We start from the raw sequence: 52,058 nt of genomic DNA, 5'->3' as shown, positions 1-52,058 counted from the left end.
GCCCTGGCCAACGCCGGCAGCGGCGCCAGCCTGCAGCACTACAATCCGCTGCCCGATGCCCTGGCCGCCGCCGAATGGAAACTGCCGGAGACCTGGCATCTGCGCGCGCAGATGCCCTTCGGTTCCAACGAAGGCGACTTCCCGGAGAAGGGCTTCATGGACGACGCCGAGCGCTTCCGCGTCTTTGGCTGATGGTCGTCGACTGATACAAGAAAACGCCGGGCTTGCCCGGCGTTTTGCTTAGTAGCGCGACTCGCCATCGAGGCTGGCCAGGATGTGCCGGTAACTGGCCATCCGCTGCGGATGGATGTCACCGCGCTCCAGGGCCGCGAGCAGAGCGCAGCCGGGTTCGCGCTCGTGCTTGCAGTCGCGGAAGCGGCAGTGGCCGAGGTAGTCGCCGAATTCCTTGAAGCCGGCTTCGACGTCGTCACGGCTGACGTGGCTGAGGCCGAATTCGCGGATACCGGGCGAGTCGATCAGATCGCCGCCATCGGGAAAGTGGAAGAGCCGGGCGGTGGTGGTGGTGTGGGTGCCCTTGTTGGTCAGCTCGGACAGCGGTCCGACGCGGGTATCGACGCCCGGCAGCAGGGCGTTCACCAGCGACGACTTGCCCACCCCCGATTGACCGACGAAGACACTGACATGCTCGTCCAGCTCGCTCTTGAGCTGGTCCATGCTCAGGCCGTTGTGGGCCGAGACTTCCAGCAGCGGATAGTCCAGCTCGCGGTAGACGCCCAGCAGTTCGTCCAGCGCCGGGCCGTTGTGCGCGTCGATCAGATCGGCCTTGTTGAGCAGCAGCAGCGGCTGGATGCCGGCATGCTCGGCGGCCACCAGGTAGCGATCGATGAGATTGGCGTGAGGCGTGGGCAGCGGGGCGAAGACGATCACCAGGCGGTCGACGTTGGCCGCCACCGGCTTGAGGAGGCCGCGCATGTCCGGCCGGCAGATCTCCGAACGCCGCGGCAACTGGGCGACGATGACGCCGTTGCCCTGGAGGCTTGGGCGAAACACCACCCGGTCGCCGGTGACCAGGGTCGGCAGGTTGGCGCGCAGGTGACAGCGCTGCAGCTGGCCGTCGTCATCCTCGACCTCCACCTGAACGCCGAAGTGGGCGATCACCAGGCCTTGTTGCTCCGGTCCCAGGTCGCCGCCTTCGAGTTCGTCGATCAGCTTGGATTCGCGCTTTTCCGCGCGGGCGGCGCGTTCGGTCTGGATTTTTTCGATCCGCCAGCTCTGGCGACGGGTCAGGTGGCGTTTGGCCATGGGATATCCGCGGGTTTCAGGACCGCTGAGTCTAGCATTGGCCGCCTCTCGCGGATTACCTAAACTTGGCGTACCTCGTCGCTCCGGAGCCCCCATGCTGGCCCATCTCGCCTCGCGCTATCCGCTGTTGCTGGCCGTGCTGGTGCAACTGGCCGCCCTGGTGGTCGCCGTCGTCGGCATCCGCCTGTGGGCCGGCTTCGCCGGCCAGCGCCCCTCGCTGCTGGCGCTGGTCTGCCTGCAGGCGGTACTGGCGGCTCTGTTGGGCGAGTTGCTGGGACTCGCCCGCTGGTGGGTGTTCATCAATGTGCTGTTCGCCCCGGCGCTCTACCTGGTCAGCGGTCGCGGGCTCTCGGCGGGCATCGCCGCGCTCGGCTTCCTGCTGCTCCTGCTGCTGAACTGGAACAGCCTGCGCGAGCGGGTACCGCTCTATCTCACCGGGCGCCAGACCCGCGAGCGGCTGGCCGAATTGCTCGCCGAGCGCGAGCCGACCTTTCGCTTCGTCGACCTCGGCTGCGGCCTGGGCGATACCCTGGTCGATCTGTCCCGGCGCTTTCCCCAGGCCACCTTCGTCGGGGTGGAGACGGCGCCACTGAGTTTCGCCCTGGCCTGGCTGCGCTGCCTGCCTCGGCGCAATTGCCAGGTGCGCTATCGCGATCTCTGGCGGGTGGAGCTGGGCGAGTTCGACGTCGTCTACTGCTTTCTCTCGCCGGTGCCCATGCCACGCCTGGGCGACAAGGCCCGCACGGAACAGCGGGCCGGCAGCTGGCTGATCAGCAACACCTTCGAGATTCCCGACCAGCCCGCGGATCAGGTGCTGGAGGTAGGCGACCTGCGTGGCAGCCGGCTGCTGCTCTGGCGCCGGTAGGTACGCGGCAGGCGCGCTGCTACACTGGTGCCATCATCAAGGAGTTCACCATGACCGCCCCCAATCCGCAGCACCTGATCTGGATCGACCTGGAAATGACCGGCCTGGATCCGGATCGGGACGTGATCATCGAGATGGCCACCATCGTCACCGACAGCGATCTCAATGTGCTGGCCGAAGGCCCGGTGCTGGCCATCCACCAGTCGGACGAGATCCTGGCCGGCATGGACGAGTGGAACACCCGCCAGCATGGCGGCTCGGGGCTGACTCAGCGGGTGCGCGAGAGCACCGTCGATACCGCCCAGGCCGAGGCCCTGACCCTGGAATTCCTGCAGCAGTGGGTGCCCAAGGGCAAGTCGCCGATCTGCGGCAACAGCATCTGTCAGGATCGCCGCTTCCTCTATCGCCGCATGCCGGAGCTGGAAGCCTACTTCCACTACCGCAACCTGGACGTTTCCACCCTCAAGGAACTGGCCGCGCGCTGGGCGCCCCATGTGCGTGACGGCGTGAAGAAGAGCGGCAGCCACCTGGCGCTGGACGACATCCGCGATTCCATCGCCGAGCTGCGGCACTATCGCGAGCACTTCATCAAGGTCTGACGGCCACCCGTCCGTGTTGCTGTCCATCCTCTATCTGGTCGCGATCACCGCCGAGGCCATGACCGGCGCCCTGTCCGCGGGGCGCCGCGGCATGGACCTGTTCGGCGTGGCGCTGATCGCCAGCGTCACCGCCCTGGGCGGCGGCTCGGTGCGCGACGTCCTGCTGGGGCACTATCCGCTGGGCTGGGTAAAGCACCCGGAGTACCTCGCGCTCACCGTCGGCGCGGGCCTCGCCACCGTGGCCATCGCGCGAGTCATGCGCTATCTGCGCCGGCTGTTCCTGGTGCTCGACGCCCTGGGCCTGGTGGCCTTTACCGTGATCGGCTGCCAGGTGGCCCTGGAGATGGGCCTGAGTCCGGCCATCGTCATCGTCAGCGGCACCCTCACCGGCACCTGCGGCGGCATCCTGCGCGACATCCTCTGCAACGACGTACCCCTGATCCTCAGGCGCGAGCTCTATGCCAGCGTGGCGGTACTCTCCGCCGGCTGCTACCTGCTCTGCCGCCCGTGGCTCGGCGAAGAGCAGGCGCTGCTCATCACCCTGGCCGCGGGGTTGCTGCTGCGCCTGCTGGCGTTGAGATTCAACTGGCAGATGCCGACCTTCACCTATCCGGACGATCCCCACGGTTGAGGCCGTGAGAAATTGCGCGGTATCGCGCTGAAAGGCTTGTCCTAGAGCCTTTTGTGCGGCATTTTTCAGGCCCCAGTTACCGATAGGGAGATCGGTCATGTCTGGAAAGCCTGCTGCTCGCCTGGGCGACGCCGTCGCCTGCCCCAAATGCGGTACCACCGCCCTGGTCCAGGGCTCCACCGATGTCGCTTTCGATGGCCTACCCGCCGCCGCCCTTGGCCATGCCTGCGGCTGTGGCGCCGCCCTGAGCGCCACGGTCATCCCCACCGTCCTGATCAACGGCCGGCCTGCGGCGGTGCTCGGCAGCCTTACCAGCCATGGCGGCGTGGTGATCGGCGGCTCGGGCAGCGTCATCATCGGCCTGGACGCCGGCGGCGCGCCCAAGGGCGCCTGCGCAAGCCGTGCAGGCACTACCGGCCTGGCACCGGGGCAGGGCAAGCCTTCGGCACTGCGCTCCCGGGAGCGACGGGATATCGAGGAGCCTGCCAACCACCCGGAGGGCGCACCTGTTGTCAGGGATGAAGCCGCCGAACAGGCTGAGCGCCCGCTAGAACAGCGCATCACCCTGCGCATCGGCGTCTTCTTCGACGGCACCGGCAACAACCTCTTCAATGCCGCCACCGGTGCGGCTTGTCGGGCGGAAGAGCAGGGCTTTCGTCAGGATCAGGCGCGCAGCATCGCAAGGCATTGCGAGAAGTTCATGCTGAGTGCCGATGGCAGCTATGCGGGGGCGGAGACGAATATTGCGCGGTTGTATCGGCTCTACCGGGACGATACCCAGCGGGCGATTGAGTCGGACGAAAGCTCGGCAGTCATCCCCGTCTATATCGAGGGCATCGGTACGCGGGCCGGTCAGCCGGATAATCTGCTTTCGATGGGGACGGGGCTAGGTAGGAGTGGTGTACTGGCTTGTGTTGAGACATTTCCATCAGCCTTTGCTAAACAGCATGTGTTATTTCAGCGGAGCAACCCTAGCGTCGTTGTCGATACTATTGAATTCGATCTTTTTGGATTCAGCCGTGGTGCGGCAGCGACTCGCCACTTTGCCAACGAAGTGCTTAAGGTTGAAGGGGGTATCGCCGCAGTAGGCCTAGCACCGTGCTTCCTTTGGCAGCGCGCCAAAGTGAAACTCAACTTCATCGGCCTGTTCGATACTGTGGCGGCGATAGCCGATCCCCTGCGGGGCGATTTCAGTCCGGCCAATGCAGTAAATCCTGGACTTAATCTTTATTTACCATCCGGTTGTGCGCTAAAGGTAGTGCAGTTGGCCGCGCAGCATGAGTACCGCCGTAATTTCGCCTTGACCAGCGTGGCACCTGAGCATGAGGAGATATTTCTGCCTGGCGCACATGCCGATGTCGGGGGTGGCTATCCGGATGAGATGCAGGAGCGATTGCTGTTGACCCAGCCGAGAGCTTCCCGTGAGCCCAAGGGCACGGATAGCCACCAGGCCTGGAGCTATCGTCAGGCCGAACTGGAGTTGCGGCGCCTGCAAGGGACGCCTTGGTACGACTCCACCAGCACTCGTCTTGGCATCGATACCTGGCGCCTCGAGTTGCCCCGCGTCCGAGGTGACCTGCCGGAAGTCGAAGTCTTCGCGGCGATACGGTTGGAGCGGCAGGTGCGTGGAGAGCTATCCCTGGTTTATCTGCGGATAATGCACCGTCTGGCCAGCGCCCAGGGTGTGCCCTTCATTGCTCTTGACGAAGAGGATCCGGAGTGGCGCTTGCCTGCCGACCTGGTTCCTATAGCCAGCAAGCTTCAGGCAGGCAGTCCGCATGCGCCTGAGCCACTGAGTCAGGCCGAAAATCGTCTGCTGCTCAGTCGCTATATGCACAGATCGGCTCACTGGAATGCGCGTGTGGGCAGTGGCCTGGGCAATGTGGATGCAATCTTTGTTGATGCACCCACCGCCGATGGTAGGCGCAGCCTCTATCCCAATCGTCCCCAAGCAGGATACCCGCGATGAGGCGCTGGCTGCTGTCTATCGCCCTGTTCATGAGCCTGGCGGGTTGCCAGTCCGGCGCCGCGAACAAGCTGCCCTATGACGCCTGGTACCTGGGCTTTCTGGCGCCCAACTATATGGAAGTCTGGCTGGAGCAAGCCAACATTGGCGACAACAGTGGGCGTATCTTTCCCAATGCCATGGGGGGAGTGGTCGCCATGGGGCAACCGGCTAGCCTATCGGCTACCGCCAAAGGCTGGCCTAGGCGAATCGGCTCAGGCAAAGGTCGTACTCTGACCGGCCTGGATCTGCCCTATGTCGTATCCCTACGCTGGCAATCCATGGTCGAGCCTCAAACCTATCACGCACTGTTTACCATCCCCGATTGGGCCAGGGCAAAGATGGTCGAGCGTATCCCGGACCAGTGTCCGGGCGGCTACCACTTCGACTATCGCGAAGCCCTCACCATCGGCCTGGCCCCCGGCGGGGTGGTCAAGGTCTGGATCATGGGTCCCTGCCTCGATCCCATCGAAGTCATGACCCTCCAGGCCGAAATCGAGCCCAAGGGGCCCTATGGTGGCAAGTCGGGCGGCAAGTACCGGCCGCTGTCGCCGGTGGTCAAGCGCTATGTCGACAAGTACGGCGTGCCCTACGGCAGCTGGTGGGCACCTATCCCCTACACCACGGTAGGGCCCTGAACGTCTTACCTGCCGCTCAGGCCTCGCCGTGCCGCTGCAGCGCCCATTCCACGTGCTCGCGCACCAGGGGCGAAGGATGCTCGCGCTGCAGCTTCAGGGCTTCCACAACCGGGATGCTGGTGGGGGCATTGCCCAGGCCGACGGCCAGATTGCGCAGCCAGCGCTCGTAGCCGGCGCGGCGCAGGGGCGAGCCTTCGGTGCGGCTGAGGAATTCGGCTTCGGTCCAGCGGAACAGTTCGGCCAGGCTGGCGCTGTCCAGGCTGTGACGCGGCTGGAAATCGCCTTCGGCAGTCGGCTTGGCGAAGCGATTCCAGGGGCAGACCAGCTGGCAGTCGTCGCAGCCGAAGACCCGGTTGCCGATTAGTGGCCGCAGCTCCAGCGGGATGGAGCCCTTGAACTCGATGGTCAGATAGGAGATGCAGCGCCGGGCGTCGAGCTGATAGGGGCCGACGAAGGCCTGGGTCGGGCAGATATCCAGGCAGGCGCGGCAGGTGCCGCAGTGATCGCGCGGGGTGGGTTCGTCCACCGGCAGGGGCACATCGACGAAGAGTTCGCCGAGAAAAAACCAGCTGCCGGCCTTGCGATTGAGCACCAGGGTGTTCTTGCCGATCCAGCCCAGGCCGGCCTGTTCGGCGATGGCCTTTTCCAGCACCGGCGCACTGTCGACGAAGGCGCGATAGCCGAAGGGGCCGATCTCGCCCTGGATGCGCTCGGCCAGCTGTTGCAGGCGCTTGCGGATCAGCTTGTGGTAGTCGCGGCCCAGGGCGTAGCGCGAGACGTAGGCGGCCGCACCGTCGGCCAGGCGCTCGCTCATGCGGGTGTCGCCGGGCAGGTAGTCCATGCGCAGGGAAACCACCCTCAACGTCCCCGGGACCAGTTCGGCCGGTCGCGAACGTTTGCTGCCGTGCGCGGCCATATAGTCCATCTCGCCATGGAAACCGGCGGCCAGCCAGCGCTCCAGATGTTCCTCGTGACGTGCCAGATCCAGCCCGGCGATGCCGGTCTGCTGAAAGCCCAATTCCCGACCCCAGGTCTTGATGAGGTCGGCCAGGGCGGCGAGATCGAGAGCGACAGCGGACATCGACGGGAACGCACAGGCAGGAGGGCCGCCTATTTTGCCAGACTCCGGAGGCTTTCCCAGCATGCACGACGAACTGCCGTTCCAGCTCTACAGCGCCCAGCAGGTACGGGATCTCGACGCCCAACTGATCGCCGGCGGTCTGCCCGGTCTCGAGTTGATGAGGCGCGCGGCGGCCGCGGCCTGGCGCTCGTTGCGCCACGGCTGGCCCCATGCCGGCGCCCTCTGCGTGCTGGCCGGCGGTGGCAACAATGCTGGCGACGGCTATCTGGTCGCTGCGCTGGCGCGCAAGGCCGGCTGGCAGGCCCGGGTCTGGTACCTGGCCGATCCCGCCGGACTCCAGGGCGACGCCGCCCTGGCCCAGGCCGAGGCCCTGGCCGCCGGCGTGGACATCCAGCCCTGGCGCGCGGACGCCCCGCTCGAAGGCGTGGTGGTCGACGCCCTGCTGGGCACCGGGCTCAAGGGCCCAGCGCGGGCGCCCTATGCGGCGGCCATCGAGCGGATCAACGCCAGCGAACTGCCGGTGGTGGCCATCGACCTGCCGTCCGGACTGGACGCCGATACCGGCGCCGCTGCAGGTCCGCTGGTACGCGCCGACCTGACCATCTCCTTCATCGGTCTCAAGCTGGGGCTGTTCACCGGCAAGGGGCCGGATCACGTCGGCAGTCTGGTATTCGAGCCGCTGATGGAGGAGCCGCAGAATCCTGCTCATGCCACCGCCCAGCGCCTGGCACCCGGCAACCTGCCACGCCTGGCGGCGCGCCCGCTCAATGCGCACAAGGGGCAGTACGGTCATCTGCTGGTGATCGGCGGCGACGAAGGCACCGGTGGCGCGGCCATCATGACCAGCGAGGCGGCGCTGCGCTGTGGCGTGGGCATGCTCAGCCTGGCGACCCGGCCGGCCAATGTGACCGCGGTGCTGGCGCGGCGGCCGGAGGTCATGGTCGCCGGGGTGCACTCCAGTTTCGCCGTGCTGGAGCTGGCCAAGAAGGCCGATGTGCTCGCGGTCGGACCGGGCCTGGGGCAGGGCGCCTGGGGCAAGGCCCTGGCCAGTGCCGCCGCGACGCTGGACGTCGTCCAGGTCTGGGACGCCGATGCCCTCAATCTGCTGGCCGCCGGGGTGGTCGAGGCGCCACGCGGGCCCTGGGTGATGACGCCCCATCCGGGCGAAGCGGCGCGGCTGCTGGAGGTCTCGATCAAGGACATCGAGGCCGATCGTCCCGGCAGCGCCCGCGAACTGGCGCGGCGCTACGGCGGCGTGGCGCTGCTCAAGGGCTTCGGCACCCTGATCGCCCACCCGGACGGGCGCATGGCGCTGTGCGGAGAGGGGCACCCGGCAATGGCCACGGGTGGCCTGGGAGACATTCTCACCGGTATCATCGCCGCCCTGCTGGGGCAGGGGCTGGCGCCCTTCGAGGCCGCCTGTCTGGGCGCCTGGCTGCATGGCCGTGCCGGTGCCGAGTTGGGTCGCCAGGGCCGCGGTCTCGCCGCCAGCGATCTGCCCCCGGTCGCCCGCCAGTTGCTCGAGGAACTCCAGCCATGCCTGAACTGACCCTGCACGCCGCCGATGAAGACGCCATGTATGCCCTGGGTGCCCGCCTGGCCCAGGCCAGCGGCGGTCGCGGCGTGCTCTATCTGCACGGCGATCTGGGTGCCGGCAAGACCACTCTGTCGCGGGGCATCCTGCGCGGTCTCGGCCATGGCGGGGCGGTGAAGAGTCCGACCTTCACCCTGGTCGAACCCTACGAACTGGCCAGCGGTGCGGTCTATCACTTCGACCTCTACCGCCTGGCCGATCCGGAAGAACTGGAATTCATGGGGATTCGCGACTACTTCACACCCGAGGCCTTGTGCCTGGTGGAATGGCCCGAGCGCGGTCAGGGCTTTTTGCCAAAGCCGGACCTGGACATTACCATTACGCCACGCGCCGACGGCCGTGATCTACGCCTGGTCAGCCAGGGCGCTCACGGCGAGGCCTGGTGCGCCGCCCTCGCGCCCTAGGCGCCGATCCCTCGTTCTCCAGCTATACGGTCGCAGGCATGCGCAAGCGTTTTTTCAGGTCGGGACTCGGCCTGTTGTTGTTGATTCTCAGCAGTCAGTTGCTGGCCGCCACCCAGATCAAGGGTATGCGCGTCTGGCGCGCGCCCGACAATACCCGTCTGGTGTTCGATCTGACCGGCCCGGTCAAGGCCAGCATCTTCACCCTCAGTGCCCCGGATCGCATCGTCATCGACCTGTCCGGCGCGCATCTCGACGGTGGGCTGAACGAAAAGCCGCTGCGCAACACCCCCATCACCGGCCTGCGGGCGGCCCAGCGTTCGCCGGGCGAGGTGCGCCTGGTGCTGGACACCAAGGGTGCCCTGACGCCCAAGAGTTTCACCCTGGCGCCCAACAAGGAATACGGCAATCGCCTGGTGGTCGATCTCTACGACCAGGGCACCGACCCTGCCACCAGCGACATCCCCGCCACGGTCACGCCCAATCTGCCGGCCACCCCGGTGACCCCGGCCCAGCCGGCGACCCGTCTGCCCTCCAGCCCCAGTGGCAAGCGCGACGTGGTGGTGGTGATCGACCCCGGTCATGGCGGTGAGGATCCGGGCGCCATCGGCCGCGGCCGGCTGTACGAGAAGAACGTGGTGCTGGCCATCGCCAAGCAGCTGCAGGCCAATCTCAACCGACAGAGGGGCTTTCGCGCCGAGCTGACCCGCACCAGCGACTACTTCATCCCGTTGCGCCAACGACAGGTCATCGCCCGCAAGAAGGGGGCCGACCTGTTCATCTCCATCCATGCCGACTCCGCGCCCAGCGCCAGCGCCGAGGGCGTCACCGTCTTCGCCCTGTCCCAGCGCGGCGCCACCTCCGAGGCGGCGCGCTGGCTGGCCGATGCGGAAAACCGCTCCGACCAGGTCGGCGGGGTGTCCGATGCCCTGGACAACAAGGACCCGATGCTCGCCGGGGTGCTCATGGACCTGTCCATGACCGCCACCGTGGCCTCCAGCCTGGAGGTCGGCCAGACCATCCTCGGTCAGGTCGGGCGCGCGACCAAGCTCCTGCATTCGCGGGTGGAGCAGGCGGGTTTCATGGTGCTGAAGTCGCCGGACATCCCCTCGATCCTGGTGGAGACCGGCTTCATCACCAATGCCAACGAGTCGGCCAAGCTGGCCAGTCCGGCGCATCAGGGCCTGCTCGCCCGGCAGATCCAGGCCGGTATCGTGCAGTACTTCCAGCATCGTCCGCCGCCAGGCACCTACCTGGCCTGGCAGCGCGAGCAGCGGGGCGACAAGGTCGGCAGCGTGCGCGGCTTCGATCAGCACCGGGTGCAGCCCGGCGAAAGCCTGAGCCTCATCGCCCGTCGCTATGATGTCGACCTCTCCACCCTGCGCGTCGCCAACGGGCTGCGCGGCAATCGCATCCGCTCCGGTCAGGTGTTGACCATCCCCACCCACGAACTGGCGGCCAGCAATGACTGAACCCCGGCGCATCCAGCTGCTCAGCCCGCGGCTGTCCAACCAGATCGCCGCCGGCGAGGTGGTCGAGCGCCCCGCCTCGGTGGCCAAGGAGCTGCTGGAGAACAGCCTGGACGCCGGTGCCCGGCGCATCGACATCGAGGTGGAACAGGGTGGGGTCAAGCTGCTGCGCATCCGCGACGACGGTCACGGCATCCCGGCGGATGACCTGCACCTGGCCCTGGCGCGCCATGCCACCAGCAAGATCTATCACCTGGACGAACTGGAAAGCGTCACCAGCCTGGGCTTTCGCGGCGAGGCCCTGGCGTCGGTCAGTTCGGTGTCGCGCCTCACCCTGACCTCGCGTTTTCGCGGCGAGGACCAGGCCTGGCAGGTGGAGACCGAAGGCCGCGAGATGCAGCCACGGGTGCAGCCCGCCGCCCATCCCCAGGGCACCTCGGTGGAGGTGCGCGACCTGTTCTTCAATACCCCGGCGCGGCGCAAGTTCCTGCGCGCCGAAAAGACCGAATTCGATCACCTGCAGGAAGTGGTGCGGCGCCTGGCGCTGGCGCGCTTCGACGTGGGTTTTCATCTGCGACACAACGGCAAGAGCGTGCTGGCCCTGCATCCGGCGAGCGATCCCCAGAGTCAGGGGCGGCGCGTCGGCGCGGTCTGCAGCCCGGCCTTTCTCGAACAGGCGCTGCCGCTGGAGCACGAGCGCAACGGCCTGCGCCTGTGGGGCTGGGTCGGCCTGCCGACCTTTTCGCGCAGCCAGGCGGATCTGCAGTACTTCTATGTCAACGGCCGCATGGTGCGCGACAAGCTGGTTGCCCACGCGGTGCGCCAGGCCTATCGCGACGTTCTCTACAATGGCCGCCACCCGGCCTTTGTGCTGTTCCTGGAAGTGGATCCAGCGGTGGTGGACGTCAACGTCCATCCCACCAAGCACGAGGTGCGCTTCCGCGATAGCCGCCAGGTGCACGACTTCCTCTACGGCACCCTGCACCGGGCCCTGGGCGATATCCGCCCGGACGACCAGCTCGCCGTGGTGGCGCCCACGGCGCCAGCGCCGCTGAGCGGTCCGGCCGCCGGCGAATTTGGCCCCCAGGGCGAGATGCGCCTGGCTGCCGCCATGTTGCACGACAGCCCTGCGCCGCCGGCCCAGCCCTTCGCCGGTGGCGGCGGGTCGGGTGGTGCCGCGCATTACGCGCCCACCCTGCAGCCCTATGCGGGTGCGCCGGTGGCCGAGGTGCAGAGCGCCTACAAGGCCTTCTTCGCGCCGCTGCCGGAGGGTGCCGAAGCCGCGTCCCTGCCGGTGGAGCAGGGCGACGTACCGCCGCTGGGTTATGCCCTGGCGCAACTCAAGGGCATCTACATCCTCGCCGAGAATGCCCAGGGCCTGATCCTGGTGGACATGCACGCCGCCCACGAGCGCATCACCTACGAGCGGCTCAAGGTGGCCATGGCCAGCGAAGGCCTGCGCGGTCAGCCGCTGCTGGTGCCGGAATCCCTGGCGGTCAGCGAGCGCGAGGCCGATTGCGCCGAAGAGCACGGCCAGTGGTTCGAGCGCCTTGGCTTCGAATTGCAGCGGCTCGGCCCCGAGACCCTGGCCATCCGGCAGATCCCCGCGCTGCTCAAGCAGGCCCAGGCCGCGCGACTGGTGCAGGACGTGCTCGCTGACCTGCTGGACTATGGCACCAGCGATCGCATCCAGGCGCACCTCAACGAATTGCTCGGCACCATGGCCTGCCATGGCTCGGTACGCGCCAACCGGCGGCTGACCCTGCCGGAGATGAATGCCCTGCTGCGCGACATGGAAACCACCGAGCGCAGTGGCCAGTGCAACCACGGTCGTCCCACCTGGGCCCAGCTCAGCCTGGATGACCTGGACAAACTCTTCCTGCGCGGCCGCTGACCGCCTCGCCGTGTCCCGCGCGGCGCCCTTCGAGAATCGCTCATGACCGCCCCCCTGCCGCCCGCCATCTTTCTCATGGGGCCGACCGCCTCCGGCAAGACCGATCTCGCCATCGAACTGGCACGGCTGCTGCCCGTCGAGCTGATCAGCGTGGATTCGGCGCTCATCTATCGCGGCATGGACATAGGCACCGCCAAACCTGACGCCGAGCTGCTGGCCGCCCATCCGCACCGGCTGGTGGACATCCGCGATCCCGCCGAGAGCTATTCCGCCGCCGAATTTCGGGCCGATGCCCTGGCGGCCATGGACGAGATCACCGCGGCCGGGCGCATCCCGCTGCTGGTGGGCGGCACCATGCTCTATTTCAAGGCCCTGCTCGAAGGCCTGGCCGACATGCCCGGTGCCGATGCCGGCGTACGGGCCGAGATCGAGGCGCTGGCGGCCACGGCGGGCTGGGGCGAGATCCATCGGCAACTGGCCGAGGTCGATCCGGTATCGGCCGCGCGCATCCATCCCAACGACCCCCAGCGCCTCCTGCGCGCCCTCGAGGTGTATCGCGTCAGCGGCCAGTCGATGACCGCGCATCGCGCGCTGCAAATGAGCGCCAATGCCGATTCGAACGGCGCGCCCCAGACGCAATTACCCTATACTGTGGCCCAATTGATCCTGGCGCCCGGTCGGCGTGAGGTGCTCCATGCGCGTATCGCCGAGCGCTTCAATCTGATGCTGGAACAGGGCTTCATCGACGAAGTTTCAGCCTTGCGGGAACGTCCCGATCTGCATCCTGGTCTGCCGTCCATGCGATCCGTAGGCTATCGTCAGGTGTGGGAGTTCCTGGAAGGGGATTGCACGCGGGAAGAGATGGTGGCGCGTGGCGTGGCGGCGACGCGGCAATTGGCGAAGCGGCAGTTGACCTGGTTGCGTGGCTGGCCCGCCGCGCTCACCTTCGACAGCCTGGCTTGTGACAATCTGCCGCGGATCTTGAAATGCCTGGCCGGTGACACCATATCGCCCCACAGCTGAATCGTTTTTGTCCGCGTGTCCATGGTGGGCAGCGGAAACTGGCATGTCGCCAGATCGGTATTTTCATTTCCTTAGGAGAGCGACACGATGTCAAAAGGGCATTCGCTACAAGACCCTTACCTGAACACCCTGCGTAAAGAGCGCGTTCCGGTTTCCATCTATCTCGTCAACGGTATCAAGCTGCAGGGTCAGATCGAGTCCTTCGACCAGTTCGTGATTCTGCTCAAGAACACCGTCAGCCAGATGGTCTACAAGCATGCAATCTCCACCGTGGTGCCGAGCCGCCCGGTCCGTCTGCCCAGCTCCGAGACGAGCGAGTCGGATAGCGAATAAATAACAAGAGGAGCGCCCTGTTGTTCTTCGAGCGTCACGAAGGTGGTGAGCGGGCCATTCTGGTCCATTTGGAAGGCCTGCATCCCGAGGCGCGCGAAGATCCTCAGGAGTTTCTCGAACTCGCGCGATCGGCGGGTGCGGAGACCGTGTCTTTCGTCACGGTGAATCGCAGCCAGCCGACCGCGCGTTATCTCATCGGTACCGGCAAGGTCGAGGAACTGCACGATCAGGTGCACGCCCATGCCGCCGATCTGGTCATCTTCAACCATGACCTCACGCCCAGTCAGGAACGCAACCTCGAAAAAGCCTTCGAGTGCCGCGTCCTCGACCGCACGGGCCTCATTCTCGATATCTTCGCCCAGCGCGCCCGGACCCACGAGGGCAAGCTGCAGGTGGAGCTCGCCCAGCTCGAACACATGAGCACGCGGCTGGTACGCGGCTGGACTCACCTCGAACGGCAGAAGGGCGGTATCGGTCTGCGCGGCCCGGGTGAAACCCAGCTCGAGACCGACCGTCGTCTGCTACGGATCCGTATCCGTCAGATCCGCCAGCGCCTGGACAAGGTGCGCAGCCAGCGCGAGCAGGCTCGGCGCGGGCGTCGGCGGGCCGAGATTCCCTCGGTGTCCCTGGTCGGCTACACCAACGCCGGCAAGTCCACCCTGTTCAACAGCCTCACCGAATCCGGCGTCTACGCGGCCAATCTGCTGTTCGCCACCCTCGATCCCACCCTGCGTCGTCTGGAGCTGCCGGATCTGGGGCCGATCGTGCTGGCCGATACCGTGGGCTTCATCCGCCATCTGCCGCACAAGCTGGTCGAGGCTTTCCGCGCGACGCTGGAGGAATCCAGCAACTCCGACCTGTTGCTGCACGTGATCGATGCCCACGAGGACGATCGTCAGCTGCAGATCGAGCAGGTCGAGGCGGTGCTGCATGAGATCGGCGCCGATGAGCTGCCGATGCTGGAAATCTACAACAAGCTCGATCTGCTCGACGGGGTCGAGCCGCATATCCAGCGCGACGACGAAACCGGACGCCCGATCCGGGTCTGGGTGTCGGCGCGCGAAGGTCGCGGTCTGGAGCTGGTCGGTCAGGCCGTCGCCGAATTGCTTGGCGAGGATCTCTTGGTCGGCGTGCTGCGCCTGCCTCAGCGGCATGCCCGGCTGCGCGCTCAGCTGTTTGACCTGGGCGTGGTTCGCCAGGACGATCATGATGACGAAGGCAACATCCTGTTGTCTGTACGAGTACCCCGCGCCGAACTCAATCGACTGCTCAGCCGGGCCGGTGAAGAACCGGAAGTCTTTATCCAGCAACATGTTTTGCAATAAACCCCCGCTCGGCGCTTTTGTTCGGGCAGGGACCATCCGGTAGCATTGGTCGGCGCGCCATTTCGGCGCGTTTTCGCGTTATCAGTAGGGAGAGCGCTATGGCTTGGAACGAGCCCGGTGGCAACTCGAACAATCAAGACCCCTGGGGCGGCCGCAACAACAACGGTGGCGGCAATGGTGGACGCAAGAAGCCGCCGGATCTCGACGAAGCCTTGCGTAAGTTTCAAGACCGCATCAACCGCCTGGTTGGCGGCAAGAAGCGGTCCGGCGGCAGTGGCGGCGACAGTTTCGGCTCGGGTGGTGGCAAAGGCTTGCTGCTCCTGGGCGTACTGCTGGTCGGCGCGCTCTGGCTGTACAATGCCGTCTACGTCGTGGACGAGCAGGAGCAGGCGGTGGTGCTGCGCCTGGGCAAATACCATGAGACGGTAGGGCCCGGCCTGAACATCTACTTCCCGCCCTTCGAGACCAAGTACCAGGAAAACGTCACCCGTGAGCGGGCCTACAGCAAGCAGGGCGCCATGCTGACCCAGGACGAGAACATCGTCGAGGTGCCGCTGACCGTCCAGTACCGCATCACCAACCTCAAGGACTTCGTCCTCAACGTCGACCAGCCCGAGGTCAGCCTGCAGCAGGCGACCGACAGCGCGGTGCGGCATGTGGCCGGCTCCTCGACCATGGACCAGTTGCTGACCGACGGCCGCGAACAGGTCGCCACCAGTGTGCGCGAGCGTCTGCAGCGCTTCCTCGACACCTACGGCACCGGCATCACGGTGACCCAGGTGAACATCCAGAGCGCAGCAGCGCCGCGTGAAGTTCAGGAAGCCTTCGACGACGTGATCCGTGCTCGCGAGGATGAACAGCGCGAGAAGAACCAGGCCGAAGCCTATGCCAACGGCGTGATCCCCGAGGCTCGCGGTGCTGCCCAGCGCATCATCGAGGAAGCCAACGGCTATCGCGACGAAGTCGTGGCCCGTGCCCAGGGTGATGCCTCGCGCTTCAGCCAGCTGGCGGTCCAGTACGCGGCCAATCCGCAGCTGACCCGCGAGCGTCTGTACATCGAGACGATGCAGGAAGTGCTTGGCCAGTCGAGCAAGATCATGGTCACCGGTCAGGCCGGCCAGAATCTGCTCTATCTGCCGCTCGACAAGCTGATGCAGAACCGTGCTCCGGCACCGACCTCGGCCATCAGCAGCGGTGCTGCCCCGGCGGCATCGAGCGACACGGCGGCCTCGGTCATTCGCAATCTGCCGCAGTCCACCGAAGCGCGTACGAGGGAGAGCCGCTGATGAGCAACAAATCGCTGGCCGCGCTGATCGTCGTGGTCGTTCTGGGTCTTGCGGCCTGGAGCAGTCTGTTCGTGGTGAAGGAGACCGAGCGCGCGGTGATGCTGCGCTTCGGTCGCGTGGTCGAGCCCAATCTGGAGCCCGGCCTGCACTTCAAGATCCCGTACGTCAACCGGGTGCGCAAGTTCGATGCCCGCCTGCAGACGCTGGATACCCCGACGCAGCGTTTCCTGACACTGGAAAAGAAAGCGGTGATGGTCGATGCCTACGCCAAGTGGCGCATCTTCAATGCCGATCGCTACTACACCGCGACCTCGGGTCTCAAGCAGATCGCCGACGAACGCCTGCTGCGCCGCCTGGAAGCGGGACTGCGTGACCAGTTCGGTCGTCGCACCCTGCATGAGGTGGTCTCCGGTGAGCGGGATGCAATGGTCGGTTCGCTGACCGCGGCGCTGAACAAGATGGCCAACCAGGAGCTGGGTATCGAGGTGCTGGACGTGCGCGTCAAGGCCATCGACCTGCCCAAGGAAGTCAGCCGCAGCGTCTATGAGCGGATGAGTACCGAGCGTGAACGGGAAGCCCGTGAGCACCGGGCCAAGGGTCGCGAGCTGGCCGAAGGCATCCGTGCCGACGCCGATCGTCAGCGCCGCGTGCTGCTGGCCGAAGCCTATCGCCAGGCCGAACAGGCCCGCGGTGAGGGTGATGCCCAGGCGGCCCAGGTGTATTCCCAGGCCTACTCGAAGAATCCGTCGTTCTTCTCCTTCTATCGCAGCCTGCAGGCCTATCGCTCCAGCTTCTCCAGCAAGAGCGATGTCCTGGTACTGGATCCGAAGAGCGATTTCTTCAAGTATTTCCAGAGTCCGGGGCAGTGAGGTCCGGGATGAGCGGCGGCTAGGCTTCGCTCGTCGTTCATCCCCGATCGCCGATTTTTTCGTGTTATCATGAATCAGCCGGGGCCATCCCCGGCTTTTTTGCGTCCGTACGAAACCCGGGGAAGGGCGACGCCCTGGCTGATCCGGGTAGCAATCCACGGCAGAGCGGCTTGATCCGGCGGCAGGATTCTCCAGGAATCCACTGCGCCGACCTCGGCAGCCGCGTGCCGATCCATGACATGGAGAAGAGGCCTAATGGCTACGGTAGACCGCTGGCTGCTGCCTGACGGTATCGAGGAAATCCTGCCGCCCGACGCGGCGCGCATCGAGGGCGCTCGGCGCCGGGTGCTGGAACTGTTCCATTGCTGGGGCTACGAGTTCGTCATCACCCCGCACCTGGAATTCCTGGAATCGCTGCTCACCGGCGCGGCCAAGGAGCTGGAGCTGCGCACCTTCAAGGTGACCGATCCCAGCTCCGGTCGCCTCATGGGCTTCCGCTCCGACATCACGCCCCAGGTGGCGCGCATGGAAGCCCATAGCCTCAAGCAGAGCGGCCCGAGCCGACTGTGCTATGCCGGCAGCGTGCTGCATACCCGTCCCCGTGCCCTGTCCACCTCGCGCAGTCCGATCCAGGTCGGCGCCGAGCTCTATGGCGTGCCCGGCAGCGAAGGGGATCTGGAAGTCATCAGCCTGATGCTCGATGTGCTTGAGCAGGCCCAGGTGCCCGATATCCACATGGATCTGGGGCACGTTGGGATCTATCGCGGGCTATGCCAGGCGGCCGGCATCTCCGGCGCCAGCGAGCAGCAGCTGTTCGATGCCCTGCAGCGCAAGGCGGTCGACGAGATCGCCGAGCTGACCGCCGAGTTGCCCACCGCCGAGCGCGGCTGGCTGCGGGCCCTGGCTGAGCTCAGCGGCGATGCCGCGGTGCTCGACCAGGCCCGGCAGCGCCTGGCGGGTGCGCCCGCAGGCGTCCTGCAGTCGCTGGAGGAGCTGATCGCCCTGGCCGAATCGCTCCAGGGTCGTTTCCCGGGCGTGCCGCTATATTTCGATCTGGGCGAGCTGCGCGGTTATCACTACCACACCGGCGTGGTCTTCGCCGCCTTCGTGCCGGGCACCGGGCAGTCCATCGCCCAGGGTGGTCGCTATGACAACATCGGTGCCGACTTCGGGCGTTCGCGTCCCGCCACCGGTTTTTCCACCGATCTGAAGACCCTCGTCGAGCTGGGCACCGCCGTGCTCGACGAGCCGCGCCGCGGCATCTGGGCGCCGGCTGGCCATGCGCCGGTGCTCTGGCAGGCGGTGCGCGAATTGCGCGCCGCGGGCGAGCGGGTGGTGCAGGCCACCGGTCATGACGACGCGGACCAGCTGCACAGCTCGGGTTGCGATCGCCGCCTGGTCGAGCAGCAGGGCGCCTGGATCGTGGTGCCCTTGAATTCCTAAGCACCGGATCTGGCATCCGGGTGAATGTGAGCATCGTCGGCCTGGCCGACAGAAATCTTCCTGACAGGGGATAAGGTTATGGGTAAGAACGTCGTCGTCCTGGGCACCCAGTGGGGTGATGAGGGCAAGGGCAAGATCGTGGATCTGCTGACCGACCAGGCCGCTGCCGTGGTGCGTTATCAGGGCGGTCACAATGCCGGCCACACGCTGGTCATCGATGGCCAGAAGACCATCCTGCGGCTGATTCCCTCGGGCATCCTGCGCGCCGACACCCAGTGCCTGATCGGCAATGGTGTGGTGCTGTCGCCGGAAGCCCTGTTCAAGGAAGTCGGCGAGCTGGAAGCGCGCGGCGTGCCGGTGCGCGAGCGCCTGCGCATCAGCTCGGCCTGCTCGCTGATCCTGCCCTATCACGTGGCCCTGGATCAGGCGCGTGAGAAGGCCCGTGGCGAAGCCAAGATCGGTACCACCGGTCGCGGCATCGGCCCGGCCTACGAAGACAAGATCGCCCGTCGCGGTCTGCGTGTCGGCGATCTGTTCCACCCGGAGCGTTTCGCGGTCAAGCTCAAGGAAGTGCTGGACTATCACAATTTCGTCCTGCAGAACTACTTCAACGAGCCGCCGGTGGACTTCCAGAAGACCTACGACGAGGCCATGGCGCACGCCAAGGTCATGCAGCCGCTGGTCATGGACGTCGTCAGCCGTCTGCACGAGCTGCGCAAGGCCGGTGAGAACCTGATGTTCGAAGGTGCCCAGGGCACCCTGCTGGACATCGACCACGGCACCTATCCCTTCGTCACCAGTTCCAACACCACCGCCGGTGGCGTGGCGACCGGTTCCGGCGTGGGTCCGCTTTACCTGGACTACATCCTTGGCATCACCAAGGCCTACACCACCCGCGTCGGCTCGGGTCCCTTCCCGACCGAACTGTTCGACGAGACCGGTGCCTACCTGGCCAAGCAGGGCCATGAATTCGGCTCCGTCACCGGTCGTCCGCGCCGTTGCGGCTGGTTCGATGCCGTCATCCTGCGTCGCTCCATCGAGATCAACAGCATCTCCGGCCTGTGCCTGACCAAGCTGGACGTGCTCGACGGTCTGGAAACCGTGCGCATCTGCACCGGTTACAAGGATGCCGCCGGCAACCTGCTGACCGAGGCGCCCACCGACGCTGACAGCTACATCGGTCTGCACCCGGTGTACGAGGACATGCCCGGCTGGAGCGAATCCACCGTGGGTGCCCAGAGCCTCGAGGCGCTGCCGGCCAATGCCCAGGCCTACATCCGCCGTATCGCCGAGCTGGTCGAGGCGCCGATCGACATCGTCTCGACCGGTCCGGATCGCAAGGAAACCATCGTGCTGCGCCATCCTTTCGCCTGATGCGCTAAAAGGATGCAGCCTGAAAAGCCCCGCCCCGCGGGGCTTTTCTGTTTCCGGGGGGCAGGAGACGCTGGTAGCTCGGGGACGGCCGCTGGTCCGAAATGGCCAGCATATTGCTATGACTATTTATCGCTGAGGCTCCAGCTCTTCTCGAGTTGGCCGACAGCCTGTGAATGTCCCTCGCCGCTGGAGACCCCCATGTCGTTTCTCTTGTCGCTGCTGCGCAGCCGTCTGTTGTTGCCGGTATTCATCAGTCTGTTGCTCGCCGTCGTTCTCCAGGTGGGCCTGGCGCTATGGCTGACCCAGGATGCGGTGAAGGGCCTGCAGTCCGGTCTGGCCGCGCGCCTGTCCGGCGAATCCGAGCAGCTCGCCGAGACCCTGCGCCAGGCCGGTGGCGAGGTGGATGGCAGTCTTGCCGAGCTGGCCGGGCAGACCCGCACGCGGCTGGCGGAGGGACTTGCGCAACGCCTGGCGCGCGAGCGGCAGCAGGTCGGAGAGACCCTGACCGCTACCCTCAAGAGCAATGCGCAGAATCTGGCCGAGTTGCTGGCGGGTGTGGCACCCAAGGCGATGTGGGATGCCGATGTACCGGCGCTGTCCGACCTGGCGCGCCGGGCGCAGGGCAATCCCGAGGTGCTGTTCGTGGTCTTCCAGGATGCCCAGGGCCAGAATCTGACCCGTTATCTCAATCGTCAGGACGAGCGCGTGGCGCGCCTGCTCGCCATGGGCCAGGGCGAGGGCGCCCTGGCCAAGGTGCTGGATGCCGCGACCCGGGATCCCTCGGTCTATCGCGTGGATGCCTCCATCAGTCCCAACGGCGTGGAGATCGGCAAGGTGGTGGTGGGCTTTTCCACTCAGGTCATCGAGCGCACCGGCGCGGCCCTGGATCAGAGCTTCAAGAGTCTGATCGACGACGCTGGCGTTCTGGTCTCCAGCAGCGTGACGGCCGCCGCCAAGGGCAGTGCCGCGACCCTGGCGACGCGCCTGGAAGGCACCCGCCAGGCCGCCCTGGCCATGAGTCGCAATGCCGGTGAGGCGGTCGCCGCCCTGGCGGGCGCGCTGCGCTGGCAGATCGCCCTGGGGCTGATCGGGGTTGGCGTGGTGATGGTCGTGGCCGTGGCGCTGGTGCTGGGTCGCCGGGTGCTGCGCCGGATCGGTGTGCTGCAGCGGGCGCTGGACGATCTGGCGGCCGGGGAGGGGGATCTGACCCGCCGCCTGCAGCTGGGGCAGGGCGATGAGATCCAGGCGTTGGGTGGGGCGGTCGATCGCTTCCTGGCCAAGCTGCAGCCGCTGGTGGGCGAGGCCCATGGCGTCGCCGCACGCACCGGCGAAGAAATTCGCGGCCTGGCCGGCAGCAGCGCCACCGCCGAAGCGGCAGCGCTGCGTCAGCGCGAAGAGGTGGCCCGCAGCCTGGAGGCCTTGTCCGGCATCGCCGCGGAGGCCGAGGGCGAAAGTCTGGCCATGCAGGGCGCGCTGCAGCAGGTGGAAGCCATCCGCAGCTCTGCCCAGAGCAATGCCCGGATCGCCACCGAGGTGGCCGAGGGTATCGAGGGGCTGGTGACCCAGGTCGAGTCGGGTGCCCAGGTGATCGAACGGCTGGCCGCGCAAAGCGAGCAGATCGAGGTGGTGCTGGACGTGATCCGCGGGATCGCCGAGCAGACCAATCTGCTGGCGCTCAATGCGGCCATCGAGGCGGCCAGGGCCGGCGAGAGCGGGCGTGGCTTCGCGGTGGTCGCCGACGAGGTGCGGGCGCTGGCCAGCAAGACCCAGGAGTCCACCGGCAGCATCCGGACGCATATCGCCGGACTGCAGGAAGGGGCGCGCGAGGCGGTCGCCGCCATAGGCGAGGCGCGGCAGCAGGCCAGCAGCGGGTTGGCCGTGCTGCGCGACAGCAAGCGCATCCAGCAGGATGTCCACCGCGCAGTGGATCAGGTGCATGCCAGCATGAGCACGGCTGCCCAGGCCGCCCAGCGCCAGGCGGCGGGTGCCGCGGCGGTGCGCCAGCGGGTCGAGGTCATCCATGGCGAGGCGCTGCGTGCCGCCGAGTCGGTGGCGGCCACTGCGGACAGCAGTCGCACCCTGGCGGAACTGGCCGCTCAGCTGCGCGGCAGTCTGGGGCAGTTCAAGGCGTAGGGGAGACCCGCGCCTTTTCGCGGGCAAGAAAAAACCGGCCAAAGCCGGTTTTTTCTGTTGCGTCCGATCTGGGATCGTCCGCTTGGTATTGGTGCCCAGGAGAAGACTCGAACTTCCACGGTGTTGCCACCGCTAGGACCTGAACCTAGTGCGTCTACCAATTCCGCCACCTGGGCCTGCAGCGCGACTTCTGATCGCTTCCCGTCGCCCTTGCGGGTTTCAGGATTAAAAAACCGGCTAGCGCCGGCTTTTCGTCGACCGATCTGCAAATCGATCGACTATAATGAGTGGTGCCCAGGAGAAGACTCGAACTTCCACGGTGTTGCCACCGCTAGGACCTGAACCTAGTGCGTCTACCAATTCCGCCACCTGGGCACTCAAGGCGATGATTGCTCATCTCCGACGTCGCGATTGCTCACGGCGTCGTGGGGCGGCACTTTACTTAGGGGGCGTTTGCTTGTAAACCCCTGCTGTGAAAAATATTTTTATTGAGCATGCCAGGCTAACTATTGCGCGGTTTTCACGTTTCAATAGGCGTTATGGCAGTTCCTACCGAACCCAGACTTAGAAGGTAACCCCAGACTGATGGCCGATTGGCAATCCCTCGATCCCGAGGCCGCCCGGGAAGCGGAAAAGTACGATAACCCCATTCCGAGTCGCGAACTCATTCTGGCTCATCTCGCCGATCGCGGCGCCCCGGCCACACGGCCCCAGTTGGCCGAAGAATTCGGTCTCGTCACCGAGGACCAGCTCGAAGCCCTGCGGCGGCGCATGCGCGCCATGGAGCGCGATGGTCAGGTGATCTATACCCGCCGCGGCGCCTATGCCCCCATCGACAAGCTGGATCTGGTGCGCGGACGCATCGCCGGCCATCGCGATGGCTTCGGCTTCCTGATCCCCGACGACGGCAGCGACGACCTCTTCCTCAGCCCGGCGCAGATGCGCCTGGTGTTTGACGGCGACATCGCCCTGGCGCGGGTCGCCGGTCACGATCGGCGCGGTCGTCGCGAAGGCGGTCTGGTCGAGGTGGTCACCCGGGCACATGAATCCCTGGTCGGTCGTTTCTTCCAGGAGAGCGGCCTGGCCTACGTGGTGCCGGACAATCCCAAGATCGGCCAGCAGGTGCTGGTGCCCGAAGGCAAGCACGGCGGCGCTGCTCACGGCCAGTTCGTGCAGGTGCGCATCGACGAATGGCCCACCACCTTCCGCCAGGCCCAGGGCGAAGTGGTCGAGATTCTCGGCGACTACATGGCGCCGGGCATGGAGATCGAGGTGGCGCTGCGCAGCTACGACATCCCCAACGAATGGCCCAAGGCCGTCGAGAAGGAAGCCGCCAAGCTCAAGCCCGAGGTGGAAGAGAAGGACAAGCAGAAGCGCATCGATCTGCGCCAGTTGCCCTTCGTGACCATCGATGGCGAAGACGCCCGTGACTTCGACGATGCCGTCTATGCCGAGGCCAAGAAGTCCGGCGGCTGGCGGCTCTACGTCGCCATCGCCGACGTCTCCCACTACGTCAAGGTCGGCTCGGCGCTGGACGCCGAGGCGGAGAAGCGCGGCAACTCGGTGTATTTCCCCGAGCGCGTGATTCCCATGCTGCCCGAGGCCCTGTCCAATGGGCTCTGCTCGCTCAATCCCCAGGTGGATCGCCTGGCCATGGTCTGCGAGATGACCATCGCCGCGTCCGGGCGCATGACCGGCTACCAGTTCTACGAAGCGGTCATCCACTCCCACGCGCGCCTGACCTACAACAAGGTCTCCACGGTGCTGGAGCAGCCCAAGTCGGCCGAAGGCAAGCAGTTGCGCAAGCAGCTCGGCGAGGTAGTGCCGCACCTGGAGCAGCTCTACAGTCTGTACAGGGTGCTGCTGGCTGCCCGTCATGTCCGCGGGGCCATCGATTTCGACACCCAGGACACCCGCATCGTCTTTGGCGCCGATCGCAAGATCTCCGAGATCCGCCCGACCCAGCGCAACGATGCCCACAAGCTGATCGAGGAATGCATGCTGTGCGCCAACGTGGCCACTGCCAAGTTCCTCGAGAAGCACAAGGTGCCGGCCCTGTACCGGGTACACGACGCGCCACCCCTGGAAAAGCAGACCAATCTGCGGCAGTTCCTCGGTGAGATGGGCCTGTCGCTGACCAAGGGCAAGGCCAATCCGGTGCCCTCGGACTACCAGGCGCTGCTGCAGCAGATCCGCGAGCGGCCGGACTTCCGGCTGATCCAGACGGTGATGCTCAGGTCGCTGAGCCAGGCGGTCTACAGCCCGGACAACAATGGTCACTTCGGTCTCAACTACGAGGCCTATACCCATTTCACCTCGCCGATCCGGCGCTATCCGGATCTGCTGGTGCATCGGGCGATCCGCAGCGTCATCCGCTCCAAGCTGGAGACCAAGCACGTCAAGCGCGCAGGCGCGACGAGCATGGCCAAGGCGCGCATCTATCCCTATGACGAATTGCGCCTGGATCAGCTCGGCGAGCAGTGCTCCATGACCGAGCGCCGTGCCGACGAAGCCACGCGGGACGTTTCCAACTGGCTCAAGTGCGAGTTCATGAAGGATCGCGTCGGCGAGACCTTTGCCGGCGTCATCATCGCGGTGACCGGCTTCGGCCTGTTCGTCGAATTGTCCGAGGTGTTCGTCGAGGGGCTGGTGCATGTCACCGCGCTGCCCGACGACTACTACCACTTCGACAGCGTCCACCATCGCCTCTCCGGTGAGCGCAGTGGTCGCAGCTACCGCCTGGGCGATCCCCTCGAAGTGGTGGTGGCGCGCGTCGATCTGGACGAGCGCAAGATCGACTTCGTACTGCCGGCCAGTGCCGGGGCGCCACGCGTGCGGGAAGAGCGCGAGCCGCGCAACAAGCGCGACAACCGTCGCCGCGGTGCGCCAGCGCCAGCGCAGGAGCCAAGCGCTGCTCCGGCTGCCGAAGCCTCGGGCGAGCCTGTCTCCCCGGCGCCAGAGCGAGGGTCTCGCCGCTCGCGTAGCGGCCGTCGTCGCGGCGCGCCGGCGCAGGAATCTAGCGTCGTCCCGGTTGCCGAGGCTGCGGTCGAGCCCGTTTCGACGAAGTCTGAGCAGCAGTCCAGTTCTTCGCGTAGCGGCCGTCGTCGCGGCGCGCCGGCGCAGGAATCGAGCGTCGTCCCGGTTGCCGAGGCTGCGGTCGAGACCGTTTCGGCGAAGTCTGAGCAGCAACCCAATTCTTCGCGTAACGGTCGTCGTCGTGGTGCGCCGGCGCAGGAGCAGGGTGTCGCCGCGGCGGTCGAGGCAACACCTGCAAGCGTTTCGCCAGAGTCGGAGTCCGAACCGCGGCGCTCGCGCAGCGCCCGTCGGCGCGCGGCCGCTGCGGGGCGAAAGCAGGACGCCGAGGCGTCTATGCCAGCCTCGGTTGAGGTGACTTCGCCAGAAGCGCCGAAGCAGGACGACCCATTGCTCGGTAATACCGACGTCAGACGTAGTCGTGCGGTGAAGCAGGCGCTGCTGGCCGAAGCCAAGGTCGAGGGCGGCAAGCCCAAAGCCCAAGGCAAGGCCAAGGCCAAGGCCAAGGCCAAAGGTAATAGCGACAAGGGCAAGGCCAGCGACACGGCCAAGAGTCGTACCGCACCCGCACGTCAGGATAAAGGGGCGGCTGCCGAAGGGGCTGCGGCGGTGGATGCCAAGGTCAAGAAGGCCAAGGCTGCAAGTGCCAAGAAGAAATCGGCAGGCAAGTCCAAGGCCGAAGGCCAGGCCAAGGCTGCAGCCAAAGGCAAGACCAAGACCAAGGCGAAGAAGCCTCATCGCAAGGGTCAGTCGCGCCCCAAGGATGACGCATGAGCCAGCTGGAGACCGTCTACGGTATCCACGCCGTGGAAGCGCTGTTGCGCTTCCATCCGCGGCGGGTGAAGCAGCTGTGGATCGCCGAAGGGCGGCGTGAGCCGCGGGTCGATACCCTGCTGGAGCTGGCCGCCGGTCAGCGTCTGGCGGTGGAAAGCAAGCCGCGGGCCTTGCTCGATGAGCTGGCCGAGGGTGTGCACCAGGGCGTGGTGGCCCAGGTCAGTCCGAGTCAGGTCTGGGGCGAGGCCATGCTCGAGGAGTTGCTCGACCGGGCCGAAGGGCCGCCGCTGCTGCTGGTACTCGATGGCGTGACCGATCCGCACAACCTCGGTGCCTGCCTGCGTAGCGCCGATGCCGCCGGGGCCCTTGCGGTCATCGTGCCCAAGGACAAGTCGGCTACCCTGACCGCCGTGGTGCGCAAGGTGGCCTGTGGTGCTGCCGAGGTGTTGCCGCTGGTGGCTGTCACCAACCTGGCGCGCACCCTGGAAAAGCTGCAGAAGCGTGGCCTGTGGATCGTCGGTACCGCCGGTGAGGCGACTCAGGAGATCTACGACGTCGACATGAGTGGGCCGACCGTGGTGGTCATGGGCGCCGAGGGCAAGGGCATGCGCCGTCTGACCCGCGAGCATTGCGATCATCTGGCCCGTCTGCCCATGGCTGGCAGCGTCAGCAGTCTCAACGTCTCGGTGGCGACCGGGGTCTGCCTGTTCGAGGCCGTGCGTCAAAGACGCACCTCTGCGCCCGGGTAGTCCACGCCAGGAAACGTCTGGGTACCGACGCAGTGCGTATCGCACTATACGAATCGCGCTGCAGTGCGCAGAATACCGGCCTCGCCCCGGGAAAGCCCGGCGCGAGGCCTGTCAACAAGAGGATGCCCGCGTGAGTCAGGAGATCCAAGAGCCGGTAGGCTTGCGAGTGCTGCTCGTCGAAGACGATGCCACGCTGCGCATGCTGACCACCGAAGTCATCGAGGAGCTGGACCATCAGGTCACGGCGGTCGCCTCGGCAGAGGCTGCCCTGGAGTTGCTGCCGCAGCGCGAACACGATGTGCTGTTCACCGATATCGGGCTGGGCGGCATGTCCGGCATCGAACTGACCCGGCGCGCCCTGGCGATGGATCCGACGCTGCGCGTCGTCGTCGCCTCGGGTTATGCCTTCGAGCGCGAGCCGGGCATGGAGGCGCGGGTCGGGGTGCTGATCAAGCCCTATGACCTGAACAAGATCCGCCAGGCCCTGGCCGACGTGCAACGCTGAGTGCCTGAGGTTGTCCGGCGGTCGCGTCGGACATGCCTGCGGTTGCGCCCTCCGGCGCCCTTCTCTAGAATGTTGCCCCTTGCCCGGAGTGCGTCCGCATTCCGCAGGGCAAGTCATCCGAACTATTCACTCCTTGTCTGACCGCGTTTCCGCGGCAGGCTGCAACCCGTAAGGAGCATTAAATGCGTCATTACGAAGTCGTGTTCCTGGTTCATCCGGACCAGAGCGAACAGGTGGGCGGCATGGTCGAGCGCTACACCAAGGCTATCGAAGAAGACGGTGGCAAAGTCCATCGCCTGGAAGACTGGGGCCGTCGTCAGCTGGCTTACGCCATCGACAACGTTCACAAGGCTCACTATGTACTCATGAACATCGAGTGCAGCGCCAAGGCCCTGGCCGAGCTGGAAGACAACTTCCGCTACAACGACGCCGTGATCCGCAACATGATCCTGCGCCGTGACGAGGCCGTCACCGGTCAATCCGAGATGCTCAAGGCCGAAGAAAACCGCAACGAGCGTCGCGAGCGTCGCGAGCGTCCTGCCGAGTCCGAGTCCGAGTCCGCCGAAGGCAACTCCGACGACGCCGACAGCGCCGAGTAATCTGGATCTAGCGAGGAATCATTGTCATGGCACGTTTCTTCCGTCGTCGTAAGTTCTGCCGTTTCACCGCCGAAGGCGTGAAAGAGATCGACTACAAGGATCTCAACACCCTGAAGGCCTACGTCTCCGAAACCGGCAAGATCGTCCCGAGCCGTATCACTGGCACCAAGGCCAAGTACCAGCGTCAGCTGGGCGCCGCCATCAAGCGTGCCCGTTACCTGGCCCTGCTGCCCTACACCGACAGCCACGGTCGTTGATCGACGCCTGATCACGAATAACGGATAAACACGGCATGCGGCCTCTGGCTGAGTTCATCATGCGCGGCCGTACTCAAGCCACCCTCGTGGTGGTGCTGGGTGCAGTCGTGCCGCTGCTGTACTGGATGACCGCTGCCGGTGGCAGCCTGGTGCTGTTGCGCCGGGGACCTGCCGCGGCGGCCGGGGTGCTGGTCTGGGCCCTGCTGCCGGCGCTGTTCTGGCTGTATCTGGGGGATGCCAGCATCGTGCTGGTGTTGCTGGGTTCGACGCTGCTGGCGGCCATTTTGCGCCAGAGCCTGTCCTGGACACGGGTGTTGTTGGCCAGTGTCCCGCTGGGGTTGGTTTTCGCCCTGGTGCTGGGGCAGGTCTATGCCGAGGGCATCGCGCAGCTGGCGGAGGAAATCCGCCGGCTGCTGCCCCAGGTGTTGGGCCCGAGTGCGGCGCAGTTGCCGCCGGAAAAGCAGGCGCAGTTGCAGCAGTTGCTGCTGCCCGTGCTGACCGGCCTGATGGCGGCGTTCTTCCAGATCACCTGCCTGCTGTGCCTGATGCTCGGGCGCTACTGGCAGGCGGCGCTGTACAACCCCCAGGGGTTTGGTCGCGAATTTCGCGTCCTGCGTCTGCGTCCAGCCATCGCGCTCGGCCTTCTGGCCCTGCTGGTGCTGGCGCCGAACCTGGGCAGCGGGCTTGGCCTGCTGACCCCGCTGTGCAGCGTGCCGCTGGCCTTCGCCGGCATCGCCCTGCTGCACGGGCTGGTGGCGGCCAAGCGCCTGGCGGGATTCTGGCTGGTGGGGCTGTACGTGACGCTGCTGCTGTTCGGGCAGCTGATCTATCCGTTGTTGGTGATTCTGGCTGTGATCGATAGCGTGTTCGATTTCCGTGGGCGGTCTGCGCAAGAGCCGCAGGGCCCCGCGGACGGTGAAGGTTAAAAGTTAAGAGGAAAGACTCAATGGATGTCATCCTGCTGGAAAAGATCGCCAACCTGGGCAACCTGGGCGACAAAGTGAACGTCAAGGGCGGCTACGCCCGTAACTTCCTGCTGCCGCAGGGCAAGGCCACCGCAGCCACCGCTGCCAACGTCGAGGCTTTCGAAGCTCGTCGCGCCGAGCTCGAGAAGCAAGCTGCCGGGAAGAAGGCCGAGGCTGATGCCCGTGCCGCCAAGCTGGCTGACCTGACCGTAACCATCGCTGCCAACTCCGGCGACGAAGGCAAGCTGTTCGGTTCCATCGGCACCCGCGACATCGCCGAAGCCGTCAGCGCCGCTGGCGTCGAGCTGGACAAGAGCGAAGTTCGCCTGCCCAACGGCGCGCTGCGTAGCGTCGGCGAATACGATGTCGAAGTGCACCTGCACACCGACGTCGAAGCTACCGTCAAGATCGTCGTCGTCGCTGAATAAGCGCGCCGTCGCCTGACTGGCGGACTTGCGCCCCGGCGCCGGTCTGTCGACAATCGGGCACGTCATTGCCAAGGCAGTGACGTGCCCTTTGTCTTTTCTGCCGTCCGAAAAATCATTTCGCCGCCCGCAATGGGGGCCCAAGACCTGCGCATGAACGAGATTTCCCTGCCCGAGCAGTACGATCTGCAGACCGCTGCCCTCAAGGTCCCGCCGCACTCCATCGAGGCCGAACAGGCCGTGCTGGGTGGTCTGATGCTGGACAACAATGCCTGGGAGCGCGTGCTCGATCAGGTGTCCGATGGCGACTTCTATCGCCACGACCACAGACTCATCTTCCGCGCCGTGGCCCGTCTGGCCGAGCGCAACCAGCCGTTCGACGTGGTGACCCTGTCCGAACAGCTGGACAACGAAGGCCAGCTACCCCAGGTGGGCGGTCTGGCCTATCTGGCCGAGCTGGCCAGGAACACTCCCTCGGTGGCCAATATCAAGGCCTATGCGCAGATCGTGCGCGAGCGGGCCACCCTGCGGCAGTTGATCGGCATCAGCGCCGCCATCGCCGACAGTGCCTACAACCCGGAAGGCCGCGGGGCCAACGAGCTGCTCGACGAAGCCGAGCGCAAGATCTTCGAGATCGCCGAGGCCCGCCCGAAATCCGGAGGGCCGATCGGGGTCAACGACATCCTGACCAAGGCCATCGACCGCATCGATACCCTGTTCAACTCCAGCGAAGCCATCACCGGGGTCTCCACCGGTTTTGCCGATCTGGACGAAAAGACCAGCGGCCTGCAGCCGGCGGACCTGATCATCGTTGCCGGTCGCCCGTCCATGGGCAAGACCACCTTCGCCATGAACCTGGTGGAGAACGCGGTGCTGCGCACCGACAAGGCGGTCCTGGTGTTCTCCCTGGAGATGCCCGCCGACTCCATCGTGCTGCGGATGCTCTCGTCCCTCGGTCGCATCGACCAGACCAAGGTGCGTTCCGGCAAGCTCGACGACGACGACTGGCCGCGGCTGACCTCGGCAGTCAATCTGCTCAACGACCGCAAGCTGTTCATCGACGATACCGCCGGCATCAGTCCTTCGGAAATGCGCGCCCGTACCCGGCGCCTGGTGCGCGAGCACGGCGACCTGGCGCTGATCATGGTGGACTATCTGCAGCTGATGCAGATCGGCGGCAGCAGCGGCGAGAACCGGACCGCCGAGATTTCCGAGATCTCGCGCTCGCTCAAGGGCCTGGCCAAGGAATTCAACTGCCCGGTGGTGGCACTCTCCCAGCTCAACCGCTCGCTGGAGCAGCGGCCGAACAAACGCCCGGTGAACTCCGACCTGCGGGAATCGGGGGCCATCGAGCAGGACGCCGACGTCATCATGTTCGTCTACCGGGACGAGGTGTATCACCCGGAGACCGAATACAAGGGCGTGGCGGAAATCATCATCGGCAAGCAGCGGAACGGTCCGATCGGCACCACGCGGCTGGCCTTCATCGGCAAATACACCCGGTTCGAGAATCTCGCGCCCGGCAGCTACGTTTTCGAGGACGAATGATGGTCAAGGACAAGCTGAAGATCGCGGTCCTGCTCGGCGGCACCAGCGAAGAGCGCGACGTGTCCATCGCCAGCGGTGCCCAGGTGGTGGCGGCCCTGCGCCGGCGCGGGCACCAGGTGGTGACCGTGGATACCGCCCTGGGCCTGCTCGACGAGGATGCCGAGCGCGCGCTGCTGGAAGCCCGGGTCGGCCTCGAGCCGCCGGAGCGGACCGCCCTGGTGCGGATGCGTGGCCAGGATGCCGGCGCGCTGCTCAGTCGCGCCCAGTTGGGCGACCAGGATCTGCTGTTCCTCGCCCTGCACGGCGGCACCGGCGAGAACGGCACCCTGCAGACCCTGCTCGACCTGGCCGAGTTGCGCTACACCGGCAGTGGCCGGGTCGGCAGCGCCGTGGCCATGGACAAGGACCTCAGCAAGCGGCTGTTCCGCGCCGCTGGCGTACCCACCGCCGACTGGCTGATGGCGCCGGCAGATGCCGCGACCGTGGCCGCGACCCTGGGTTATCCGGTGATCGTCAAACCCAGCCAGCAGGGCTCCACCGTAGGCCTGAGCAAGGTCAGTCGCGCCGAAGACCTGCAACCGGCCATCGAGCTGGCGCTGCGCTATGACCGCGAGGTGATGATCGAGCGCTTCGTCGCCGGGCGCGAGCTGACCGTGGGCGTGCTGGGCGACCAGCCGCTGGCGGTGGGCGAGATCGTCCTCGGCCAGAGCGGGGTGTTCGACTACACCAGCAAATACCAGCCCAAGGGCGCGGTGGAGGTGTTTCCGGCCGAGGTCTCGCCCGAGATCGCCGAGGAAGCCCGCCGCCTGGCCCTGGCTGCGCATCGGGCGCTCAAGCTCGACGGCTACAGCCGTGCCGACTTCCGTCTGGACGCAGAAGGGCGGCTCTGGTGCCTGGAGGTCAACACCCTGCCGGGGATGACCGCCACCAGCCTGCTGCCGCAATCGGCAGCGGCCATGGGCATCGACTTCGACGAACTCTGCGAGCGGATCTGCCAGCTGGCCCTGCAGGACTGACCCCCCACGCAGCCGGCGCCGCTATCGCTTCGGGTGGCGGCGGCTGCGTCTCTCGTCGAAGCCGGATTCGGATCCGCCGCCATGCCCCAGACGCTCACCCCGCTGCAGACCCGGGCGCTGTTCTTTTCCGCGCTGCTGCTGTTCGTGCTGCCCTTCATCCTGGTCGACTTCCCCTATGTCGATGACAACTGGCGCATCCAGCTGGAGAACGGCCCGGAGTGGCGGCAGCAGGGGCGGGTGCTCACCGAGGTCTTCTACCGGCTGCTGACCTTCAGCGGCAGCACCCTCAATCTCTTCCCCCTGCCCCTGCTGATCGCCTGCGCCGCAGCCGCCTGGGCCCTGACCGACCTGGCCCGCCACTGTTTCGGCGCGCCGCGGCCGACCCAGTGCCTGGCCCTGCTGCCGCTATGGTTCTCGCCGTTCTGGCTGGGCAACCTGACCTACCAGTACGACGGCCCGACCATGGCCCTGAGCCTGGTGGCGGTGATCTATGCGGTGATCTATCGCAGTCGCCATACCGCGCTGGCGCTGCTGGTACCGGCGGCGCTGCTGGCGGCGGCCATCGCCTTCTACCAGGTGGCGCTCAATGTCTTCGTCGGCCTCTGCTGCCTGGAGCTGATCCGCGCCGTGCAGCGCCGCGAGGCGCCCGAGCAGGCCTTGCGGCTGGTGCTGCGCCAGGGCCTGCAGCTGCTGCTGGGTGGCGTGCTCTATTACCTGACGGCCTACCAGCTGATGGCGACCACGCGGCACGCCGGCGTGGGTGGCCAGGTGCTGCCGGAGCTCGGGCATCGGCTGGGCGAGGTGCTGCACAGCGTCGGCCTGCTGATCACCCCGGGCAATCTCTGGCTGTGGTGGCTGTTCGGCGGGCTGGCCGCGATCGGTTACGGCCTGGGGGCCCTGACCTATGCCCGCGCCTATGGTCGGCGGGCGCTGCTGCCCCTGCTGCTGTACGCTGCGGCCCTGCCGGTGCTGGCCGCCTGCGTGGCCGGCATCACCCTGCTGTTCAGCGATTTCATCCTCGAAGCCCGCACCCTGATGGGGCTGGCGGTCGTCCTGACCCTGGCGCTGCTGCTGGCCCATGATCTGCTGGAGCGATTCCAGCCACGGCTGACCTGGCTGCTGGTGCTGCCGGTGCTGTGGATGCTGTCGCTGGCCTATGCCTATGGCCAGGTGCTCTCGGCGCAAAAGACCTTCGAGCGCGGTTTCGTCCAGGAGCTGCACCACGACCTCAGCAGTCGCCCGGAGCTGCGGCCGCTCAAGCGCCTGCTCTGGACCGGCGGTCCGCTGGAGGTGGCCTGGCTGCCGCTGGCGCAGAAGACCTTCGAGCAGGTGCCGGTGCTGCCCTTCATCCTCGGCCTGTCGCCGGGCAACTTCATGATCGCCGAGCGGCTGCTGGACCTGGGGGTGATCGACGATGCCGACAGCGACAGCTGCAGCCAGCGGGTGGCCGTGCCAGGCGCCGCCACGCGCCTGGTGGACAACCGCTTCTACGACATCTGGGCGGTGGGCGAGGACGGCTGCATCATCATGAAGCCGCAGCGACCCTGGGTGCCGTTCGAGTAGTTGGGTAGGTTGGGCTGAGACGGTTCCCTCGTCAGGGCCCAACCAGCGCTACCTGATGCAGGTGTTGGGCTTCGCTCTGCTCGGCCCAACCTGCGGGTGCGAAGGCGATCAGCCGCGGCGCAGCTTGTAGCAGAGGAACAGGAAGGCCAGCCAGACCGGGATGGCGTAGACCGAGACGGCGATGCCGGGGATGCGCAGCATCAGCACCAGGATCATGCCGACGAAGGCCAGGCACAGCCAGTTGACGAAGGGCGACCAGAACGCCGGGAAGTGCGAGGTGCGCCCGGCCTGGCGCTGGGCGGCGCGGAATTTCAGGTGGGTCAGGCTGATCAGCGCCCAGGCGATCACCAGCGAGGCCACCACCAGCGACATCAGCAGCTCCAGGGCATTCTGCGGCAGCAGGTAGTTGACCACCACGCAGAGCAGGGTCACTGCCGAGGACACGGCGATGCCCAGCAGGGGCACGCCCTGGCGATTGGTGCGCAGCAGGGCGCGCGGGGCATCGCCCTGTTCGGCCAGGCCATAGAGCATGCGGCTGGTGCAGTAGACACCACTGTTGTAGACCGACAGCGCCGCGGTCAGCACCACGAAGTTGAGCAGATGGGCGGCGGTGTCGCTGCCGAGCAGGGCGAAGGTCTGCACGAAGGGGCTGCCGGCGTAGTCGTCGCCGCCGGCGCCGATGCTGCGTACCAGTTCGTCCCAGGGATGCAGCGACAGCAGGATGGTCAGGGCGCCGACATAGAAGATCAGGATGCGCCAGACCACCTGGTTGATGGCCTTGGGGATCACGGTGCGCGGCTGGTCGGCTTCGGCGGCGGTGATGCCCACCAGCTCCAGGCCGCCAAAGGAAAACATGATGATCGCCAGCACCGCGAACAGGCCGCTCCAGCCGTTGGGCAGGAAGCCGCCATGGTTCCAGAGATTGCTCACCGAGGCCTCGGGACCGCCGCTGCCGCTGACCAGCAGCCAGAGCCCGAAGGCCATCATGCCGAGGATGGCCACCACCTTGATCAGCGCGAACCAGAACTCGGTCTCGCCGAAGGCCTTCACGTTGAACAGGTTGATGGCGTTGACCAGCACGAAGAACACCAGGGCGCTGGCCCAGGTCGGCACCTCGGGCCACCAGTACTGCACGTACTTGCCCACCGCGGTGAGCTCCGACATGCCCACCAGCACATAGAGCACCCAGTAGTTCCAGCCGGAGAGAAAGCCCGGGAAACGGCCCCAGTAGCGACTGGCGAAGTGGCTGAAGGAGCCGGCCACGGGCTCCTCGACGATCATCTCGCCGAGCTGGCGCATGATCAGGAAGGCGATGAAGCCGGCGATGGCGTAGCCGAGGATCATCGCCGGACCCGCCGACTTGAGCACCCCGGCCGAGCCGAGGAACAGACCGGTACCGATGGCTCCGCCGAGGGCGATCAGCTGGATATGACGATTCTTCAGGCCGCGCTGCAACTGGCCGGCGGCGGGTTGGGGCTGGGACATGGACGGGGGTGTCTCGGTGGGGAGGGGAGCGGGCGGCTATGGTAGCACTCCTGTCGCCAGGGGCCTGGTCCGGGGGGAGAGGGGGGAAGCGCGTAGCGTGGCAGGGGGCACCGGAGTCTCCCTGACGGCCCTCTTCCCCTAGAGCGGGGAACGAGCAGGTGCGCGAGGTGCTTTTGCCCTCTCTCCCCCAAGGAGAGGGTTGGGGGGAGGGCGAGTCCAGAGCCACCGTCGATAGCCAAAGGCAATCGATGTCCGGGGGCTGAACTGGTCATTTTTTGTGCTATTCTTCGCGCCCTCCTGAAAACACCCCTATCCCGGAAGCTGCCATGCAAGCCGCCACGCCGCTGTTCGACTATCCGAAATACTGGGCCGAGTGCTTTGGTCCTGCACCCTTCCTGCCCATGAGTCGGGCGGAGATGGAGCAACTCGGCTGGGACAGCTGCGACATCATCATCGTCACCGGGGACGCCTACGTCGATCACCCGTCCTTTGGCATGGCCATCATCGGCCGGCTGCTGGAGGCCCAGGGCTTCCGCGTGGGCATCATCGCCCAGCCGGACTGGCATTCGAAGGACGACTTCATGAAGCTCGGCGAGCCGAATCTGTTCTTCGGTGTGGCCGCGGGCAACATGGACTCGATGATCAACCGCTATACCGCGGACAAGAAGGTCCGTTCCGACGATGCCTATACTCCGGGCAACGTCGCCGGCAAGCGTCCGGATCGCGCCAGCCTGGTCTACAGCCAGCGCTGCAAGGAAGCCTACAGCCACGTGCCGATCGTGCTCGGTGGCATCGAGGCCTCGCTGCGCCGGATCGCCCACTACGACTACTGGCAGGACAAGGTCCGGCGCTCGATCCTGATGGACGCGACCGCCGACATCCTGCTCTATGGCAACGCCGAGCGGGCAGTGGTCGAGATCGCCCAGCGGCTGTCGCGTGGCGAGCGCGTCGAGGCCATCACCGATGTGCGCGGCACCGCCTTCATCCGGCGGGACACGCCCGCGGGCTGGTTCGAGGTCGACTCGACCCGCATCGATCGTCCCGGTCGCGTCGACAAGATCATCAATCCCTATGTGAATACGCAGGACACCGAGGCCTGTGCCATCGAGCAGGCGAAGGGTGAGGTCGAGGATCCCAACGAAGCCAAGGTGGTGCAGCTGCTGGAAAGCCCGCGCATGACCCGCGACAAGACGGTGATCCGCCTGCCGTCCTTCGAGAAGGTGCGCAACGACCCGGTGCTCTATGCCCACGCCAACCGCGTGCTGCATCTGGAAACCAATCCAGGCAACGCCCGCGCACTGGTGCAGCGGCATGGCGAGGTGGACGTCTGGTTCACGCCGCCGCCCATCCCCATGACCACCGAGGAAATGGACTATGTGTTCGGCATGCCCTATGCGCGCGTGCCGCACCCGGCCTATGGCAAGGAAAAGATCCCGGCCTACGAAATGATCCGTTTCTCGGTCAACATCATGCGCGGCTGCTTTGGTGGCTGCACCTTCTGCTCCATCACCGAGCACGAAGGCCGGATCATCCAGAATCGCTCCCACGACTCGATCATTCGCGAGATCGAGGAGATGCGCGACAAGGTGCCGGGCTTCACCGGCGTGGTCTCGGACCTTGGCGGGCCGACCGCCAACATGTACCGCATCGCCTGCAAGGACCCGGAGATCGAGCGCCACTGCCGCAAGCCGTCGTGCGTGTTCCCCGGTATCTGCGAGAACCTCAATACCGATCACTCCTCGCTGATCGAGTTGTACCGCAAGGCGCGGGCGCTACCGGGGGTGAAGAAGATCCTGATCGCCTCGGGACTGAGATACGACCTGGCCGTGGAGTCGCCCGAGTACGTCAAGGAACTGGTCACCCACCATGTCGGTGGCTACCTGAAGATCGCGCCCGAGCACACCGAGCGCGGTCCGCTGGACAAGATGATGAAGCCCGGCATCGGCAGCTATGACCGCTTCAAGCAGATGTTCGAGAAGTACACCAAGGAGGCGGGCAAGGAGCAGTACCTGATCCCCTACTTCATCGCGGCGCACCCGGGCACCACCGACGAGGACATGATGAACCTCGCGCTGTGGCTCAAGCGCAACGGCTTCCGCGCGGATCAGGTCCAGGCCTTCTATCCCTCGCCGATGGCCACCGCCACGGCCATGTACCACTCGGGCAAGAATCCGCTGCGCAAGGTCACCTACAAGAGCGACGGCGTGACCATCGTCAAGAGCGACCAGCAGCGCCGCCTGCACAAGGCCTTCCTGCGCTACCACGATCCCAGGGGCTGGCCGATGCTGCGCGAGGCGCTCAAGGAGATGGGCCGCGCCGACCTGATCGGGCCGGGCAAGCACCAGTTGATCCCGGCCACCCAGCCAGTGGGCGACGCCGGCTACCAGAGCGCGCGGCGCAAGAATTCCACCCCGGTGGGCAGCAAGAAGACCGGTACCGGCGGTGGGCGCATCCTCACCCAGCACACCGGCCTGCCGCCCCGCGCCAGCGATGGCAGCAAGGCCTGGGACAAGGGCCAGGAAGGCCAGGCCGCCGGCTACGCCAAGGGCGGTCCGCGCAAGAAGTCGCGGCGCCAGCCGAACATGCCGCGCTGAGGCGAGGGCAGGAGAAAAGGGGAGGCCGAGGCCTCCCCTTTTTCATGGGCGGTAGGTCAGGCGTGGGGTAGTTGGGCTTCGACGGTGGGGCTGTCTCAACCCAACCTACGAGCACCTTCTGTAGGTTGGGTTGAGCGCAGCGAAGCCCAACGCAGAGGACTACCCGCGCAATTCGGCGAAGTGGGCCTGCATGCGGTCGGCGTCGGCGCTGCGGCCGCTGAAGAGTTCGAAGGCCTTGACCGCCTGGAACACGGCCATGGTGCCGCCATCCAGGGTGCGGCAGCCGAGGGCGCGGGCCTGGCGCAGCAGTTCGGTTTCCAGCGGGAAGTAGATTATTTCGGCGACCCAGAGGCCGGGGTGCAGCAGTTCGGCCGGCAGTGGCATGCCGGGCAGCTTGGCCATGCCCACTGGCGAGGTGTTGACCAGGCCATCGGCGGCGGCGACCGCGGCGGCCCGGTCGGTGCCGACCGCGGCGCGCCCGGGGCCGAAGTGGCGGGTCAGGTTGTCCACCAGCGCCTGGGCACGCTCGGCCTCGACGTCGAAGATGAACAGCTGGTCGACGCCCTCGGCGAGCAGGGCGTGGGCCACGGCGCTGCCGGCGCCGCCGGCGCCCAGTTGCACCACCAGGCGCTTGGCCACGTCCGGCAGGCCACGGCGAAAGCCTTCGGCGAAGCCCAGGCAATCGGTGTTGTGACCCACGGTGCGGCCGTCGGCCAGCACCACGGTATTCACCGCGCCGATGCCGCGCGCCTCGGGCGAGAGCTCGTCAAGCAGCGGGATGATCGCCTGCTTGCAGGGAAAGGTGATGTTGAGACCGGTGAAGCCGGTGCGCTGGGCGGCCTGCAGCAGCTCGGGCAGGGCGTCGGCAGCGAGGCCGAGGGCGTCCAGGTCGATCAGCCGATAGAGGTATCTGAGGCCCTGGGCGTCGCCTTCGCGTTCGTGCATGGCGGGCGTCAGCGAGGCCTGGATGCCGGCGCCGATGAGGCCGGCGAGGACGGATTTGGGTGCGGTCATGGAGTCAGTTTCCCTGGTGGGCGATGAGGGCGGCGATGGCGGCGCGATATCCCTGGCTGCCGAGGCCGCAGATGACGCCGACGGCGATGCCCGAGACATAGGAATGATGACGGAAGGCTTCGCGACGGTGCACGTTGGACAGGTGCACCTCGTAGACCGGCAGCTCGCTGGCCACCAGGGCGTCGCGCAAGGCCACCGAGGTGTGGGTCCAGGCGGCGGGATTGATCACCACCCCGGCATAGGCGCCGCGGGCCGCGTGAATCCAGTCGAGCAATTCGCCTTCGTGGTTGGTCTGGCGGAAGTCCACCTCGTAACCTCCGGCGGCGGCGCTCTCGATACACAGCCGGGCGACGTCGGCCAGGGTCTCGTGGCCGTAGGTGGCGGGCTCGCGGGTGCCGAGCAGATTGAGGTTGGGTCCGTTGAGGACCAGGATGCGGCGGGAGGACATGACAGCCTTCTCTCTTGTTGTCTTGCCGGGCAGGCGCTGCCCGGCACTGGAGAGAAAATGTACCAGCCGGTTAATTCCGTCAATCGAGGCGAACGGGCGGGCGGCAGGGCCGGCTGCGGAAGCGTTCGATTATCGACCCTGGTGACTCAGATCGCCACCAGTCCGCGCACCCCCTCGGCCTCCATGTCGACCCCGCGACCGCGCTGGACGATCTCGCCACGGGACATCACCAGGTAGCCGTCGGCCAGTTCGCTGGCGAAGTCGTAGAACTGCTCCACCAGCAGGATGGCCATGTCGCCGCGCTTGGCGAGATGGGCGATGACGGTACCGATCTCCTTGATCACCGAGGGCTGGATGCCCTCGGTGGGTTCGTCGAGGATCAGCAGACGCGGGCGGCTGGCCAGGGCGCGGCCGATGGCCAGTTGCTGCTGCTGGCCGCCGGAGAGGTCGCCACCGCGACGCTGGCGCATCTGCCGCAGCACGGGGAAGAGTTCGTAGATGGATTCGGGCACCTCGCGGGCTTCCCGGGCGGGAAAGCGCGACAGGCCCATGAGCAGATTTTCCTCGACGGTGAGGCGCGGAAAGATCTCGCGGCCCTGGGGCACGTAGGCGATGCCGGATTGCACCCGCTGGTGCGGCTTGCGGGCGGTGATGTCCTGGCCTTCCCAGGTGACGCTGCCGCGCTTGGCCGGGATCAGGCCCATGAGGCAGCGCAGCAGGGTGGTCTTGCCGACGCCGTTGCGGCCGAGCAGGCTGGTGACCTCGCCGATGGGCGCGTCGAAGGACAGACCACGCAGGATGTGGCTGCCGCCGTAGTACTGATGGAGTTCGTTGACCTGGAGCATGGGGGCCTCGGGGAGATTCTTTGATCGCGGCCATGGGCCGCTCCTACGTAGGAGCGGTCGCAGCGGCGAACCGCCATGGCCGCGATATGCATTCAGTTCGGCGCGGCGCTAGCGCCCCAGATACACCTCGATTACCTGGTCGTTGGCCTGGACCTGGTCCAGCGAGCCTTCGGCGAGGACGTGGCCCTGGTGCAGCACGGTGACGTGGTCGGCGATGCTGCCGACGAAGCCCATGTCGTGCTCCACCACCATCAGCGAGTGCCGGGGCACCAGCGACTTGAACAGCTCGGCGGTGAATTCGGTCTCGGCGTCGGTCATGCCGGCGACGGGTTCGTCGAGCAGCAGCAGTTGCGGCTCCTGCACCAGCAGCATGCCGATCTCGAGGAATTGCTTCTGGCCGTGGGACAGCAGCCCGGCGGTGCGCCCGCGCGACTCCTGCAGGCGGATGGTGGTGAGCACCTCTTCCAGACGGTCGCGCTGCTCGCCGGAAAGCCGTGCGCGCAGACTGGCCCAGACCGACTTGTCGGTCCGTTGCGCCAGCTCCAGGTTCTCCCAGACGGTCAGGGCCTCGAACACCGTGGGCTTCTGGAATTTGCGGCCGATGCCGGCCTGGGCGATCTGCACCGGTTGCAGGCGGGTCAGGTCGAGGGTCTCGCCGAACCAGGCGCTGCCGCGGTCGGGGCGGGTCTTGCCGGTGATGACGTCCATCATGGTGGTCTTGCCGGCGCCATTGGGGCCGATGATGCAGCGCAATTCACCGACGCCGATGTAGAGATTGAGGTCGCGCAGGGCCTTGAAGCCGTCGAAGCTGACCTCGATGCCTTCCAGGCTGAGGATGGTGCCATGGCGGGTGTCCAGGCCCGTGCCGGCGCGATGGCCGAGACCGCTGGCCTCGGCGCCGATGCCGGGATCGAGCACTTCCGCGGCGGTGGGAGGGATGGGGGCGGCTTTCATGCGTCGCGCTCCTTCTTGATGAGGCCGATCACGCCACGCGGCAGATAGAGGGTGACGACGATGAACAGGGCGCCGAGAAAGAACAGCCAGTATTCGGGAAAGGCCACGGTGAACCAGCTCTTGGCGCCGTTGACGATGCCGGCGCCGAGCACCGGGCCGATCAGGCTGCCGCGTCCGCCGAGGGCGACCCAGATGGCCGCTTCGATGGAGTTGGTCGGGGCCATCTCGCTGGGGTTGATGATGCCCACCTGGGGCACATAGAGGGCGCCGGCCAGGCCGCAGAGCACCGCCGAGAGCACCCAGACGAACAGCTTGAAGCCGCGCGGATCGTAGCCACAGAAGGTCACCCGGTTCTCGGCGTCGCGGATCGCCGTGAGGATGCGGCCGAACTTGCTCTGCGCCAGGCGCCAGCCCAGCCAGAGGCTGGCGGTCAGCAGAGCCACGGTGAGCAGGAAGAGCACCGCGCGGGTGCCCTGGGCGGCCACCGGAAAGCCCAGCAGGGTGGTGAAGCCGGTGAAGCCGTTGTTGCCGCCGAAGCCGGTCTCGTTGCGAAAGAACAGCAGCATGCCGGCAAAGGTCAGCGCCTGGGTCATGATCGAGAAGTAGACGCCCTTGATCTTCGAGCGGAAGGCGAAGAAGCCGAACGCCAGCGCCAGCAGACCGGGGGCCAGCACCGCCAGGCACAGCGCCCAGAGGAAATGGTCGGTGCCGGCCCAGAACCAGGGATAGCTGGTCCAGGAGAGAAAGCTCATGAAGGGGGGCAGCCCGTCACCGGCGGCCTGGCGCATCAGGTACATGCCCATGGCGTAGCCGCCGAGGGCGAAGAATAGCCCGTGGCCGAGGGAGAGCATCCCGGCATAGCCCCAGACCAGGTCCAGCGCCAGGGCGACGATGGCGTAGCAGAGGATCTTGCCCACCAGGGTCAGGGTGTAGGCCGAGACCTGGAAGGCATTGTCGGCCGGCAGCAGGGACAGCAGCGGCAGGGCGATCAGCACGGCGAGGGCCAGGCCGAGCACGGCCAGGCTCAGGCGCGGGCCGGCCTTCTGCACAGCGGTAAGCGCGAGTGGCTGGTTCAATCGATGACCCTCCCCTTGAGGGCGAACAGGCCCTGGGGCCGCTTCTGGATGAACAGGATGATCAGGCCGAGGATGAGGATCTTGCCCAGCACGGCGCCGATCTGGGGTTCGAGGATCTTGTTGACGATGCCCAGGCCGAAGGCCGCCAGTACGCTGCCGGCCAGTTGGCCGACGCCGCCGAGCACCACCACTAGGAAGGAATCGATGATGTAGCTCTGGCCGAGGTCCGGACCGACGTTGCCGATCTGCGACAGGGCCACGCCACCGAGGCCGGCGATGCCGGAGCCGAGGCCGAAGGCGAGCATGTCGATGCGCCCGGTGGGGACGCCGCAGCAGGCGGCCATGTTGCGATTCTGGGTCACGGCGCGCACGTTGAGACCCAGCCGGGTCTTGTTCAGCAGGGCCCAGGTCAGGACCAGCACGAAGACCACGAAGCCGAGGATGATCACCCGGTTCCACGGCAGGAGCAGGTTGGGCAGCACCTGGATGCCGCCGGACAGCCAGGCCGGGTTGGCCACCTCGACGTTCTGGGCGCCGAACAGCACCCGCACCGCCTGGATCAGCATCAGGCTGATGCCCCAGGTGGCCAGCAGGGTTTCCAGCGGTCGGCCATAAAGATGGCGGATCACGGTGCGCTCCAGCGCCATGCCGATGGCGGCAGTGACGGCGAAGGCTACCGGCAGTGCCAGCAGCGGATACCAGGCCAGCCACTCGGGGGCCAGGCGCTGCAGGGTCAGCTGCACCATATAGGTGCTGTAGGCGCCGAGCATCAGCATCTCGCCATGGGCCATGTTGATGACGCCGAGCAGGCCATAGGTGATGGCCAGGCCCAGGGCGGCGAGCAACAGGATGGAGCCCAGCGACAGCCCGGTGAAGGCCTGGCCGAGCAGATCGCCCAGCAGCAGCTTGCGGTCTACCTGGGCGAGGCCGGTGGCGGCGGCCTTGCGGACGTCTTCGTTGGCTTCCACCGCGGGATCGAGCAGGGCCTGCAGGCGGGTCTTGGCCTGGGGCTCGCCGGATTCGCCGAGCAGGCGTACCGCGGCCAGGCGCACGGCGGGATCGGCATCGGTCAGCTGCAGGTTGGCCAGGGCGGCGGCGAGGGCGCCTTGCACTTCCTTGTCGGCTTCGCTCTGCAGACGTTTTTCCAGGAAGGCACGCTGCTCGGGCTTGGCCTCCTGGCGCAGGGCCTGGGCGGCGGCCAGGCGCACGCCGGCATCCGTGGACAGCAGCCCGCCGCTGGCCTGGGCAGCGCCGATGAGGATGCGCAGGCGGTTGTTCAGCCGGATCTGCTTGGGCGTGCCGGTAGGCGCCGTGGCCTCACCTTCGGCGGCGCTGTAGCTATCGCCGGTCTTGTAGAAGGGGCGCCTGTCTTCGTCGACATAGAAGCGGCCGTCCTGCAGTGCCTGGAGCACCGGCAGCTGGGCGGGATCAGGCGCGGCGGCCCAGTCCTGCAGCAGTTTGGCCTGGTCGTTGGCGCTGGCGGCGGCCAGTTCAGCGGCGGGGCCGGCCTGGGCGGTGCCCACGAGCAGCAACAGCAGGGGCAGAAGAAAAAGGCGTAGGGACATGCTCGGCCTCGTCGATGGGTAAAGGCTCCTGCGCGACGTCTCCCGGGGGAGGGCGGCGTGGCCTCGTTTCTGGTGCCGGGCACCGGGCCGTGTGGCCGGGTGCGCTGGCGGGCCCTCACCCCGGCCCTCTCCCGGGGGGAGAGGGGGAGGAGCGGATCCGTGGTGGTGCGGGTGTTTCCTGTTGGCTACGGAACGCCTTTTGCCCTCACCCCAACCCTCTCCCCGAGGGAGAGGGGGAAGAGCTATTGGCTACGGAACGCCTTTTGCCCTCACTCCAACCCTCTCCCCGAGGGAGAGGGGGGACGAGCTATTGGCCTCGGCACGGCTTTGGCCCTCACCCCAACCTTCTCCCCAGGGGAGAGGGGGTAGGAGCGGGGTGCCATCTTTCAGGCTTCGCTCCCCCTCGGGGGAGAGGGGCCTAGGGTGAGGCCTGGCCGTTACTTGCCGCTCTTCACCGGTTCGTCGGACTTCTTGTCGTTGCCGGGGATGTAGGGGCTCCAGGGCTGGGCGCGGACCGGGCCCTCGGTCTGCCAGACGACGTTGAACTGACCGTCGTCCTGGACCTCGCCGATCATCACCGGCTTGTGCAGGTGGTGGTTCTTCTCGTCCATCTTCACGGTGTAGCCGTCCGGCGCGGCGAAGGTCTGGCCGGCCATGGCCTTGCGGACCTTGTCGACGTCGGTGCTGCCGGCCTTTTCTACCGCCTGGGCCCACATGTGGATGCCGACATAGGTGGCTTCCATGGGGTCGTTGGTCACGGCGGTCTGGTAGTTGGGCAGGTTCTTGGCCTTGGCATAGGCCTTCCAGGCCTCGACGAACTTCTTGTTCACCGGGTTATCCAGCGACTCGAAGTAGTTCCAGGCGGCCAGCTGGCCCACCAGCGGCTTGGTGTCGATGCCGCGCAGTTCTTCCTCGCCCACCGAGAAGGCCACCACCGGCACGTCGGTGGCCTTCAGGCCCTGGTTGCCCAGTTCCTTGTAGAAGGGCACGTTGGAGTCGCCGTTGATGGTGGAGACCACCGCGGTCTTGCCGCCGGCGGAGAACTTCTTGATGTTGGCGACGATGGTCTGGTAATCGCTGTGGCCGAAGGGGGTGTAGACCTCTTCGATGTCCTTGTCCTGCACGCCCTTGCTGTGCAGGAAGGATCTGAGAATCTTGTTGGTGGTACGCGGATAGACGTAGTCGGTGCCCAGCAGGAAGAAGCGCTTGGCGCCGCCACCTTCTTCACTCATCAGGTATTCCACCGCCGGGATGGCCTGCTGATTCGGCGCCGCGCCGGTGTAGAAGACGTTGGGCGACATCTCTTCGCCTTCGTACTGCACCGGGTAGAACAGCAGGCCGTTGAGTTCTTCGTAGACCGGCAGCACCGATTTGCGCGAGACCGAGGTCCAGCAGCCGAAGGTGACCGCGACCTTGTCCTGGGTCACCAGCTGGCGCGCCTTCTCGGCGAACAGCGGCCAGTTGGAGGCCGGGTCCACCACCACGGGCTCCAGTTTCTTGCCCAGTACCCCGCCCTTGGCGTTGATCTCGTCGATGGTCATCAGCGCCATGTCCTTGAGCGAGGTCTCGGAGATGGCCATGGTGCCGGACAGCGAATGCAGGATGCCGACCTTGATGGTGTCCGCGGCGTGGGCGGCACTCCAGGGAAACAGGCCGCTCATGAGCAGGGCGGACGCGGCAAGGGTGGTCTTCAGTAGGGGACGGCGCTTCATGCGAAAGGCTCCTGAGCGAACGTGCGCTGTTGTTGGGCTGGACTGCGGGCCAGCCAGGGCGCCTTTTCAGGAACTGTGCCAGGCGTCCGCAAGGCGCATGGGGACTGGCGCCTTGCCGCCAGACGCAGCTACGCGACCGGTTGCCCTGCACCAGTCTGGGGCCGAGCGGTGCCCTCGAATCGCGCCTTTGCACGATGCTGGTGCCCTCGTCTGACGTTGCCTTTTGCGCAACATGAAAGTCCGAATGCCGTATTGGTGGTGATGCCTGGGGCCTCCCATACTCGATCGCAAGGGGCCGGCCAACGGGTCGGCCACCACCCATTCGAAGAAGAGGAACAAGGCATGGGCAGGCAGGTCGGGGTCATCGGACTCGGCAACATGGGCGGCAACATGGCGATCACCCTGGCGCGCAAGGGCGTTGCCGTCACCGGGCTGGATCCCTCCAGCGCCGCCTGCGAGCGGGTCGCTGCCCTGGGCGTGGCCATCGCCGGCGATCTGGTGGCCCTGGCCGCCAGCAGTGACGTCATCGTGCTGTCGCTGCCCAAGGCCGAGCACGTCGAGGCCGTGTGCCTGGGCGAGGCGGGCCTGGTCAGCCGCGTGCGGCCGGGCACCGTGGTGGTCGACACCACCACCTCCACCCCGGAGACCAGCCGCCGGGTAGCGGCGGCCTTCGCCGAGGTCGGTGCCGATTTCCTCGATGCCCCGGTCTCCGGCGGCCCCGCCGGTGCCGCGGCCGGCACCATGACCATGGTCATCGGCGGCAGCGAGGCGGCCCTGGCCAAGGCGCTGCCGGCGCTGGAAGCCATGAGCGCGACCCGGGTGCACATCGGTGCCGTGGGCGCCGGCAACATCGCCAAGATCGCCAACAACCTGCTCGCCGCGGCGCACCTGATCACCACCGCCGAGGCGGTGACCATGGCCGCCCGTGCCGGCGTCGCCCCGGAGAAGCTGCTCGAAGGCATCAATGCCGGTTCCGGGCGCAGCGCCGCCAGCCAGGGCATGTTCCCCACCTGGGTGCTGAACAAGGCCTATGACTCCGGCTTCACCATGGGCCTGATGCGCAAGGACGTGGGCCTGGCCCAGCAACTCATCGCCGAACTCGGCCTCGACCTGCCGCTGGCCGCGGCCACCGCCCAGGCCTGGAAGGCCAGCGCCGAGACCCTCGCCGATGGCGAGGATTTCTGCGCCATCGCGCGACGCACCAGCGAAGACCTGTTCGGCAAGGGGAAATGATCATGATGAACGCCAAGACACTGGAATTGCTCAAGCCCTTCTGGGGCGACCGCCAGCAGGTCGCCAGCTACGTGGACGGCGCCTTCGTCGATGGCAGCGGCGAGCGGATCACCGTGCGCAACGCCCATGACGACAGCCCGGCCTACAGCTACCCCGATGCTGACCTGGCCGTGGTCGAGCGCGCCGATACCGCCGCCCGCCGGGCGCGCGAGGAATGGCGCGCCCTGACCGCCCAGGCGCGTGGGCGCATCATCTATCGCGTCGGCGCCCTGATCCGCGAGGAGGCCGAGGCCCTGGCGCAGCTGGAATCGCTGACCGCCAACAAGCCGATCCGCGATGCCCGCGTCGAGGTGCTCAAGGTCGCCGAGATGTTCGAGTACTACGCCGGCTGGGCCGACAAGCTGCATGGCGAAGTCATCCCGGTGCCCACCAGCCACCTCAACTACGTGACCTACGAACCCCTGGGCACGGTGCTGCAGATCACCCCCTGGAATGCGCCGATCTTCACCGGTGGCTGGCAGATCGCCCCGGCCATCACCGCCGGCAACGCGGTGATCCTCAAGCCTTCCGAGCTGACCCCGGTGACCTCGCTGCTGCTGGGCGTGCTGGTGGAACGCGCCGGTGCGCCCAAGGGCCTGGTCAACGTGCTCGCCGGCCAGGGCCATACCGTTGGCCAGCAGGTGATCGCCCACGCCGACATCCGCAAGGTGGTCTTTGTCGGCTCGCCGGCCACCGGCCGGCACATCGCCGCTGCCGCGGCCCAGCGCTGCATCCCGGTGGTGCTGGAGCTGGGAGGCAAGTCGGCCAACATCGTCTTCGCAGACGCCGACCTGGACCTCGCCGTGCGCGGCGCCCAGGCGGCGATCTTTTCCGGCGCCGGCCAGAGTTGCGTCTCGGGTTCGCGGCTGCTGGTGCAGGAAGCCATCTACGAGCGCTTCATCCAGGCGGTGGCCCGCGCCGCCAGCCAGTTCAAGGTGGGAGATCCGAGCGATCCCGAGACCCAGATCGGTCCGATCCACAACGCCAAGCAATTCGCCCATGTACGCAACATGGTGGAAGGCGCCCTGGGTGAAGGGGCGCGGCATGTCGCCAATGGCGTCGAGCCGCTGCCCGCCGGGACCGGCTACTACGTCAATCCCACGGTGCTGGCCGGTCACAACGGCCTGACCTGCGCCCAGGAAGAGATCTTCGGGCCGGTGGTGGTGGCCATTCCCTTCAAGGACGAGGCCGACGCCATCCGCATCGCCAACGACAGCCGCTTCGGCCTGGCCGGGGCGGTCTGGACCCGCGACGTCGGTCGTGCCCACCGGGTGGCCCGTGGCGTGCGCGCCGGCACCTTCTGGGTCAACGGCTACAAGACCATCCACGTCAGCTCGCCCTTCGGTGGCTATGGCGAGAGCGGCTACGGTCGCTCCTCCGGCCTCGACGCCCTGCGCGAATACAGCGAGGTGAAGAGCGTCTGGGTGGAAACCGCCGCGGTGCCCGCCGCCGGCTTTGGCTACGGCGCCAGCCTGGAGTAACAGATGACCATCCATCAAGCCTTGTTGGACGACGCCCGCAGCTGGCGTCGCGATTTCCACGCCCATCCGGAACTGGGTTTCGCCGAGCACCGCACCGCGGCGCGGGTGGCCGAGTTGCTGGAAGGCTTCGGCCTGGAGGTCCATCGTGGCCTTGGCGGTACCGGCGTGGTCGGGGTGCTGCGTCATGGCGAGGGTCCCAGCCTGGGGCTGCGCGCCGACATGGACGCCCTGCCGATGCAGGAGGTGGGGGACGTTCCCCACCGTTCCACCGCCGCCGGGCGCATGCACGCCTGCGGCCATGACGGCCATACCGCCATCCTGCTGGCCACCGCCCGCCACCTGAGCGAAAACCGCGATTTCCGCGGCACCCTCTATTTCGTCTTCCAGCCCGCCGAAGAGAATCTTGGCGGCGCCCAGAAGATGATCGAGGACGGCCTGTTCGAACGCTTTCCCATGGACGCCCTCTACGGCCTGCACAACTGGCCGGGATTGCCGGCCGGCCAGGTGGTGGTCAATCCGGGCGCCATGATGGCTTCGCTGGACACCTTCGCCATCACCCTGACCGGCAAGGGCTGCCACGCGGCCATGCCCGAGCGCGGGCGCGATCCCATCGTCGCCGCGGCGGACCTGATCCTGCAGCTGCAGACCATCGTCGCCCGGCGGATCTCGCCGCTGGCCGCCGCGGTGGTCAGCGTGACCATGCTGGAGGCGGGGGAGGCCATCAACGTCATCCCCGAGGTGGCGCGACTCAGGGGCACGGTGCGCTGCCTGGATGGCGCGGTGCGTGCAGAGGTGGAGCGGCTGATCGGCGAGATCGTCGCCCAGGCGCCGCTGGCCCAGGGGGTGCGCGGCGAGCTGGAGTTCACCCGGGGCTATCCGGTGACCCAGAACCATCCCGAGCAGGCGGCGCGGGTACGTCAGGCGGCGGTGACCGCCTTTGGCGCCGAGCGGGTCAGCGATGGCGTACCGCCGTCCATGGCCTCCGAGGACTTCGCCTTCATGCTGGCGGCGCGCCCGGGGGCCTATCTCTGGCTGGGCGTCGACGGCGCCCAGCCCTCGGCACCGCTGCACAACCCGGCCTATGACTTCAACGACGCCATCATCGAGCCGGCCGTACGGCTGTGGGCCGAGCTGGTGCGCCAGGAGTTGCCGGTCTAGGCCGCTTGTAGCGAGCGCCGCCGACGCTCAGCGAAAGGCGGTCATCTGCTGCACCATGGCCGTGCGCAACTCGTCCGCGGCGCGACTGAGCTTGCGCCCCAGGCGGGTGACCAGTTCGACGTGGGCGCGGGCGAAACCCGGATCGGCCAGGGGCAGGGCGCGCAAGGCGCCGCTGTCCAGTTCCTGGGTGGCGGCGAACAGCGGCAAGAGGGTCACGCCGCCCTGCTGGGCATAGTGCTTGAGCAGGGCGAAGGTGTTGCAGGTCAGGGTCGGCGCCAGGCGCTGGCCGGCGGCCTGCTCCACGGCGTCGAGCATCTGGCGGATGCCGTAGGAGATGTCCGGCAGCGCCAGCCGATGCTCGCCCAGTTCCGCCAGGGTCACGGGGCCGCGGGTCGCGGCCAGCGGATGCTCCGGTGCCACCAGCGCATAGAGCGGCTGTCCACGGCTGCCATGCACCCGCAGGTGCGGATCGCGTGGCGGATTGAACACCAGCCCCAGTTGCGCCTCGTCTTCCATTACCTGGCGGATCACCTCATTGGTGCCCACCACGTTGACCCTGACCTCGATCTCTGGATGCCGCGCGGAAAAGTCACCGAGGCTGGACGACAGATCGCCGATGAAGCCTTCGCCGATGGCCAGCACCACCCGGCCGGTGCGCAGGCCCTGGAGATCGGAAATGGCGTCTCTCAGGCCGTCGAGCTGGGTCTGGCGCTGGCGGAAATAGTCCAGCACCAGACGTCCGGCTTCGGTTGGGGTGATGCCGCGGCGGTGGCGCTCGATGAGGTCGACACCCAGCTCCGCCTCGACCTGGGCGATCTGCCGGCTGACCGCGGAAGGGGCGATATCCAGGGCGTCAGCCGCGGCGCGCACGCTGCCCAGGCGCACCGCCTCGACGAAATAATGCAAGCGTTGTTCGTGAATTCCACGCATCCGTGTGTTCTCTTAAAGGCAACGGAAAAGGCCATTTCCAGTATTGGAGAGAGAACAGGCCGCTGTCCATACTCGGGCCAAGACCACGGCCGCCCCGGCCAGGCCAAGGCCCGCGACGCAGAGCTCCGGAACGGCGCGAAGCCCCATGCGAGACCCCGTCCGCGCTGGGCTTCCTCCCTCCGGCACGCCAGGCGCGCGACCTCGACCAGGCCTCCAGAACGACCGGGTCCTGCTCCCTAGCGGAGCCCTTTTCTGCCCAGCGGGCCTAAGAGCGGCTAACAAAACGTAGCGAGCGGTTGTCAGGCGGGTGCGCGCGGCGCGCAGGAACTGAAGTGTACGAGCGGTACATGAGGATTCCGAGCACCGCACGCACCCGTCTGGCGGACGCGCAGTAGTTTTGTTGGTCGCTCTGAGTCGCTCGCGACTGCCAACCAGACCAACAACCGAGCCCGCGAGCGGGCCGCAGGGGGAAGAATGAGCGCCAATCCGACGCTGGCCGTGGGCCAGGACCGAGCCGTCAGCAATACCGTCAGACTCTACATCTGGGCAGCACTGGTGCTGCTGATCGCCGAGCTGATCGGCTCCCTCACCATACCGCTGGGGCCGGGCAAGGTGGTGCTGCTGCCGATGATCTGGGCGCTCTTGCTGGGTGCAGCGGTGGGGCAGGTCGGCAAGCGCATGCCGCTGGGGGTGGGTATCGACCGCAGCGCCCAGGTGCGCTCGGCGGCCATTCTGCAATACGCCTTGCTGGTGTTCATCGCCAAGCTCGGCCTGGTGGTGGGCGGCTCGCTGCCCACGGTGATCGCCGCCGGCTGGGCACTGGCCTTCCAGGAGCTGGGGCATTTCGTCGGCACCATCCTGCTCGGCCTGCCGGTGGCCCTGCTGCTGGGCATCAAGCGCGAGGCCATCGGTGCCACCTTCTCGGTGGGGCGTGAACCGAGCCTGGCGATCATCAGCGAACGCTATGGCATGGACTCCCCGGAAGGTCGCGGCGTGCTCGCCGAGTACCTGACCGGCACCCTGTTCGGCGCGGTATTCATGGCCATCGTCGCCGGCTTCATCGCCAGCCTGAACATCTTCCACCCCTATTCCCTGGCCATGGGCGCCGGCCTGGGCTCGGGCAGCATCATGGCCGCCGCGGCCGGTGCCATCGCCGCCCAGCAGACGCCCGAGATGGCCAAGGAGGTCATGGCCCTGGCCGCCGCTGCCAACCTCATCACCCTGACCCTGGGCACCTATTTCACCCTGTTCATCTCCCTGCCGCTGGCGGTCTGGGGCTACCGGGTGATGGAGCCGCGCATCGGCCGTACCACCAAGGCTTCCTTCCAGCAGAGTTCGGTGGATGCCGGCGTGGTGGACGAACCCGTGGAACTGGGCTGGTCGGCACGCTTCAGCGCCTGGCTGGCCTCGGGCGCCTTGGCGCTGCTGGCGACCCTGGTGATGAGCAAGACCCTGCCACCGGCTGCTTTCCTGGGGGTCGCGGTGATGATCCTGGCGGCCTTCGTCGGTGAACTGCTCTGCCAGCTGTTCCGCCGCAAGGTGCCAGCGGTGTGCTGGGTATCGCTGGTGGCCATGTTCCTGACCTCGCCCTGGTGCCCGCTGGCGCCGCAGATCACCGCCGCCCACAACGCGGTCGGCATCATGGCGCTGATCACCCCCATGCTGGCCTTCGCCGGCCTGTCCATTGCCAAGGACATCCCGGCCTTCCGTCGCCTCGGCTGGCGCATCGTGGTGGTTTCGCTGATCGCCAGCTTCGGCACCTTCATCGGCGCGGCCTTCATCGCCGAAGTGTTTCACTGATCCTCGCGCGCACCGGGTCCCCGGTGCGCCGCGTCCCGCTACCGTTCTGCCCCCTCGGCTGACT

At 66.7% G+C, this 52,058-nt stretch carries 41 protein-coding genes, 2 tRNA genes, 1 other RNA gene and 4 pseudogenes; 34 read left to right on the top strand and 14 right to left on the bottom strand.

Annotated features, from left to right (window positions below; genetic code table 11):
* Window positions 1-192: pseudogene (locus QMX82_RS14130) on the top strand (nitroreductase family protein); the annotation flags it as partial.
* 48 nt (window positions 193-240) lie between these two features.
* Here the strand turns inward: QMX82_RS14130 and rsgA are convergent.
* Complete coding sequence (gene rsgA / locus QMX82_RS14125; RefSeq protein WP_133862332.1) at window positions 241-1,263, bottom strand: small ribosomal subunit biogenesis GTPase RsgA; 1,023 nt, start codon at window positions 1,261-1,263, stop codon at window positions 241-243.
* Window positions 1,264-1,357: 94 nt separating this feature from the next.
* On the opposite strand from rsgA, the gene QMX82_RS14120 reads away from it, so the two are divergent.
* From QMX82_RS14120 to QMX82_RS14100, 5 genes are all read left to right on the top strand, one after another.
* Window positions 1,358-2,128 (top strand): class I SAM-dependent methyltransferase, encoded by a 771-nt coding sequence (locus QMX82_RS14120; protein ID WP_282284591.1) that lies wholly within the window; start codon window positions 1,358-1,360, stop codon window positions 2,126-2,128.
* Between the two features lie 50 nt (window positions 2,129-2,178).
* On the top strand, window positions 2,179-2,727 hold the full coding sequence (gene orn / locus QMX82_RS14115) for an oligoribonuclease (protein ID WP_158896605.1): 549 nt from the start codon (window positions 2,179-2,181) through the stop codon (window positions 2,725-2,727).
* Window positions 2,728-2,743: 16 nt separating this feature from the next.
* A complete protein-coding gene (locus QMX82_RS14110; protein ID WP_042137396.1) occupies window positions 2,744-3,358 on the top strand; it encodes a trimeric intracellular cation channel family protein in 615 nt (204 codons plus the stop codon).
* A 97-nt stretch (window positions 3,359-3,455) separates the two neighbouring features.
* Window positions 3,456-5,327 (top strand): PAAR domain-containing protein, encoded by a 1,872-nt coding sequence (locus QMX82_RS14105; RefSeq protein ID WP_282284589.1) that lies wholly within the window; start codon window positions 3,456-3,458, stop codon window positions 5,325-5,327.
* Window positions 5,324-6,001 (top strand): DUF2931 family protein, encoded by a 678-nt coding sequence (locus QMX82_RS14100; RefSeq protein WP_282284587.1) that lies wholly within the window; start codon window positions 5,324-5,326, stop codon window positions 5,999-6,001. Before QMX82_RS14105 ends, QMX82_RS14100 begins: the two co-directional genes overlap by 4 nt.
* A gap of 16 nt (window positions 6,002-6,017) precedes the next feature.
* On the opposite strand, the gene queG is transcribed toward QMX82_RS14100, so the two are convergent.
* Entirely contained in the window at window positions 6,018-7,082 is a 1,065-nt protein-coding gene (queG, locus tag QMX82_RS14095) for a tRNA epoxyqueuosine(34) reductase QueG (RefSeq protein WP_133862328.1), read from the bottom strand.
* Between the two features lie 61 nt (window positions 7,083-7,143).
* Here queG and QMX82_RS14090 point away from each other — a divergent pair, with 61 nt between their 5' ends.
* From QMX82_RS14090 to QMX82_RS26035, 13 genes and pseudogenes are all read left to right on the top strand, one after another.
* Window positions 7,144-8,631 carry an NAD(P)H-hydrate dehydratase gene (locus QMX82_RS14090; RefSeq protein ID WP_282284585.1) on the top strand — a complete coding sequence of 496 codons (1,488 nt, stop codon included), beginning with the start codon at window positions 7,144-7,146 and terminating at the stop codon, window positions 8,629-8,631.
* Entirely contained in the window at window positions 8,619-9,080 is a 462-nt protein-coding gene (gene tsaE / locus QMX82_RS14085; protein WP_133862326.1) for a tRNA (adenosine(37)-N6)-threonylcarbamoyltransferase complex ATPase subunit type 1 TsaE, read from the top strand. Before QMX82_RS14090 ends, tsaE begins: the two co-directional genes overlap by 13 nt.
* 38 nt (window positions 9,081-9,118) lie before the next feature.
* A complete protein-coding gene (locus tag QMX82_RS14080) occupies window positions 9,119-10,549 on the top strand; it encodes an N-acetylmuramoyl-L-alanine amidase (protein ID WP_282284581.1) in 1,431 nt (476 codons plus the stop codon).
* Window positions 10,542-12,440, top strand: coding sequence for a DNA mismatch repair endonuclease MutL (mutL, locus tag QMX82_RS14075; RefSeq protein ID WP_282284580.1), 1,899 nt, complete (start codon window positions 10,542-10,544; stop codon window positions 12,438-12,440). The genes QMX82_RS14080 and mutL overlap by 8 nt, the downstream gene beginning before the upstream one ends.
* A gap of 42 nt (window positions 12,441-12,482) precedes the next feature.
* Window positions 12,483-13,463, top strand: coding sequence for a tRNA (adenosine(37)-N6)-dimethylallyltransferase MiaA (miaA, locus tag QMX82_RS14070; RefSeq protein ID WP_282284579.1), 981 nt, complete (start codon window positions 12,483-12,485; stop codon window positions 13,461-13,463).
* Window positions 13,464-13,550: 87 nt separating this feature from the next.
* Entirely contained in the window at window positions 13,551-13,796 is a 246-nt protein-coding gene (hfq, locus tag QMX82_RS14065) for an RNA chaperone Hfq (protein ID WP_007161156.1), read from the top strand.
* Window positions 13,797-13,816: 20 nt separating this feature from the next.
* Window positions 13,817-15,121: a ribosome rescue GTPase HflX gene (hflX, locus tag QMX82_RS14060; protein ID WP_133862322.1), complete on the top strand. Its 1,305-nt coding sequence runs from the start codon at window positions 13,817-13,819 to the stop codon at window positions 15,119-15,121.
* A gap of 98 nt (window positions 15,122-15,219) precedes the next feature.
* Entirely contained in the window at window positions 15,220-16,407 is a 1,188-nt protein-coding gene (hflK, locus tag QMX82_RS14055; RefSeq protein ID WP_282284561.1) for an FtsH protease activity modulator HflK, read from the top strand.
* Entirely contained in the window at window positions 16,407-17,276 is an 870-nt protein-coding gene (gene hflC / locus QMX82_RS14050; protein ID WP_017642910.1) for a protease modulator HflC, read from the top strand. The genes hflK and hflC overlap by 1 nt, the downstream gene beginning before the upstream one ends.
* Before the next feature lie 255 nt (window positions 17,277-17,531).
* Window positions 17,532-18,719, top strand: a complete 1,188-nt coding sequence (locus QMX82_RS14045) for an ATP phosphoribosyltransferase regulatory subunit (protein ID WP_282284557.1) — start codon at window positions 17,532-17,534, stop codon at window positions 18,717-18,719.
* Window positions 18,720-18,797: 78 nt separating this feature from the next.
* A complete protein-coding gene (locus tag QMX82_RS14040; RefSeq protein ID WP_282284556.1) occupies window positions 18,798-20,093 on the top strand; it encodes an adenylosuccinate synthase in 1,296 nt (431 codons plus the stop codon).
* Window positions 20,094-20,105: 12 nt separating this feature from the next.
* Window positions 20,106-21,368 (top strand): annotated as a pseudogene (locus QMX82_RS26040) (HAMP domain-containing protein); the annotation flags it as partial.
* A gap of 342 nt (window positions 21,369-21,710) precedes the next feature.
* Window positions 21,711-22,226: pseudogene (locus tag QMX82_RS26035) on the top strand (methyl-accepting chemotaxis protein); the annotation flags it as partial.
* A gap of 89 nt (window positions 22,227-22,315) precedes the next feature.
* Here the strand turns inward: QMX82_RS26035 and QMX82_RS14030 are convergent.
* Both QMX82_RS14030 and QMX82_RS14025 read right to left on the bottom strand, forming a co-directional pair.
* Window positions 22,316-22,402 (bottom strand) — tRNA-Leu (locus QMX82_RS14030).
* A 112-nt stretch (window positions 22,403-22,514) separates the two neighbouring features.
* A tRNA-Leu gene (locus QMX82_RS14025) sits at window positions 22,515-22,601 on the bottom strand.
* 210 nt (window positions 22,602-22,811) lie between these two features.
* On the opposite strand from QMX82_RS14025, the gene rnr reads away from it, so the two are divergent.
* The 10 genes from rnr to QMX82_RS13975 all read left to right on the top strand — a co-directional run bounded on the left by rnr (window position 22,812) and on the right by QMX82_RS13975 (window position 33,660).
* Window positions 22,812-26,033 carry a ribonuclease R gene (gene rnr / locus QMX82_RS14020; protein WP_442969390.1) on the top strand — a complete coding sequence of 1,074 codons (3,222 nt, stop codon included), beginning with the start codon at window positions 22,812-22,814 and terminating at the stop codon, window positions 26,031-26,033.
* Window positions 26,030-26,782 carry a 23S rRNA (guanosine(2251)-2'-O)-methyltransferase RlmB gene (gene rlmB / locus QMX82_RS14015; protein ID WP_208692963.1) on the top strand — a complete coding sequence of 251 codons (753 nt, stop codon included), beginning with the start codon at window positions 26,030-26,032 and terminating at the stop codon, window positions 26,780-26,782. The genes rnr and rlmB overlap by 4 nt, the downstream gene beginning before the upstream one ends.
* Before the next feature lie 130 nt (window positions 26,783-26,912).
* Entirely contained in the window at window positions 26,913-27,287 is a 375-nt protein-coding gene (locus QMX82_RS14010) for a response regulator (RefSeq protein ID WP_208692962.1), read from the top strand.
* A 182-nt stretch (window positions 27,288-27,469) separates the two neighbouring features.
* Window positions 27,470-27,886, top strand: a complete 417-nt coding sequence (gene rpsF, locus QMX82_RS14005; protein ID WP_007161146.1) for a 30S ribosomal protein S6 — start codon at window positions 27,470-27,472, stop codon at window positions 27,884-27,886.
* A gap of 26 nt (window positions 27,887-27,912) precedes the next feature.
* Window positions 27,913-28,143, top strand: coding sequence for a 30S ribosomal protein S18 (gene rpsR / locus QMX82_RS14000; protein ID WP_059316384.1), 231 nt, complete (start codon window positions 27,913-27,915; stop codon window positions 28,141-28,143).
* Between the two features lie 35 nt (window positions 28,144-28,178).
* Entirely contained in the window at window positions 28,179-29,069 is an 891-nt protein-coding gene (locus tag QMX82_RS13995; RefSeq protein WP_133862315.1) for a hypothetical protein, read from the top strand.
* 20 nt (window positions 29,070-29,089) lie between these two features.
* Window positions 29,090-29,536 carry a 50S ribosomal protein L9 gene (gene rplI, locus QMX82_RS13990; RefSeq protein ID WP_133862314.1) on the top strand — a complete coding sequence of 149 codons (447 nt, stop codon included), beginning with the start codon at window positions 29,090-29,092 and terminating at the stop codon, window positions 29,534-29,536.
* 150 nt (window positions 29,537-29,686) lie between these two features.
* Window positions 29,687-31,081, top strand: coding sequence for a replicative DNA helicase (dnaB, locus tag QMX82_RS13985; RefSeq protein ID WP_133862313.1), 1,395 nt, complete (start codon window positions 29,687-29,689; stop codon window positions 31,079-31,081).
* Window positions 31,081-32,097, top strand: a complete 1,017-nt coding sequence (locus tag QMX82_RS13980; RefSeq protein ID WP_208692960.1) for a D-alanine--D-alanine ligase — start codon at window positions 31,081-31,083, stop codon at window positions 32,095-32,097. Before dnaB ends, QMX82_RS13980 begins: the two co-directional genes overlap by 1 nt.
* Before the next feature lie 81 nt (window positions 32,098-32,178).
* On the top strand, window positions 32,179-33,660 hold the full coding sequence (locus tag QMX82_RS13975) for a glucosyltransferase domain-containing protein (RefSeq protein WP_208692958.1): 1,482 nt from the start codon (window positions 32,179-32,181) through the stop codon (window positions 33,658-33,660).
* Between the two features lie 108 nt (window positions 33,661-33,768).
* Here QMX82_RS13975 and QMX82_RS13970 read toward each other — a convergent pair whose 3' ends face one another.
* Complete coding sequence (locus QMX82_RS13970; RefSeq protein ID WP_133862310.1) at window positions 33,769-35,145, bottom strand: amino acid permease; 1,377 nt, start codon at window positions 35,143-35,145, stop codon at window positions 33,769-33,771.
* Window positions 35,146-35,471: 326 nt separating this feature from the next.
* Between QMX82_RS13970 and QMX82_RS13965 the strand changes: the two genes are divergently transcribed.
* Entirely contained in the window at window positions 35,472-37,739 is a 2,268-nt protein-coding gene (locus tag QMX82_RS13965; protein WP_133862309.1) for a YgiQ family radical SAM protein, read from the top strand.
* 159 nt (window positions 37,740-37,898) lie between these two features.
* On the opposite strand, the gene QMX82_RS13960 is transcribed toward QMX82_RS13965, so the two are convergent.
* From QMX82_RS13960 to urtA, 7 genes are all read right to left on the bottom strand, one after another.
* Window positions 37,899-38,753 carry a shikimate dehydrogenase gene (locus QMX82_RS13960; RefSeq protein ID WP_133862307.1) on the bottom strand — a complete coding sequence of 285 codons (855 nt, stop codon included), beginning with the start codon at window positions 38,751-38,753 and terminating at the stop codon, window positions 37,899-37,901.
* Window positions 38,754-38,757: 4 nt separating this feature from the next.
* Entirely contained in the window at window positions 38,758-39,201 is a 444-nt protein-coding gene (aroQ, locus tag QMX82_RS13955) for a type II 3-dehydroquinate dehydratase (RefSeq protein WP_208692954.1), read from the bottom strand.
* A 146-nt stretch (window positions 39,202-39,347) separates the two neighbouring features.
* Complete coding sequence (gene urtE / locus QMX82_RS13950) at window positions 39,348-40,046, bottom strand: urea ABC transporter ATP-binding subunit UrtE (protein ID WP_282284537.1); 699 nt, start codon at window positions 40,044-40,046, stop codon at window positions 39,348-39,350.
* A gap of 108 nt (window positions 40,047-40,154) precedes the next feature.
* On the bottom strand, window positions 40,155-41,000 hold the full coding sequence (gene urtD, locus QMX82_RS13945) for an urea ABC transporter ATP-binding protein UrtD (RefSeq protein WP_133862304.1): 846 nt from the start codon (window positions 40,998-41,000) through the stop codon (window positions 40,155-40,157).
* Entirely contained in the window at window positions 40,997-42,076 is a 1,080-nt protein-coding gene (urtC, locus tag QMX82_RS13940) for an urea ABC transporter permease subunit UrtC (protein ID WP_059316373.1), read from the bottom strand. Before urtC ends, urtD begins: the two co-directional genes overlap by 4 nt.
* Entirely contained in the window at window positions 42,073-43,641 is a 1,569-nt protein-coding gene (urtB, locus tag QMX82_RS13935; protein WP_282284533.1) for an urea ABC transporter permease subunit UrtB, read from the bottom strand. The genes urtC and urtB overlap by 4 nt, the downstream gene beginning before the upstream one ends.
* Window positions 43,642-44,078: 437 nt before the next feature.
* Complete coding sequence (gene urtA, locus QMX82_RS13930; RefSeq protein WP_187981015.1) at window positions 44,079-45,353, bottom strand: urea ABC transporter substrate-binding protein; 1,275 nt, start codon at window positions 45,351-45,353, stop codon at window positions 44,079-44,081.
* A 336-nt stretch (window positions 45,354-45,689) separates the two neighbouring features.
* On the opposite strand from urtA, the pseudogene QMX82_RS13925 reads away from it, so the two are divergent.
* From QMX82_RS13925 to QMX82_RS13915, 3 genes and pseudogenes are all read left to right on the top strand, one after another.
* Window positions 45,690-46,586: pseudogene (locus tag QMX82_RS13925) on the top strand (NAD(P)-dependent oxidoreductase); the annotation flags it as partial.
* A gap of 2 nt (window positions 46,587-46,588) precedes the next feature.
* Window positions 46,589-48,106: an aldehyde dehydrogenase family protein gene (locus QMX82_RS13920; protein WP_282284527.1), complete on the top strand. Its 1,518-nt coding sequence runs from the start codon at window positions 46,589-46,591 to the stop codon at window positions 48,104-48,106.
* A 3-nt stretch (window positions 48,107-48,109) separates the two neighbouring features.
* Entirely contained in the window at window positions 48,110-49,264 is a 1,155-nt protein-coding gene (locus QMX82_RS13915; protein ID WP_133862299.1) for a M20 aminoacylase family protein, read from the top strand.
* A gap of 27 nt (window positions 49,265-49,291) precedes the next feature.
* Here the strand turns inward: QMX82_RS13915 and QMX82_RS13910 are convergent, their stop codons facing one another.
* A complete protein-coding gene (locus QMX82_RS13910; RefSeq protein ID WP_133862298.1) occupies window positions 49,292-50,194 on the bottom strand; it encodes a LysR family transcriptional regulator in 903 nt (300 codons plus the stop codon).
* A gap of 273 nt (window positions 50,195-50,467) precedes the next feature.
* A non-coding RNA gene (locus QMX82_RS13905) (sX9 sRNA) lies at window positions 50,468-50,543 on the bottom strand.
* A gap of 125 nt (window positions 50,544-50,668) precedes the next feature.
* Between QMX82_RS13905 and QMX82_RS13900 the strand changes: the two genes are divergently transcribed.
* Complete coding sequence (locus QMX82_RS13900) at window positions 50,669-51,994, top strand: DUF3100 domain-containing protein (RefSeq protein ID WP_133862297.1); 1,326 nt, start codon at window positions 50,669-50,671, stop codon at window positions 51,992-51,994.
* The last annotated feature ends 64 nt before the right edge of the window (window positions 51,995-52,058 follow it).

Origin of the sequence: Pseudomonas sp. PS02302 (genome assembly GCF_029959585.1) — a bacterium.
In the GTDB taxonomy this organism is placed as follows: Bacteria; Pseudomonadota; Gammaproteobacteria; order Pseudomonadales; family Pseudomonadaceae; genus Chryseomonas; species Chryseomonas aestiva.
The sequence above is the reverse complement of the archived record's forward strand: the minus strand, read 5'-3'. Positions and strand labels throughout refer to the sequence as shown.

Bases quoted from the DNA above. Each gene is read 5' to 3' on its own strand.
- orn (WP_158896605.1), top strand. From the start codon at position 2,179: ATGACCGCCCCCAATCCGCAGCACCTGATCTGGATCGACCTGGAAATG.
- dnaB (WP_133862313.1), top strand. From the start codon at position 29,687: ATGAACGAGATTTCCCTGCCCGAGCAGTACGATCTGCAGACCGCTGCC.
- hflC (WP_017642910.1), top strand. From the start codon at position 16,407: ATGAGCAACAAATCGCTGGCCGCGCTGATCGTCGTGGTCGTTCTGGGT.
- QMX82_RS14120 (WP_282284591.1), top strand. From the start codon at position 1,358: ATGCTGGCCCATCTCGCCTCGCGCTATCCGCTGTTGCTGGCCGTGCTG.
- QMX82_RS13975 (WP_208692958.1), top strand. From the start codon at position 32,179: ATGCCCCAGACGCTCACCCCGCTGCAGACCCGGGCGCTGTTCTTTTCC.
- urtA (WP_187981015.1), bottom strand. From the start codon at position 45,353: ATGAAGCGCCGTCCCCTACTGAAGACCACCCTTGCCGCGTCCGCCCTG.
- QMX82_RS13920 (WP_282284527.1), top strand. From the start codon at position 46,589: ATGATGAACGCCAAGACACTGGAATTGCTCAAGCCCTTCTGGGGCGAC.
- QMX82_RS13915 (WP_133862299.1), top strand. From the start codon at position 48,110: ATGACCATCCATCAAGCCTTGTTGGACGACGCCCGCAGCTGGCGTCGC.
- QMX82_RS13980 (WP_208692960.1), top strand. From the start codon at position 31,081: ATGGTCAAGGACAAGCTGAAGATCGCGGTCCTGCTCGGCGGCACCAGC.
- hflK (WP_282284561.1), top strand. From the start codon at position 15,220: ATGGCTTGGAACGAGCCCGGTGGCAACTCGAACAATCAAGACCCCTGG.
- urtE (WP_282284537.1), bottom strand. From the start codon at position 40,046: ATGCTCCAGGTCAACGAACTCCATCAGTACTACGGCGGCAGCCACATC.
- QMX82_RS14090 (WP_282284585.1), top strand. From the start codon at position 7,144: ATGCACGACGAACTGCCGTTCCAGCTCTACAGCGCCCAGCAGGTACGG.
- aroQ (WP_208692954.1), bottom strand. From the start codon at position 39,201: ATGTCCTCCCGCCGCATCCTGGTCCTCAACGGACCCAACCTCAATCTG.
- miaA (WP_282284579.1), top strand. From the start codon at position 12,483: ATGACCGCCCCCCTGCCGCCCGCCATCTTTCTCATGGGGCCGACCGCC.
- QMX82_RS14045 (WP_282284557.1), top strand. From the start codon at position 17,532: ATGGCTACGGTAGACCGCTGGCTGCTGCCTGACGGTATCGAGGAAATC.
- rlmB (WP_208692963.1), top strand. From the start codon at position 26,030: ATGAGCCAGCTGGAGACCGTCTACGGTATCCACGCCGTGGAAGCGCTG.
- QMX82_RS14105 (WP_282284589.1), top strand. From the start codon at position 3,456: ATGTCTGGAAAGCCTGCTGCTCGCCTGGGCGACGCCGTCGCCTGCCCC.
- QMX82_RS14080 (WP_282284581.1), top strand. From the start codon at position 9,119: ATGCGCAAGCGTTTTTTCAGGTCGGGACTCGGCCTGTTGTTGTTGATT.
- QMX82_RS13970 (WP_133862310.1), bottom strand. From the start codon at position 35,145: ATGTCCCAGCCCCAACCCGCCGCCGGCCAGTTGCAGCGCGGCCTGAAG.
- QMX82_RS13960 (WP_133862307.1), bottom strand. From the start codon at position 38,753: ATGACCGCACCCAAATCCGTCCTCGCCGGCCTCATCGGCGCCGGCATC.
- QMX82_RS13995 (WP_133862315.1), top strand. From the start codon at position 28,179: ATGCGGCCTCTGGCTGAGTTCATCATGCGCGGCCGTACTCAAGCCACC.
- hfq (WP_007161156.1), top strand. From the start codon at position 13,551: ATGTCAAAAGGGCATTCGCTACAAGACCCTTACCTGAACACCCTGCGT.
- QMX82_RS14100 (WP_282284587.1), top strand. From the start codon at position 5,324: ATGAGGCGCTGGCTGCTGTCTATCGCCCTGTTCATGAGCCTGGCGGGT.
- urtB (WP_282284533.1), bottom strand. From the start codon at position 43,641: ATGTCCCTACGCCTTTTTCTTCTGCCCCTGCTGTTGCTGCTCGTGGGC.
- rpsR (WP_059316384.1), top strand. From the start codon at position 27,913: ATGGCACGTTTCTTCCGTCGTCGTAAGTTCTGCCGTTTCACCGCCGAA.
- QMX82_RS13900 (WP_133862297.1), top strand. From the start codon at position 50,669: ATGAGCGCCAATCCGACGCTGGCCGTGGGCCAGGACCGAGCCGTCAGC.
- QMX82_RS14040 (WP_282284556.1), top strand. From the start codon at position 18,798: ATGGGTAAGAACGTCGTCGTCCTGGGCACCCAGTGGGGTGATGAGGGC.
- rsgA (WP_133862332.1), bottom strand. From the start codon at position 1,263: ATGGCCAAACGCCACCTGACCCGTCGCCAGAGCTGGCGGATCGAAAAA.
- QMX82_RS13910 (WP_133862298.1), bottom strand. From the start codon at position 50,194: ATGCGTGGAATTCACGAACAACGCTTGCATTATTTCGTCGAGGCGGTG.
- urtD (WP_133862304.1), bottom strand. From the start codon at position 41,000: ATGAAAGCCGCCCCCATCCCTCCCACCGCCGCGGAAGTGCTCGATCCC.
- rpsF (WP_007161146.1), top strand. From the start codon at position 27,470: ATGCGTCATTACGAAGTCGTGTTCCTGGTTCATCCGGACCAGAGCGAA.
- rnr (WP_442969390.1), top strand. From the start codon at position 22,812: ATGGCCGATTGGCAATCCCTCGATCCCGAGGCCGCCCGGGAAGCGGAA.
- tsaE (WP_133862326.1), top strand. From the start codon at position 8,619: ATGCCTGAACTGACCCTGCACGCCGCCGATGAAGACGCCATGTATGCC.
- rplI (WP_133862314.1), top strand. From the start codon at position 29,090: ATGGATGTCATCCTGCTGGAAAAGATCGCCAACCTGGGCAACCTGGGC.
- mutL (WP_282284580.1), top strand. From the start codon at position 10,542: ATGACTGAACCCCGGCGCATCCAGCTGCTCAGCCCGCGGCTGTCCAAC.
- QMX82_RS13965 (WP_133862309.1), top strand. From the start codon at position 35,472: ATGCAAGCCGCCACGCCGCTGTTCGACTATCCGAAATACTGGGCCGAG.
- queG (WP_133862328.1), bottom strand. From the start codon at position 7,082: ATGTCCGCTGTCGCTCTCGATCTCGCCGCCCTGGCCGACCTCATCAAG.